Here is a 57,671-nt window from a genome sequence, read left to right as displayed (position 1 = left end):
ACAGTATCGAATGGAATGTCTCTACCGGCTTGGCGCAAGTCTATGCCCTTCGCTTCAAATACATGAATACGAGCGGAAAGCCAATTCCTGTGTTAATGAAGTTCATTGATGAGAAAGGAGTAGTATTGAAAGAAGATACTCTGACCTTCCCGGAAACACCGGACAAGTGGAAAATGATGAGTACCACTACCGGGACATTTATCAATGCCGGACATTATAAGGTGTTGCTTTCGGCAGAGAACATGGAAGGTTTGGCGTTTGACGCATTGGATATTCAATAGCTTTTCTAATGAGTTAATCTGTAAATATAAGTAATGATAGAAGCGGGATACAAGGAAGTTCGAACAACTTCCCGTATCCCGCCTTTTATTTTCAAATAGTTTTCTTATAATAGAATATAGATGTTATTTTTTAAGATTCGATGCTCATTCCGTAAGTTTTACTCCATTTATTTTCCAATCATTTTTGTCTGGTCCTTCTGTAAAACTGAACGATTTCATTTGGGGAGACAATGGTTCAAATGCCAGTGAAAATTCAGCTTCCCCACTTTCAGGTAGAAAGAAATGTTCACCGGGTGTAATGCCGTTGGCGCTCTTTAAAGTATATGTCGTTCCTTTCTCGTCAATTAACTTGGCATTAGGGCTCACTTGTATCCAGTATTTAGGAATATAGTAGGCATAGAAGTGGATGATTGTTGCCGTATCTGTCAGCTCCACCTGCTTTATCTCAAGAATATCTGTATTGGTCGATTCTATAATCGGATGGTTTACTAATTTCGTGTTGCCGTTTTGGATGATACTCATCTCATGTTTCGATGCATCCAAGTACCTGCGCATTTTTAGTTTCAGACTGCCTTTTCCATATCCCGACCACATCTTTATGATTTTACCTTCGGGAGAAATAAGAACATAATTGGGGATACCACGAACACCATACTTTGCATATAATCCTGCTGTTTGTTTCAGGTCACTTAAGTTCTGCCACGTCATCTCATGCTGTGCCGAAGCGGCTTTCCATCGGCTTTGGGTGTCTGAGCTAAGGCTAACGATAGTAAGACGCTCTTTATATTGTTCCTGAATCTCTTTCATCTCAGGCAAAGCCATAACACAAGGTCCGCAACCGCTACTCCAAAAATCGAGTAGGATATATTTCCCTTTGAAATCAGCCAAATGATGAATATTCCCGTCCAGGTCGAAAAGGTCGGCATCTGCCAAATCGTCTCCTTCTTTCACAATTGTAGGCGGAAAGAGGTTGACTGTAATTTCTTGTCCTAGATTAGATGCTTTTTGTTCTTCGTTCAATCTGTTATACAAAGCTAGTGTTTCCTCTTTATATGAGAACTTCGGATTATATTTTGCAGAAAGACTTAGTCTGTGTAATTTTTCCATCCAAACAGAAGAGATGGGAAGTTCCTGCATTAGTTTCAATTCACGGCTGCTGATTATAACAGATATACTGTCTTCCTTTGCCTGTATTGCCTTTCGGTCGGCTTCCGGTGCAGAACGTATTTTTCTTGCTTCAATGGATAGGCGTTGATACTCATCCCACAAATCACGTGATGCATTTACGAATTTGTTATATTCCTGTTGTTCCTTTACAGGACTGTCTACTTTCCAAGTGTAGATTAACGTGTTTGTACCGGTTACTTTAATCTTGGCATTGGGAGTTGCATAGATTTTCAGTGACATAGGGGGGAAATCTGCGTCACGGGTACACATAAGAGATAATTGGTCTAAACCATTTTCTCCGGCATTACGCTTAAAGAAGAAGTTTCCATTGCGTATGCTATCTGTGGCAACAGTACTTCCCACATTGCCGTCAAGTAGAAACAGAGAGACAAGAGTCCCGTCTTTTACTCCTTCTACATGTCCTTCAATCGTATATTCGTGTTGTGCTTGCGATGTGAGACAACTTAGTAAAAAGAAGCTGATAAATAGTAGTTTTCTCATAATAAAATTATTTAAGATAATAATAGTGCACAAGGTAGGGCTTTTCTTTGTAGAATGTTTTTCTTTTATTATTCTTTAATATTTCCGTGAGGGAAGGGGGTACAAAACAGCGTTTCATCCGTCTACTTGATATGAAGAAAAAAGAACGAATGAAAATATATACTTTACTGCTTGGGGCATTGATAGCTTGTCCTATGCACGCACAAACGATACATGATTGGGAAAATCATCATGTACTTCAAATCAACCGGGAGCCGGCACGGGCTGCGTTTATTCCTTTCTCTACACAGAAAGGAGATTGTTCAATGTGTTTGGATGGGATGTGGAAATTCAGATGGACTCCTGTTCCTGACCAGCGAATCGTTGATTTTTATCAGACGAATTTTGATGATAAAGATTGGACTGACTTTCCGGTACCTGCAAACTGGGAAATAAACGGATATGGTACCCCCATCTATGTATCGGCAGGTTATCCGTTCAAGATAGACCCGCCACGGGTAATGGGAGAGCCGAAAGCGGATTATACGACCTATAAAGAAAGAAATCCGGTAGGGCAGTATCGGCGCACCTTTGTTCTGCCTGCTGACTGGACAGCGAAAGGACAGACATTCCTTCGATTTGAAGGTGTAATGAGTGCTTTCTATGTTTGGATAAATGGCGAACGGGTAGGGTATAGTCAGGGAAGTATGGAACCGAGTGAGTTCAATATCACAAAGTATCTGCACTCCGGGGAAAATCAAATAGCACTGGAAGTTTATCGGTATAGCGACGGCTCTTATCTGGAAGACCAGGATTTTTGGCGTTTCGGTGGTATTCATCGGAGTATCCATCTGGTACATACACCGGATATTCGTATTCGTGATTATGCAGTGCGCACTCTTCCTGCATCTGCCGGTAATTATGAGGATTTTATTTTGCAGATTGACCCGCAGTTCAGCGTATATAGAGGTATGACCGGAAAAGGATATACTGTGCAAAGCGTGTTGAGAGACGCAACCGGGAAAGAAGTTGTTACATTAAAAGGAGAAGTTGAGGATATACTCGATTTGGAACATAAGGCAAGCCGGATGAATGAGTGGTATCCGCAACGTGGTCCTCGCAAGATGGGACGATTATACACCGTCATTAAATCACCGGAAAGGTGGACTGCGGAAACGCCTTATCTCTATAAATTGCTCATTACTTTACAGGATGCGGAAGGAAAAGTAGTGGAACAAGTAGAGCAGCCGGTAGGTTTCCGTTCGGTGGAGATTAAGGAAGGACAGTTATTGGTTAATGGCAATCCGATTCGTTTCCGTGGGGTAAACCGCCATGAACATGACCCTCGGACGGCACGGGTAATGAGTGAAAAACGAATGATTCAGGATATTCTCTTAATGAAACAAGCCAATATCAATGCTGTGCGCACCAGTCATTATCCCAATGTGAGCCGTTGGTACGAGCTTTGTGACAGTATCGGGCTTTATGTAATGGACGAAGCGGATATTGAAGAACACGGATTGCGGGGAACTTTAGCCAGTACCCCCGATTGGCATGCCGCATTTATGGACCGTGCAGTCCGTATGGCGGAACGTGATAAAAATTATCCGAGTATCGTAATGTGGAGCATGGGAAATGAAAGTGGTTATGGTCCTAACTTTGCGGCTATCTCGGCATGGCTGCATGATTTTGACCCCACGCGCCCTGTTCATTACGAAGGAGCACAGGGGGTAGACGGTACTCCTGACCCAAAAACTGTAGATGTAATCAGCCGTTTTTATACACGGGTGAAACAGGAATATTTGAATCCGGGTATTGCGGAAGGGGAAGACAAGGAACGGGCAGAAAATGCACGTTGGGAACGGCTGTTGGAGATTGCGGAACGTACCAACGATAACCGTCCGGTAATGACAAGTGAATATGCCCATTCTATGGGAAATGCATTAGGCAATTTCAAGGAATATTGGGACGAAATATACAGTAATCCCCGTATGTTGGGCGGATTTATTTGGGATTGGGTAGACCAGGGTATTTATAAAACATTGCCCGACGGGCGTACTATGGTGGCTTATGGTGGAGACTTCGGTGATAAGCCTAATTTAAAAGCCTTTTGCTTTAACGGATTGTTGATGAGTGACCGTGAAACGACTCCCAAATATTGGGAAGTGAAGAAGGTATATGCTCCGGTACAATTAGGTATTGAGAACGGAGAATTAAAAGTGACTAACCGGAATCATCATATTGATTTATCATCTTATCGTTGTCTATGGACATTATCAGTAGATGGTAAGGAAAAAGAACGGGGAGAAATTGTACTACCCGAAGTTGCTCCGGGAAAAACAGGAACAATCACTTTGCCTGATTTTCGTTCATTATCAGATAAAAGCTCTTTCAATAGAAAAAATACAGGAAAAGATGCTTCAAAACTTGCTGCCGATTGCCAGCTTAAAGTGAGCATTGTCCTGAAATCAAATGCTCTTTGGGCAAAAGCCGGACATGAAGTTACTTGGGAACAATTTTGTTTGCGGAAAGGTGATTTGTTATCTGCCGATTTAGTCAATAAAGGACAATTACATATAAAAGAGGATGATAAAACTCTGCAAGTCAGCGGACGAGGCTTTTCCGTCCAATGGGAAAAAACAGTGAACGGAAGCATGACTTCCCTTATTTATAATGGCAAAGAGATGTTGGCACACTCCGAAGATTTTCCGGTTCAACCTGTAACGCAAGTTTTTCGTGCTCCGACTGATAATGATAAGAGTTTCGGAAACTGGTTGGCGAAGGACTGGAAACTGCATAGTATGGATACCCCGCAGATTAGCTTGGAATCTTTCGACCATCAGTTACGCGCAGATGGAGCTGTGATTGTTCAAGTCCGGACTAATAATGTATATAAGGAAGGCAAGGTAAAAACGACATCAGTCTACACTGTCTTTTCTGATGGAACGATAGACTTGAAAACAACTTTCCTGCCTCAAGGAGTACTCCCGGAATTACCCCGATTAGGAATTGCTTTCTGTCTTTCCCCGTCTTACAGCACATTTACATGGTATGGCAGAGGGCCGCAGGATAACTATCCTGACCGTAAAACTTCTGCTGCAACAGGACTTTGGAAAGGTACAGTGGATGAACAATATGTGCATTATCCTCGTCCGCAGGATAGTGGAAATAAAGAAGATGTACACTATCTGACACTGACGGACAAACAGGATAAGGGTATCCGCGTAGACGCGGTGGAAGACGTATTCTCTGCATCCGCCTTGCACTACACTGCACAAGACTTGTACAAAGAAACACATGATTGTAATTTAAAACCTCGTTCCGAAGTCATTCTTAGTTTGGATGCTGCCGTGCTCGGATTAGGGAATAGCAGTTGCGGGCCGGGTGTATTAAAGAAGTATGCCATAGAGAAAAAAGAACATACCTTACATATACGTATAACTAAAAAATGAAACATTAAATAACTAACACAATAATAAAAGTAACAATGAAAAAAGTAACCACTTTATTATCAACCTTAGCGTTGGCAACTACCCTGGCTGCCCAGAATCTTCCGCAGACGGAACGGCAATACCTTTCCGGTCATGGATGTGACGACATGGTAGAATGGGACTTCTTCTGTACTGACGGGCGCAACTCCGGCAAGTGGACGAAGATTGGCGTTCCGTCCTGTTGGGAATTGCAAGGCTTTGGTACTTATCAGTACGGAATATCCTTTTACGGTAAGGCATTTCCCGAAGGAGTCGCCGACGAAAAAGGTATGTATAAGTATGAATTTGAGGTTTCCGAAAAGTTTCGCGGACAACAGGTGAATCTTGTCTTCGAAGCCTCCATGACAGATACGGAAGTGAAAGTAAACGGACGCAAAGTCGGCTCAAAACACCAGGGGGCTTTCTATCGCTTTTCATACAATGTTACGGATTTCCTTAAATACGGAAAGAAGAACTTGTTGGAGGTGACAGTAGCTAAAGAGAGTGAGAATGCAAGTGTAAACCTTGCTGAACGTCGTGCCGATTATTGGAACTTTGGCGGTATCTTCCGTCCCGTATTCCTGGAAGTGAAACCCGCCGTCAACTTGCGTCATATTGCCATTGATGCACAAATGGACGGTTCTTTCCGAGCGAATTGTTATACAAACATTTCTAATGACGGAATGAGTATCCGTGCGCAAATCAAAGATAATAAAGGTAAGAAACTTACCGAAGCAACTGTACCGGTAAAAGCTGGCGGGGACTGGACTTCTATCCAACTGAATGTCTCTAATCCTGCCCTATGGACAGCAGAAACACCGAATCTTTATAAGGCACAGTTCTCTTTACTAGACAAGAACGGCAAAGTATTGCACAACGAAACCGAAACATTCGGTTTCCGTACCATCGAAGTACGTGAAAGTGACGGGCTTTATGTAAATGGGGTACGTATCAATGTGCGTGGTGTCAACCGCCATAGCTTCCGTCCGGAAAGTGGACGTACATTGAGTAAAGCGAAGAATATCGAAGATGTTCTTTTGATAAAGAGTATGAATATGAATTCCGTCCGTTTAAGCCATTATCCGGCTGACCCGGAATTCTTGGAAGCGTGTGATTCTCTCGGATTGTATGTGATGGATGAACTGGGTGGCTGGCACGGCAAGTATGATACCCCGACCGGAGTGCGTCTGATTGAAGGTATGATAGAACGTGATGTGAATCATCCTTCTATTATCTGGTGGAGTAATGGTAATGAAAAAGGCTGGAACACGGAACTGGATGGAGAATTTCATAAATATGACCCGCAGAAACGGCCGGTTATCCATCCGCAAGGTAATTTCTCAGGTTTTGAAACCATGCATTACCGCTCGTATGGAGAAAGTCAAAACTATATGCGCCTGCCGGAAATCTTTATGCCGACAGAATTCCTTCATGGTTTGTATGATGGCGGTCACGGTGCCGGATTGTATGATTATTGGGAAATGATGCGTAAGCATCCCCGTTGTATCGGCGGTTTCCTTTGGGTATTGGCAGACGAAGGAGTGAAGCGTGTGGATATGGACGGCTTCATTGATAATCAAGGTAATTTTGGTGCTGATGGTATTGTAGGGCCACATCATGAAAAGGAAGGCAGTTATTACGCTATCAAGCAGTTATGGAGTCCGGTACAAATTATGGATACTTCCATTGACAGACAGTTCAATGGTAAACTCTCTGTGGAAAACCGTTATGATTATCTAAACTTGAACACCTGCCGTTTCCTTTGGAAGCAAGTAAAATTCCCTTCGGCAACAGACGCTTCCAATGCCGGCACTCAAGTTCTAAAACAAGGTGAAGTACAAGGCAATAATATCTCTGCTCATTCGGCAGGCATCCTGGATATTAAAACAACTATTCTTCCCGATGCGGACGCTCTCTTTGTGACAGCTATCGACAAGCAGGGACATGAACTTTGGCGTTGGACATTCCCGGTAGACAAATTGAACCAGTCAAAAGAAGAACTTTCTCCGTTATCCAGCAAAGCAACTTACACTGAAACTGATAATGACCTTACAGTAAAAGCAAACAATCGTACTTTTGTCTTTTCAAAGAAAGACGGTCAACTGAAAGGTGTATCCGTAAACAACCGCAAGATTAGTTTTGCTAATGGTCCCCGCTTCATTGGTGCCCGTCGTGCAGATCGTTCATTAGACCAGTTCTATAACCACGATGATGAGAAAGCCAAAGAAAAAGACCGTACATACAGCGAATTCCCCGATGCGGCAGTATTTACGAAACTGGATGTAAAAGAAGACGGCGGTAATCTGATTGTTACCGCAAACTACAAATTAGGTAATTTGGATAAGGCACAATGGACAATCAACCCGAGCGGAGTAATGACACTTGATTATACCTACAATTTCTCCGGTGTTGTCGATTTAATGGGAATCTGTTTTGATTATCCCGAAGAACAGGTTATCAGCAAACGCTGGCTGGGAGCAGGCCCGTACCGTGTATGGCAGAACCGTATTCATGGTACACAATACGATATTTGGGAGAATGATTACAATGACCCTATCCCGGGTGAAACCTTTACTTATCCTGAGTTCAAAGGCTACTTCGGCAATGTTTCCTGGATGAATATTCGCACGAAAGAAGGTGCTATCAGCCTGACAAACGAAACGCCCGATACTTACATCGGAGTATATCAACCGCGTGACGGTCGCGACCGCTTGCTTTATACGCTTCCCGAAAGTGGAATCTCTGTCTTGAATGTGATACCACCGGTACGTAACAAAGTAAACTCAACAGACCTGTGTGGTCCTTCTTCACAAGCCAAGTGGGTGAATGGTTCGCAAACAGGACGAATCGTTTTCCGGTTTATGGAATAAATAAAATAGCAGAAAGATAAATTCTGCCGATATTTACAAAAAGAGCTTTCTCACTGAATGAGAAAGCTCTTTTTGTATTATCTGCTGTGTCTACGGAAAATGAAATTATTTCTGAAGTTCAAGAATAGCACTTAATGTTTGTGCTACTTTATCTTTAGGAACAAAATATGCTCATGATATTAGAAGGGAAGTTTAAAAAGGAAACAGGCAATGAGTACAAAACAACCGGATTTTCGTCTTTACTTTAGTAAAAATAGATATTGGAATGAAAAACCGACTGAAACAACGAATAATTGCAATTTCCCTATTGGTATGGACTGCGATATGTCCTTCCGGTGCTCAGCATACACATTCGCTTCGCGAACAATTCCTGAATCCGTCAGATGAAGCGAAACCTTGGACATTTTGGTATTGGATGTACGGTGCCGTATCCAAAGAAGGAATCACAGCCGATTTGGAAGCGATGAAACACGCCGGACTGGGTGGTACTTATCTGATGCCTATCAGAGGTGTCAAAGAAGGAGGACAATATAATGGAAAAGCGCAACAACTGACACCGGAATGGTGGGAAATGGTGCGTTTCAGCATGGAGGAAGCAGATCGTTTAGGGCTAAAATTAGGAATGCATATCTGTGATGGATTTGCTTTGGCGGGCGGTCCTTGGATTAGTCCGAAAGAATCAATGCAGAAAGTGGTCTGGAGTGATACAATCGTTGACGGGGGTAAGCTCAAGGCACTACGCTTGCCGCAGCCGGAAGCTTATGACAATTATTATGAAGATATAGCATTGTTTGCTCTTCCCGTAGATGGAGCGATGGATGAAATGCCGGCAAAGATTACCTGTGCCAATACAGCCACTGGAAATCATATTGATTCACAAAAGACAGTGAATATGGATGCTTCGGGAGTGATTCGTTCCTCATATCCTTGCTATATTCAGTATGAATATGAGATTCCTTTCACATGTCGTAATATCGAAATTATTTTGAGTGGCAATAATTATCAAGCACACCGGCTGAAAGTGATGGCGAGCGACGATGGTATAAATTATCGTTTTGTGAAGCAATTAATTCCTGCCCGCCAAGGGTGGCAGAATACGGATGAAAATTCCACTCATACTATTCCTGTAACAACAGCCCGTTATTTCCGTTTTTACTGGACACCGGAAGGAAGTGAACCCGGAAGTGAAGATATGGATGCTGCCAAATGGAAACCGAATCTGAAAATAAAGCAATTGCGCTTGCATCGTGAAGCCCGCCTGAATCAGTGGGAAGGAAAAGCCGGACTCGTATGGCGTGTATCTTCCGCTACCAAAGAGACAGAAGTAGGGAAAAAGGACTGCTACGCCCTTTCACAAGTTATCAACCTGAGCAATCAATTCAACAATAATTCAACAGGCGACTTTAAAGAGAAAACATTAACCGCTGTCCTGCCCAAAGGCAAATGGAAACTATTGCGCATGGGGCACACCGCTACCGGACATACCAATGCGACAGCCGGAGGCGGAAAGGGACTGGAATGTGACAAGTTTAATCCGGTTACTGTCCGCAAGCAATTCGACAATTGGTTTGCACAGGCATTTGTGAAAACAAAACCGGAAGTTGCACGTCGCGTACTGAAATATATGCATGTCGATAGTTGGGAATGTGGCAGCCAGAACTGGAGTGCAAATTTTGCTATTGAATTCAAGAAACGTCACGGATACGACCTGATGCCTTATTTACCACTACTAGCAGGTATCCCGATGGAAAGTGCGGAACGTAGCGAAAAGATTCTGCGTGATGTACGTACGACTATATCCGAATTGGTTGTCGATGTTTTCTACAAAGTATTGGCAGATTGTGCCAAAGAATATGACTGCCAATTCTCTGCGGAATGTGTAGCGCCTACTATGGTCAGTGACGGACTACTACATTATCAAAAAGTAGACCTTCCGATGGGAGAGTTTTGGTTGAACAGCCCGACGCATGATAAACCCAATGACATGCTCGACGCTATCAGCGGGGCACATATATATGGAAAGAATATTATCCAGGCTGAAGGATTCACAGAAGTGCGCGGCACGTGGGACGAGCATCCCGGAATGTTGAAAACATTGCTCGACCGTAATTATGCCTTGGGTATCAATCGTCTTTTCTACCACGTATATGTACACAACCCGTGGCTGAACCGCAAACCCGGAATGACTTTGGAAGGCATCGGACTTTTCTTCCAACGCGACCAGACTTGGTGGGACAAAGGCGCAAAAGCCTTTTCCGATTATGCTACCCGTTGCCAAACATTGTTGCAATACGGGCATCCGGTGACGGATATCGCTGTGTTTACAGGAGAAGAAATCCCCCGGCGTTCTATATTACCGGAACGGTTGGTTCCCTCTTTGCCGGGTATATTTGGAGCAGAACGGGTAGAAAGTGAACGCATCCGGTTGGCAAATGAAGGACAGCCGTTACGTGTGCGTCCTGTTGGCGTAACACATTCTGCTAATATGGCCGACCCTGAAAAGTGGGTGAATCCGCTTCGGGGATATGCTTATGATAGTTTTAATAAAGATGCCCTATTACGATTGGCAAAAGCGGAAAATGGCAGAATGATATTGCCGGGTGGAGCCAGTTATAAAGTTCTGGTACTTCCGCTCGCCCGTCCGATGAATCCCGACCCGGTGGAGTTTTCGCCTGAAGTAAAGCAGAAGATAGATGAGTTGAAAGAAGCAGGCGTATTAGTTCCTGTCATACCTTATGAAGAAGATGATTTTTCAGCGTATGGACCGGAACGTGATTTGATTGTGCCGGAAGACATTGCCTGGACACATCGTCGTGGTGACTTGGGAGATATTTATTTTATAGCCAATCAGAAAGAAGAAACTCGCACGTTCACTGCAAGTATGCGTGTCAACGGAAGAAAACCGGAATGTTGGAATCCCGTGACAGGAGAAATTGATACCAATCCTCTTTATGAGTTAAAAGATAACCGCACGGAAATGATTCTGACATTAGCTCCCAATGAGTCCGTATTTGTTGTTTTTTCTACGGAAGGAATTAACAAAAACGGTGGGGAAAGTTCACAAAAAGAACAGTTATGGAAAGAGAAAAAGAATCTTGTTAAAGAAGTCCGGGAAGTTCCTTTGGATATGGAAGAGTACCGAATAAACTTCCTTAATACCGGAAAAGAGGTAATCCGGAAAACACTGTTCGACTGGAGTAAAGAAGAGGATGAACAGATTCGTTATTATTCGGGAACTGCCATTTATAAAACGACATTCCGCTGGAAAAACAAACAAAAGAAAGACGAACGAATTTATCTGAATTTTGGAAAGATATGTAATATAGCAACGGTTCGTTTGAATGGCGTAGAGTGTGGTACAATTTGGACGGCTCCTTATCGGGCTGATATAACGGCAGCTTTGAAAAAAGGAATAAACGAGCTTGAAATAGAAGTGACGAATACGTGGGCAAATGCACTGAAAGGAGCCGATGAAGGCAAAGCGCCATTTGATGGAATTTGGACGAACGCGAAATATCGCAGAGCGGAGAAGACTTTGATTCCGGCAGGATTACTGGGGCCTTTGAGCATTTCTGCCACAGAATAAAATAGATTTTTAAGGTACGGATTACACAGATTACGCTGTTGCTTTATGTAACATGATTCTTATAAACCGTGTAATCCGTGTAATCCGTGCCTAATTTATCATAGTACAGTACTTAAATATACTATAATGAAAAATTTAATGATTAAAACAGGTACAATATTAGCAAGTTTTCTGCTTGCTGCCTGCCTGTCGACACATGCGGAAGTAAAACTGCCTGCAATCTTTTCCGATGGAATGGTGATGCAGCAACAGACAAATGCCAATCTTTGGGGTACGGCAACTCCGAATAAGAAAGTTATTGTCACTACTGGTTGGAATGACAAACAATATGTGGTGACATCGGATAAGAACGGTGCATGGAAACTTACTGTCTCCACTCCGGAAGCAGGCGGTCCCTATGCGTTGACATTTGATGATGGAAGTAAGAAAACATTGAATAATATTCTGATAGGCGAACTTTGGCTCTGTTCCGGACAGAGTAATATGGAAATGCCGATGAAAGGATTCAAGAATCAGCCCGTAGAGAATGCCAATATGGATATTCTTCACAGTAAGAATCCAAGAATCCGTCTGTTTACAGTGAAACGTACTTCTACGTTCACTCCACAGAATGACGTCATCGGTTCGTGGAAAGAAGCGACCCCGGTCAGCGTCCGCGATTTCAGCGCAACAGCTTACTATTTCGGCAGACTGCTCAATGAGATAATGGACGTTCCGGTAGGATTGGTAGTAGCGGCATGGGGCGGTTCGGCATGCGAAGCATGGATGACAGCGGACTGGCTGAAAGCCTTTCCGGACGCTAAGATTCCTCAATCGGAAGCGGATATTAAATCAAAGAACCGTACTCCGACTGTGCTTTACAATGGTATGTTGCATCCCCTTATCGGCATGACGATGAAAGGAGTAATATGGTATCAGGGTGAAGACAACTGGAATCGCGCCCATACATACGCAGATATGTTTGCTACGTTGATTAACGGTTGGCGTGCCGAATGGAAACAAGGGGATTTTCCTTTTTACTATTGTCAGATAGCACCCTATGATTACGGAATCATTACGGAGAAAGGTAAAGAAGTCATAAATTCCGCCTATCTTAGGGAAGCGCAGTCGAAAGTTGAACACCGCGTAGCAAACAGCGGTATGGCTGTATTGCTGGATGTGGGAATGGAGAAGGGGATTCATCCGTCAAAAAAACGGGTTGCCGGAGAACGTCTGGCACTTCTTGCTCTGACCAGGACTTACGGAGTAGAAGGAGTAAATGGCGAAAGTCCTTATTATAAAAGCATTGAAATAAAGAATGACACGGTGGTCGTAAGCTTTGAACGTGCCGGAATGTGGATTAGCGGTAAGAACTGCTTCGAGTCGAAAAACTTTGAAGTGGCAGGCGAAGATAAAATATTCTATCCCGCAAAAGCCTGGATTGAACGTAGCAAGATGCTTGTGAAAAGTGATAAGGTTCCGCATCCGATAGCTGTCCGCTATGGATTTAAAAACTATGTGGAAGGAGACGTATATTGTGACGGATTGCCTTTAGGTTCTTTCCGTTCAGATAACTGGTGATTGAAATATGAAAAGATTTTATCTGATTATAACGATATTATTTATTGGCGTGTCGGCTCTTTGGAGTCAACATGCCAATGTCGTTTGGAATACTCCTAGCCGTAATTCTTCCGAATCCATGCCTTGCGGTGGTGGGGATATCGGTATGAATATATGGGTGGAAGATGGCGACATCCTGTTTTATGTAAGCCGCAGTGGTACATTCGACGAAAATAACTGCCAACTGAAACAAGGTCGTTTCCGCCTTCGCCTGTCACCCAATCCTTTTAAAGATGCTACCGATTTCCGTCAGGAGCTAAAGTTGAAAGACGGGTATGTAGAAATCGAAGCTGGTGGTACGCAGATACAATTTTGGGCAGATGTTTTTCATCCGGTCATTCATGTTGAGATAGTGAATGCACAGCCTTTGCAAACAGAAGTTTCTTATGAAAACTGGCGTTATCAGGAACGTCTTATCCGAAAAGGAGAGGGGCAACAGTGTTCTTACAAATGGGCTCCCCCGAAAGGAACAATTACAAGTGCAGACTTCGTTTCTCCGAAAGAGAATGTGTCCAGCAGGAAGAACCGACTTTTATTTTACCATCGCAACCCAGAACAAACCGTTTTTGATGTTGTCGTAGCACAACAAGGAATGGACGGAGTGAAGTCTCAAATGATGAATCCTCTGAAAAACCTGACTTTCGGCGGAACTCTTTTCGGAGAGAATTTAGAGTTTACAGGCATTACGGACGGTATATATGCCGGAACGGACTATCGTGCCTGGAATTTTCGCTCATCCAAGGCTGCTCGCAAGGAACAGTTCTGTATCGTACTGCATACAGACCAGACAGAAACCGTAGCGCAATGGGAACAAGGTATGCAAGCCGCTTTACAGAGAATTGCCCCGAAAGGAAGAAACTCCGTAAAGACCATCGCGCAGGATAAGAAACAAACCCGTTCATGGTGGAATACCTTTTGGCAACGTAGTTTTATCGTAGCAGAAGGGGAGGCACAGAAAATCACCCGAAACTATACACTCTTCCGTTACATGCTGGGATGCAATGCCTATGGCGATGTTCCGACGAAATTTAACGGCGGATTATTTACCTTCGATCCTTGTCATGTAGATGAGAAACAATCGTTTACTCCCGACTACCGGAAATGGGGGGGCGGGACAATGACCGCACAAAACCAACGGCTGGTATATTGGCCGATGCTGAAAAGCGGTGATTACGACATGATGCATGCCCAATTTGATTTCTATAACCGGATGCTGAAAAATGCAGAACTGCGCAGCCGTGTTTATTGGCAACATAATGGGGCCTGCTTCAGTGAACAGATAGAGAATTTCGGTTTGCCTAATCCTGCGGAATATGGCTTCAAGCGTCCGGAGTGGTTCGACAAGGGATTGGAATATAATGCCTGGCTGGAATACGAATGGGATACGGTTCTCGAGTTCTGCCAAATGATACTGGAAACAAAGAACTATGCAGATGCCGATATCACCCCTTATCTTCCTTTGATTGAAAGCTCGCTTACATTTTTCGACGAGCACTATCGTATGCTTGCTTCCCGTCGCGGCAGGAAAGTACTGGATGCTGACGGACATCTGATTCTTTTTCCGGGTTCCGCCTGTGAAACTTATAAGATGACCAACAATGCCAGCAGTACCATAGCGGCCCTACGGACAGTGCTCGAAACTTATGGACAGAAAGAGGAAATGCTGAGAACAATTCCCTCGATTCCATTGCGGTACATAGAAGTAAAAGATTCTCTGAATCCTGCATCTGCTCCAGAATTGAAGCAAACGATTTCTCCTGCTGTAAGTTGGGAGCGCATCAATAATATAGAAACTCCGCAACTTTATCCTGTATTTCCGTGGCGCATCTACGGGATAGGCAGGGAAAATTTAGAATTGGCCCGTAATACATATTTCTATGATCCGGACGCAATCAAATTCCGCTCGCATACCGGATGGAAACAAGATAATATCTGGGCTGCCTGTTTGGGACTAACTGAAGAAGCTAAGAGACTATCTCTTGCCAAACTTTCCGACGGACCGCATCGTTTTCCTGCTTTCTGGGGACCGGGCTATGACTGGACTCCCGATCATAACTGGGGTGGTAGTGGCATGATAGGGCTTCAGGAGATGCTCTTGCAGACCAATGGCAAGCAAATACTTCTTTTCCCGGCATGGCCGAAGGAATGGGATGTACATTTTAAACTGCATGCTCCGGACAAGACAACGGTGGAAGTTACGTTGAAAGGCGGAGAAGTGAAGGATTTGAAAGTTCTGCCGGAAAATAGAAAGAAAGACATTATTATAATGATAGAAGAGTAAAATAATTCGTGCCTAAAAAGAAGCCGCAAAAATAAAAAAGTTATGAATAAAAGACCGTTTTTAATCTTATCAGCTTTTCTGTTATTGTTCTCATTGACAGGAAAAGGACAAGTAGCAGATACTTACCGTCCCGAGACATCGGTTGCCGGATTTATCCAGCTTCCCGGTAGCGGGCGGCAAGTGTATAATTTCAATCCGGGATGGCGATTCTTCAAAGGAGATATCCGTGGCGCGGAAGCCGTGAATTTTGACGACCGCTCTTGGGAAATAGTCTCCACCCCTCATACAGTGGAACTGATGCCTGCTGAAGCCAGCGGATGCCGTAATTATCAAGGCCCGGCCTGGTATCGCAAGCATTTCGTGGTTCCTGCCGAAACTAAAGGCCAACGGGTGTCAATTTACTTTGAAGCAGCCATGGGCAAGCAGGTTATCTACCTGAACGGGAAACGTATCCAAGAGCATATTGGCGGCTATCTGCCATTTACGTTAGACTTAACAGCCAATGGCGTACAAGCAGGAGACTCTTGCCTGCTTGCTGTCTTTACGGACAATAGTGATGATAAATCTTATCCCCCCGGCAAACGCCAATATACTCTGGATTTCGCTTATCACGGCGGTATCTACCGCGATGTATGGATGATTGCAAAGTCTCCGATAGCTATTACGGATGCCCTTGATTCGCAGACTATCGCCGGTGGTGGAGTATTCGTTCATTTTGATAAAATCAGTGAGAAGAGTGCACAAGTTTATGTAAAGACAGAGTTACAGAATGATTCACAACGTCAGGAATCTGTTACCGTAGAAACAACACTGACCGATACAGACGGAAAAGTCATCAAGCGTACTTCCGGCAGGCTTTCTCTGAAACCCGGAGAAAAGAAATCCGTCCAACAACAAATGGAAGTGAAGAATCCGAGACTATGGTCACCGGATACACCTTATTTATATAGAGTACATTCACGGATAAAGAAAGGTAGTCAATCTATTGACGGTGGAATCACCCGTGTAGGTATCCGGCTTGCCGAATTCCGTGGGAAAGACGGCTTCTGGCTGAATGGAAAACCTTTTGGACAATTGGTCGGTGCCAACCGCCATCAAGATTTTGCCTATGTAGGCAACGCATTGTCCAACTCTCAGCAATGGCGTGACGCGAAGCGTCTGCGTGATGCAGGATGCACTATTATTCGTGTAGCTCACTATCCGCAAGACCCGTCCTTTATGGATGCCTGCGACGAACTGGGAATGTTTGTCATTGTAGCCACTCCGGGATGGCAATATTGGAATAAAGACCCTGAATTTGGAGAACTGGTTCATCAGAATACCCGTGAGATGATTCGTCGTGACCGCAATCATCCGTCCGTCCTGATGTGGGAGCCGATTTTGAATGAAACCCGCTATCCGCTTGACTTTGCCCTGAAAGCATTAGAGATAACTAAAGAAGAATATCCTTATCCGGGACGTCCCGTAGCTGCTGCCGATGTACATTCGGCAGGTGTGAAAGAGCATTATGACGTAGTCTATGGCTGGCCGGGAGATGATGAAAAAGCAGACAGGCCGGAGCAATGTATCTTCACTCGTGAATTCGGAGAAAATGTGGACGATTGGTATGCTCACAATAACAACAACCGTGCAAGCCGCAGTTGGGGAGAACGCCCGTTACTTGTACAGGCACTATCTTTGACAAAAAGCTATGATGAAATGTATCGCACTACGGGACTATTTATCGGTGGTGCGCAATGGCATCCGTTCGATCATCAGCGCGGTTACCATCCCGACCCTTACTGGGGTGGTATCTATGATGCTTTCCGTCAGAAGAAATACGCTTATGAAATGTTCCGCAGCCAGTCATCTGCCAGTCTCGAACATCCTTTGGCGGAATGCGGCCCGATGGTATTCATAGCTCATGAGATGTCACAATTCTCTGATAAGGACGTAGTAGTATTCAGTAATTGCGACTCAGTCCGTCTTTCTATCTACGACGGAATAAAGACATGGACGAAACCTGTGATTCACGCAAAGGGGCATATGCCTAATGCACCTGTCATCTTTGATGATGTATGGGATTTTTGGGAAGCACGCGGATACAGTTATACCCAGAAGAACTGGCAGAAAGTCAATATGGTTGCCGAAGGTATTATCAACGGGAAAGTGGTATGCGCACAAAAGAAAATGCCTTCCCGCCGTTCTACCAAGCTGCGTATGTATGTAGACACTCAGAAAGTAAATCTGGTAGCAAACGGTTCCGATTTTATTGTAGTAGTTGCTGAAGTGACCGATGATAGTGGAAACGTGCGCCGTCTGGCAAAGGAGAATATCGTATTCACGGTAGAGGGCGAGGGAGAGATTATCGGAGATGCCACAATCAATGCCAATCCCCGTACTGTTGAATTCGGTTCGGCTCCTGTATTGATTCGTTCAACACGAAAAGCCGGAAAGATAAGAGTGAAAGCTCATGTCCAGTTTGAAGGGACACAGGCTCCGACAGCTACCGAACTGGAATTTGAAAGTATCCCGGCGGAATTTCCTTTCTGTTATGAAGAACAGACGATGGCTTCATCGACAATGAAAACAGGGTTGCCGAAAAGTAAATCCGAAGGAAAAATAAAGTTGACAGAAGAAGAACGTCAACGGGTGTTGGACGAAGTGGAACGCCAGCAAACGGAATTTGGAACTGAAAAATAGAAGAAGAAAATAGAAGAAGATAGTGATTTTGATCACTATCTTCAAAAAAAAGATTATCTTTGACTGCATTTAATTCCAATTATTACCATAAATGAGAAAACGGAGTATTCTAATACTATTACTATCGATGATAGGCGTCTGTGCTTTTGCCTATCCGAATATGATTGTAGAACACTACACAGCAGAACGCGGTTTGCCTAATAATATTGTCAATTGTACTTTAAAAGGAAAAGATGGATTTGTCTGGTTTGGTACATGGTATGGACTATGCAGTTTTGACGGAACCAAATTCCGTTCGTATGATAACCGCGACGGATTCTATTCCGCTGATATTCCCCCTCGTAAAATACAACGTATTGTAGAAGATAAAAACGGTTTTTTGTGGATTAAGACCATCGACCGTAAACTTTACTTGTTCGACAAGCGGCATGAAAGTTTCCATGCTGTCTATGATGACGTGAAGGAATATTCTGAAAACATTCAGATAATCAAAATTCAGACGACGGAAGACGGAGATGTCCTGTTGCTGACCAAAGACAAGAGTCTTCTGCGTGCCTACACCAATAAAGAAGGCAAGATTACGATGAAGCAGTTGCACGACTCACGCCCCAATGTGAACGTTTATGATATGCGGCTGAAACACAATGTCTTCTGCGAAACAGATGAATTCATCAACTGGATAGGCATGGATTATCAGATTCTGTCTCTCAGAAAGGGAGAAGCCTTGAAAGATAAACCGGGCGACTTCATACAGAAAAAGGTTTCTGCCGATTCCGAACAGTTTACTTGTGCTTCCTACAATTCTAAATTCCTGTGGCTGGGAGATAAAAACGGCCACATTTACAGCATTGACCCACAAAACGGAGTCGTGAACCGTTATGAGATACCGGAAATCAGCCAGGCTATCTCTAATATACTGGTTACTGAATCCGGCTTGATGTATATCACCACCAATGAAGGTACTTATGAATACAATATCGGTTACAAACAATTGACCAAACTCCCATTCATCATCTCCGGAAAAGATGGCGGTATTATATTCTATGATAAATATGACAAGATATGGTTTCAGGAAGGCAATCATGCTTTGACGTATTATGATCCATTGAACAGAAGTTATCATCGTTATGCATTTCCTGATCATAATACTATCGGAAACTTCGAAATGCAGGATGCAGGCGAACAAGGTATGTTTTTCCTGACTCCGGGAGGTGAAATTCTTTTGTTTGACCGCGACAAACTGGAGATGACCCGCATCAATCAGATGAAACCTTTCTCCGATGACTTCCCCAATCAACTGTTCTTCCATCTTCTTTTGGATACAGACGGAATTCTCTGGTTAGCATCTACGGGTAGCGGAGTTTATAGAGTAAACTTTCCTAAAAAACAATTCCATTTGCTGGCCGAAGTATCTCCCGTCCCTGCCACCACCGAGAAACTTACCTCTTGGAATCAGGGAATACGTGCCCTCTATCAGGCACAGAATGGAGATATTTGGGTAGGAACCCGCTGGCAGACTTTGTATCGCCTGGATCGTAACGGACAGGTGAAACAGATTTTCTCTGACAAGAACTATCTTCTCGGTGCCGTCTATCACATCATGGAAGACAAGGACGGGAATATGTGGTTCTCTACCAAAGGTAACGGACTTGTCAAAGCCGAACCGGACATGAATTCTCCTCATGGCCTGCACTTTACCCGTTATAAGAATGACCCTAAAAATCCGAACTCTATCAGTAATAATGATGTGTACTTCACTTATCAGGACAGCCGGGGACGCATCTGGGTAGGGTTGTTGGGCGGCGGCTTGAACCTGATTTCCGAAGAAAACGGCGAGATTGTCTTCAAGCATAAATACAACGGACTAAAGCAATATCCTCCTTATGGCCTCTATATGGAAGTGCGTACAATGACGGAAGATGAAGACGGGCGCATTTGGGTAGGGACAATGGATGGGCTGATGTCTTTTGACGGACACTTTACCGCACCCGAACAAATTCAGTTTGAAACTTATCGCCAGGTAAGCGAACATTCCAATGTAGCAGATAATGATATTTATGTGTTATATAAGGATACAGACTCGCAAATTTGGGTAAGTGTATTTGGCGGAGGACTGAACAGACTTGTTCGATACGACAAGAAAAAACGTGAGCCGATCTTCAAATCATACGGCATACGTGAGGGGATGAACAATGATGTAGTCAAATCAATAGTAGAAGATAAAAACGGTAATCTGTGGTTTACAACCGAAATAGGCTTGTCCTGTTTCAATAAAGCGACCGAACAGTTCCGTAACTACGATAAATATGACGGTTTTTTAAACGTGGAGATGGAAGAGGGCAGTGCACTCCGTACATTGAACGGTGACTTGTGGATTGGCACCCGGCAAGGAATCCTGGCATTCTCGCCGGATAAATTGGAAACACAGCATACGAACTATGACACGCGTATTGTTGATTTTAAAGTTTCCAACCGGGATTTGCGCAGTTTCGTCGATTGCCCGATTTTGAAAGAAGCCATCACATACACTGACGCAATCCGGTTGAACTACAATCAATCTATGTTCACGATAGAATTTGCCGCCTTGAATTTCTACAATCAGAACCGGGTGTCTTATCGCTATATACTCGAAGGATATGAGAAAGAATGGCACTATAATGGTAAGAACCGTATTGCTTCATATACCAACGTTCCTCCGGGCAAATATAAATTTCGGGTAGAAACAATGGACGAAGCTAACCCGGAGCTTGTTTCCAACTGCACTTTAGTTGTCACCATTCTTCCACCTTGGTGGTTAAGCTGGTGGGCTACGCTTATTTATGTAATTCTTGGGTTAGCGGCTCTTTATTTCGGTCTGCGCCTGGCTTTCTTCATGCTTAAAATGAAGAATGACATCTATATCGAGCAAAAGGTTTCGGAGATGAAAATCAAGTTCTTCACTAATATTTCCCATGAGCTTCGTACACCCTTGACATTGATTAAAGGCCCGATACAGGAATTGAAAGAACATGAGAAATTATCTTCGAAAGGATTGCAATATGTGGAATTAATGGAGAAGAATACTAATCAGATGTTGCAATTGGTAAATCAGATTCTCGATTTCAGGAAGATTCAGAATGGTAAGATGCGTCTGCATGTTTCTTTGATCAACTTTAATGAAATGATTGCCTCTTTCCAGAAAGAGTTCCGGGTACTTTCGGAAGAAAATGAAATCAGTTTTACTTTCCATTTGCCGGACGAATCGATTATGGTATGGGCGGACAAAGAGAAATTGAGTATTGTAGTACGGAATATCATATCGAATGCATTTAAGTTTACGCATTCCGGCGGAAGTATCTATGTCACAACCGGATTGACGGATGACGGAAAGCGCTGTTATGTGCGGGTAGAGGATAATGGCGAAGGTATTCCGCAAAACAAGCTGACCGAAATATTCGAACGCTTTGCGCAAGGGGAGAATACTAAGAATCCATATTATCAAGGTACGGGCATCGGTCTGGCACTTTCCAAAGAAATAGTCAACCTGCATCACGGATTGATTCATGCCGAAAGCCCTGAAGGACAGGGGGCTGTATTTACGGTGGAACTCCTAATGGACAAGGAACATTACCGCCCGTCGGAAGTAGATTTCTATGTCAGCGATACGGAGACAGTTCCGGTAGTTGCCGGAGAAGAGTCAACCGGGAATATTCCTTCTTCGGAAGGAGTGGAAGAAGAGCCGGAAATTGATGCTTCATTACCTACCCTTCTACTGGTAGAAGATAATAAAGACCTTTGTCAATTGATAAAACTTCAATTAGAAGATAAATTTAACATTCATATTGCTAATAATGGAGTGGAAGGCTTGAAGAAAGTACATCTGTATCATCCTGATATTGTGGTGACCGACCAAATGATGCCTGAAATGGACGGTTTGGAAATGTTGCAGGCTATCCGGAAAGACTTCCAGATCAGCCACATCCCAGTGATTATCCTGACTGCAAAGAACGATGAAGGTGCCAAGACGAAAGCGATTACGCTGGGAGCAAATGCCTACATTACGAAACCGTTCAGCAAAGAATATTTGCTGGCACGTATTGAGCAGTTACTTGCCGAACGAAAAATATTCCGTGAGCGTATCCGTCTGCAAATGGAAAATCAGACAACGACGGAAGAGGACAGCTACGAACAATATTTGGTAAAGAAAGACGTACAATTCCTTGAAAAGATTCATCAGGTGATTGAGGAGAATATGGATGATAGTGATTTCAATATAGATACGATAGCTTCCGGCATCGGCTTGAGTCGTTCGGCATTCTTCAAGAAGTTGAAGAGTCTTACCGGACTGGCTCCCGTAGATCTGGTAAAAGAGATTCGCTTGAATAAATCCATAGAATTGATTAAAAATACGGATCTGAGTGTTTCTGAGGTTGCTTTTGCCGTCGGATTCAAAGATTCAGGCTATTACAGCAAGTGTTTCCGAAAGAAATATAACCAGACTCCCCGTGAATATATGAATGAATGGCGGAAAGGAGAGAGATAACCGATTACAAAATGCTTTCTTAATCGTCTTTTTAGAAAACCTATTAAGATTCGAAAGAATGAATAACATCAAGAAAGTATTATCAGCATGGATGTTGGTCGCCTGTGTACTACCTGCGGCAGCACAATATCCTGTGATTCCGGACTCGGTAAAGGCACGAGGAGCAAAACAGGAAGCAGAGTTCGAACGGAAATCAGATGCGGCATGGGAAAAAGCCTTGCCGACAGTTTTGCAAGAAGCACAAAATGGACGTCCCTACAAACCGTGGGCTTCCAAACCGGAAGATTTGATAAAGAGTAATATTCCCGCTTTTCCCGGTGCAGAAGGTGGAGGTATGTACACTCCCGGTGGCCGTGGAGGAAAGGTTATTGTAGTTACTTCCCTCGAAGATTCAGGTCCCGGAACACTTCGGGAAGCCTGCGAAACCGGTGGCGCGCGTATCATTGTTTTCAATGTGTCGGGGGTGATTCGCTTGAAAAGCCCGATTAGCGTGCGTGCTCCTTATGTGACAATTGCCGGTCAGACAGCACCCGGAGACGGTATATGTGTGACAGGTCAGTCTTTTCTGATTGATACGCATGATGTTGTCATCCGCCATATGCGTTTCCGTCGTGGTGCGCAAGATGTTGCTTTTCGTGATGATGCGTTAGGAGGAAATGCAGTAGGGAACATTATGATTGACCACTGTTCTGCAAGCTGGGGACTGGATGAGAACATGTCTATCTACCGTCATGTATATAATAGAGGAGCAGATGGATACGGATTGAAACTTCCGACGGTAAATATTACCATCCAGAATTCGGTGTTCTCTGAAGCATTGGATGCTTATAATCATGCGTTCGGTGCTACCATTGGCGGACATAATAGTATGTTCTGTCGCAATCTCTTTGCTTCCAATATCAGCCGTAACAGTTCGGTAGGTATGGATGGCGACTTTAACTTCGTCAACAATGTTGTTTTCAACTGGTGGAATCGTTCCGTAGACGGAGGAGATAACAAGAGTTTCTACAATATGATTAATAACTACTTCAAACCGGGGCCTATCACTCCGTTGGATAAACCGATTTCGTACCGTATTCTCAAACCAGAGGCCGGACGTGACAAAAGTAAGCCTTTGTCTTTCGGAAAAGCGTATGTAAACGGTAATATCGTTCATGGCAATGCTAAAGTTACGAAGAACAACTGGGACGGTGGCGTGCAACTGGCCAGTGAAGTAGATGCCGATAAATTCCTGCCACAAATAAAAGTGGATGAACCGTTCAAAATGTCTCCGGTCACTGTTATGGATACCAAAAAAGCTTTTAATTTTGTGATGGAGAATGTAGGAGCCAATTTCCCGAAACGTGATGCGGTAGACGCCCGTGTCATCAAGACTGTACAGACAGGAAAAGCCATTTATGTAAAAGATGCCCCTGAATTTGTCTCTCCTTATGTGAAGAGACGTTTACCCGCTGACTCTTATAAGCAGGGAATCATTACAGATATTCGTCAGGTAGGCGGACTTCCCGAATATAAAGGGGAACCGGTGACAGACTCTGATGGAGACGGTATGCCGGATGTATGGGAAATCGCTAACGGATTGAACCCGAACGACCCGACTGATGCTGTGAAAGATTGTAATGGTGACGGCTATACCAACATCGAAAAATATATCAATGGTATAGATACAAAGAAGAAAGTGGATTGGACGGATTTGAAGAATAATCACGATACACTGTCTAAGCGGAAAAGTTTATTTTAGCCAAATGAATAGATAATAAAGTTTTTTGTAATGAATATACAAATAAGAACTATCCTTTTGGGATTATTGAGCATCGGGTTTGCGCAGGGGCATGCGCAAACCTTTGCTTTGCAAGTAAAAGATGATCAAATCACTTATCTGACTGATGAGCGGGGCAACCGGATTCTTGATTTCTCGGTTTGCGGTTATCAGGCATCCGAACAGGATATCCCTTCTGTCCGGAATATGGTATTTGTACCTTGGATGGCAGGAGACAACACAGCACGGATTCAACGTGCCATCAACTACGTAGCTTCACTGACTCCCGATGCTTCCGGCTTTCGTGGAGCCGTATTATTAGACAAAGGAGAATTTTCTTTGTCCGGCAGCATCCGTATCACTGCATCCGGAATCGTATTGCGTGGAATGGATAAAGAGAAAACGGTATTGTTGAAACAAGGAGTAGACCGAGGTTCACTTATCTATGTGGAAGGAACGAACGACTTGAATATGCAAGATACATTGCAAGTGCTTTCTAAGTATGTTCCGGTAAATACAAGAACATTGGAAGTTGCTTTGGGAACTTCTCTGAAGAAAGGTGACCGGATAATGGTAACCCGTCCTTCCGGGAAAGAGTGGATTGCTTCTTTAGGTTGTGACATCTTTGGTGGTGGAATCAGTGCTTTGGGGTGGAAAGAGGGTGATATGGATTTGACTTGGGACAGGACTGTTACTGAAGTGAATGGTAATCAAATCACATTGGATGCTCCGTTAACCGTGGCCTTGGACACCCAAAACGGTGCTTCTATGATTATGACTTACCAATGGGACGGACGTATCAATCATTGTGGAGTAGAGAATATGACATTGGTTTCCGACTATGATAGACGTTATCCAAAAGACGAAGACCATTGCTGGACAGGCATCTCCATCGAAAATGCGGAAAACTGCTGGGTAAGACAGGTCAACTTCAAGCATTTTGCAGGAAGCGCCGTTATTGTTCAGCGTACAGGTTCCAGGATTACTGTCGAGGACTGTATTTCGAGAGAGCCCGTTTCTGAAATTGGCGGAATGCGTCGTTGCACTTTCCATACGTTGGGACAGCAGACCTTATTTCAACGTTGTTATTCGGAACAAGGCATTCATGATTTTGCTGCCGGATACTGTGCAGCCGGTCCCAATGCTTTCGTACAATGTGACTCATATGAATCTTTAGGCTTCAGTGGTTCCATTGATGCCTGGGCATGCGGATTACTGTTTGATGTAGTCAATATTGACGGACATAATCTTACTTTTAAGAATTTGGGACAAGACAAGAACGGAGCCGGATGGAATACGGCAAACAGCTTGTTCTGGCAGTGTACCGCCGCAGAAATCGAATGTTATGCTCCGGCAAAAGATGCAAAGAACCGCGCATACGGTTGCTGGGCACAATTCTCCGGTGACGGTGAATGGGCACAGTCCAATAATCATGTACAACCACGCAGTATCTTTTATGCCCAATTAGCAGACCGGCTGCAAAAAGAATGTACCGAACGTGCCCGCATTCTGCCAAGAAATACGAGCGCAACCAGTAGCCCGACCGTAGAAATGGCTATGAAACTGGCAAAAGAAGCATATATCCCCCGTCTGACATTGGAACACTGGATTGAAGAAAATAAGTTTATTCCTTCAGTGGCATCAACCGGAGTGAAATCAATAGATGATATCAAAGAGAAAAAGACCTTTTCCAGCAACTTACCGGCACAACCGGAAGTAACTATTGCCAACGGACGTATCCAAATGGACGGTGCTTTGTTAGTCGGTGGCAGCCATACTACTCCTTGGTGGAATGGAAGACTCAAAACTAGTTTCTTGAAAAAGGCGAGCCCCGCCATTACCCGTTTTGTTCCGGGATGTGAAGGATTGGGATTGACAGATCGTATCGACTCTGTCGTCAACTTTATGAAACAGAAGAACATTCTTGTTTTTGACCAAAACTACGGACTATGGTACGACCGTCGCCGGGACGACCATGAACGTGTTCGTCGCCGGGATGGAGATGTATGGGGACCTTTTTACGAACAACCTTTCGGACGTAGCGGTCAAGGGACAGCTTGGGAAGGGCTAAGTAAATATGACTTGAACCGCCCTAACGCATGGTATTGGGCACGATTGAAAGAATTTGCAGAAAAAGGAAGCGAAAACGGACTGCTTTTATTTCACGAAAACTACTTCCAGCATAATATCATAGAAGCTGGGGCACATTGGGTGGATAGTCCGTGGAGAAGCAGCAACAATATCAATCAGACCGGATTCCCGGAACCTGTTCCGTTTGCCGGTGACAAGCGAATCTTCGTAGCAGATATGTTTTATGATATAACTCATCCGGTACGTCGTGAGTTGCACAGACAATACATCCGTCAATGTCTGAATAACTTTGCCGATAATTCGAATGTCATTCAACTGACAAGTGCGGAATTTACAGGTCCGTTGCACTTTGTACAATTTTGGTTGGATGTCATCGCCGAATGGGAAGCGGAAACCAGTAAAAAAGCCAAAGTAGCACTGAGTACAACCAAAGATGTGCAGGATGCTATTCTTGCGGATTCGAAACGGGCTGCGGTGGTAGACATTATTGATATCCGTTACTGGCATTATAAGACGGACGGTATCTTTGCACCGGAAGGTGGAAAGAATATGGCTCCCCGCCAGCATATGCGCAAGATGAAAGTAGGAAAGGTCACTTTCAATGAAGCATATAAAGCAGTAAATGAGTATCGTCAGAGATTTCCTCAGAAAGCAGTGACATTCTATGCACAGAATTATCCGGCTATGGGGTGGGCTGTATTCATGGCAGGCGGTTCATGTCCTGTAATTCCGTGCACAGATAAAGCATTCCTAAAGGATGCTGCGACTATGGTAGTGGAAGAAACAAATACTGATGAGTATAAGAAATTGGTAAAATCTGATATTGGAAGTATCATTTATTCCAAGTCCGGAACAGAAATTCCTATTCAATTATCGTCCGGGAAATATGTATTAAAGTACATCCATCCTGGTTCCGGAGAAATGGAAATAATAAATAAATCGTTGAAAATAAAAGGATTATACAATCTAAAAGTGCCCAGCAAGAAAGAAGGTATTTATTGGTTCCACAAACTGTAAAACAGTAAATCCCATTGAAGGCAAATCAGTGGGATTTACTGTTTCATCAGTAATTTCTAATAAAAGAGTGTTATAAAACATGATACTTGTTTTTTCAATCCACAAACCAGATTTTACCTAAGGGTGCGGTCGATACTGCTTAGTTTTGCAACATCAAATTCAATCGAAATAATGCTATGATGGAACAGACTAATAATTCAACCGAAAATTTATTCGCTTCTTTTCAAGCGGGAAATATGGCAGCTTTTTCTCAATTATATGATTTGCACATCAACGTCCTTTTTAATTATGGGTTAAAGCTGACTATTGATAAAGAGTTACTTCAGGATTGCGTTCATGATGTATTCGTAAAACTCTATACTAAAAGAGATGAATTAGGCACCATTGACAATGTAAAGTCATATTTGTTCATCTCATTAAAGAATAAGCTTTGCGACGAACTTCGCAGACGTATGTATATGTCCGACACATCCATCGAAGAGGTGAATCTGCCGACTCCCACAGATGTAGAAGACGATTATATGGAAAAAGAGCAACGCAAGAACGAGTTTTCATTGGTAAAGCGTTTACTGGACCAATTATCACCCCGTCAGCGTGAAGCGCTCACATTATACTATATAGAAGAAAAGAAATATGAGGATATTTGTGAGATTATGAATATGAATTATCAGTCTGTACGCAATTTGATGCATCGCGGATTATCCAAGTTGCGTACATTGGCAAGTTAATATTAGTAAAAAGGTTATTTTATTGAGTACATATACAGGATAACGTCGTCCTATTTATGTAAAACGCTTAAAAAAGGATGCGATATGTGCTCTAAGGTAAAAGATTTTTTGACGGATGATGATTTCATCAACTATGTACTGGGTATAACTCCGCAATCAGCCTCCCAATGGGAGACTTATTTCAGAGAGCACCCAGAAGAAATGGCAGATGCAGAAGAAGCTAAAGCTATATTATTGGCTCCGGCGGACGTTGCTTGCGATTTCTCAATAGATGAAAATAAGATATTAAAAGATAGGATTGTTAGTAGTATAAAAGATTTTTCGGGTATTTTGTAGTTAGGTTAGATAAAGTTAGGTTAGTTAAGGCATTAAAGATTGACGCAGTCTTTCATAGTAACTCATTTTTTGAGGAACACTATGAAAGATTGTGTTTTTTGTTTTCGGATATTTAGTGAGAAAATATTCAGGAATAAGGCTTGCTCCTAGAACTCTTTTTTGTACTTTTGCGCCCGATTAAAAAATATCACATTCATGAAGACAAGCGAATCTTTATTATCCGTAGGTAAGTTTATTGCAGAATATTCAGCCCATTTAATGGGGGCCGGAGTACATACTTCACGAGTAGTGCGTAACTCCAAACGTATCGGAGAAGCTTTTGGTTTAGATGTAAAATTAGGTGTATTTCATAAAAATATCATTCTTACAATTATAGATAAGGAAACGAATGAGGCCTGTAATGAGGTAATAGATATCCCTGCACATCCTATCAGTTTTGAACATAACTCAGAGTTAAGTGCATTAAGTTGGGAAGCGTTAGATAACCATTTGTCGTTGGAAGAACTGACTGCGAAATACAAGAAGATTGTTTCCGCTCCGATGATACATCCTCTTTTCGTTTTACTATTAGTGGGATTTGCCAATGCATCATTCTGTAAATTGTTTGGCGGGGATTTAATCTCTATGGGAATTGTTTTCTCGGCCACTATTACGGGACTCTACCTGAAACAGCAGATGCAGAGAAAGAAAATGAATCATTATATTGTATTCATAGTCTCGGCATTCGTCGCTTCTCTTTGTGCTTCTACAGCTCTGATTTTCGACACGACATCCGAAATAGCAATGGCGACCAGTGTACTTTATCTTGTTCCCGGCGTCCCTTTGATTAATGGCGTGATTGATGTAGTCGAAGGATATGTTCTGACAGGGTTTGCCCGCCTGACGGAAGCTTCTTTACTGATTGTCAGCATTGCCATCGGACTTTCCTTCACATTATTAATGGTAAAAAACAGTTTAATTTAATATGATAGCACTTGACATTCTTACTGATGGATTTTTTGCAGCAGTAGCAGGTATAGGATTTGGGGCGATTTCCGATCCGCCCTTGCGTGCATTCAAAATGATTGCCATATTGGCGGCATTGGGACACGCCTGCCGTTTTTGTTTGATGACTTATTTAGGTGTGGATATTGCTACGGCTTCTTTATTTGCCGGATTGGTAATCGGTTTCGGTAGCTTGTGGTTAGGAAAAAAGGTATATTGCCCAATGACGGTACTTTACATTCCGGCATTGCTTCCCATGATTCCCGGTAAGTTCGCATACAACATGGTATTTTCACTCATCATGTGCTTACAAAATGTGAATGACCCGGAAAATCTGGATAAATTCATGTCAATATTCTTCTCTAACACAATGGTGGCAAGTACAGTTATTTTCATGTTGGCAGTAGGAGCCACATTCCCGATGTTCCTGTTCCCACATAGAGCTTTTTCATTAACAAGACATTAAAACAACTTTTATGGAGATTTTTTGGAGAACAATTGCATATTATAATTCAGCTACCTGGATTTTACAGATATTGATCATTTTGATTGGTATCGCATTGACCAGCTTGCTTATCAGCAAGCCACGTCCATGGGTAAAGATGGCAATGAAGTTCTATATGATAGGGCTTTATGCATGGATTTCTATCGTTTACTATTATGTTTATTGCGAAGAACGCAGTTATAATGGAGTGATGGCAATGTTTTGGGGAGTCATGGCTATTATTTGGATATGGGATGCGATTACAGGATATACGACTTTTGAACGTACTCATAAATATGATATATTATCCTATATCCTGTTGGCGATGCCTTTCATATATCCTTTGGTATCATTGGCGCGCGGACTTTCTTTTCCGGAAATGACTTCTCCGGTCATGCCTTGCTCTGTGGTTGTATTTACTATCGGATTATTGTTGCTGTTTGCTCACAAGGTAAATATGTTTTTGGTACTTTTCCTTTGCCATTGGTCATTGATAGGATTATCAAAAACCTATTTCTTTCAAATTCCTGAGGATTTTCTGTTGGCCAGTGCAACGATTCCGGGGCTATACCTTTTCTTCAGAGAATATTTCCTGAATAATCTGCATGTCGATACGAAGCCGAAAGCAAAATATATTAATTGGCTGTTGATTACAGTCTGTGTCGGACTGGCTATATTATTGACTACAACGATGTTCTTGGAACTAGTTCCGAAGAACTAGTCAGGACAGAAAAAAGCTAAGGCACGGATTACGCGGATTTCACGCTTTTTGTTAATCAACAAATGATTAGCTATCGTGAAATCCGCGTAATTTGTACCTAATTAATAGCGTAAAAAATCCGAAGGGCATAGTGTATTACCGTATCGGGCAACCATCTTTTACTTTTTGCGAACAGGACTTGTACTAACGGCCCTACTTTGGTTCGGAAAGGCGGATTCTTGCGAGCCACTATTCTACAGATTGCAGCTGCTAACTTTCGTGGATGGCATCCATTACGTTCTTCCTTTTCTATAATGCCTAGCGATTTCAAGAAACTTTCTTTGTAATCAGCATCCGATCTTGTCAGTTCGGAAATATTCCGGTTATCCGTAAATCCGGTATTAAAATCTCCCGGCTCTACCAAACATACCTTAATATTAAACGGGTGCACTTCCAAGGCTAAAGCTTCACTATAACCTTCCACAGCAAACTTCGAAGCCGAATAAAAACCCTGATAGGGGATACCCATCACACCACCGATAGAACTTATATTGATAATTTTACCTTTCCGTGCTTTGCGCATGACAGGCAATACTTCCCTGCACATATTCACCACACCGAAGAAATTGGTATTCATCTGTTTGCTCACCTCATCTTCCGTAGCAAGTTCCAGTGCACCACTAATACCTATGCCAGCATTATTAATCAGTACATCTATCTGTCCTTGCTCCGATATAATCTGCTTTACTGCCTGACGAATAGAAAGAGGACTGGTGACATCAACGACAAGCATTTTTACATTGTTCATATTTTCGGAAGGTTTCCGGCTTGTTCCGTAAACGATGTGTCCTTGTTCCGATAACATTTGAGCAGTGAACTTTCCGAATCCGGAAGATGCTCCCGTGATAAGTATGACTTGTGATTGCATATTCTCCTATTTGCGAATGTGATATGAACGGCAATAATTACCTATTTAATATGGTTGTCAGTTCTTCCCGCCAGTCTGTCCCATTTTCCGGTTGGAAGGTCTCGAATCCCAATTCTTTCCCCATGTGGATATTTGAGGCTCCATCATCTATAAATAAAGTTTCGGAAGGTATAATATTACAGTCGTTTATCATAAAATCGAAAATCTCCGGTGCAGGCTTTGTATGACCTATCTGATAAGACAAATACAACTTATCGCAATAATCGTTTAATGGGCGCTTTCTTGAAGAAAAATCCGGGCTACATGCCCATGACATGACAAAAGGATTGGTATTACTAAGAATATATATATGATAGGACTTCCGTAATTCCAAAATATAATCAAGCTTGCACAAATCCACTTCGTTGAAGAAGCCCAGCCATGCTTGCTTCGTTTCTTCCATAGTAAGTTCACGTCCACATAAATCTCCCAATTGCTTTCTGAATTCATCTGCACTAAGTTTTCCTTCTTCCAATTCCTGAAAGATTCCGGTTTGGTGATATTTATCCAAACGGGTATCCGCATCCTCCAATCCCAGTTTGATAAATGCTTGAACCGCTTTATCACGGCTAATGTCTACAATAACTCCACCAAAATCGAATACAATGTTCTTAATCATGATATATAAATTATTTCTTGTTTGCCACAAAGATACGGCTTATCTTCCTAATTAACTGCTTGCTGTTCCTTGATATTTATCAAAAAAGTATAGAAAGTAAACTGGTATATTACACAAGCTTATTTCTCCATATGCAATTATTTTCATACCATATCAGGATTAGAGTTTGCTAAAAGAAGGAAGAAATATTCGCTACTCTAACAATAATCTTATAAATTTGTCGCATATTTGTATGTAGAGATTTAAAATTGAGACTATGAGTAATCTTCGAATTTTATTGTATGTTTTTGTCCTTTCTCTAGCTGCCTGTCATCCTGAGGGGACTAATGTGAAACAAGGATTAGACAAAGCTGCTCAATTAATAGAGCAAGACCCGGACACTGCATCCATTATCCTTGAGACTATTCAAATGAAGCAAATGAATGAAGCGCAGTTTGCAGAGTATAATCTGCTATGCACTCAATTGAACGAAGACAAAAATATTCCTCACTCATCTGATAGCCAAATCCGCCAAGCCGTATCATATTACGAACAATATGGAGATGAATATCAGAAATTGAGGGCTTATTATTATCTGGCATGTGTAGAAAGTGATTTGAATCAGGAAAAAGACGCTGAAATTCATTTCAAAGAAGCAATAAAACTTGCTGCACAAACAGAAGAATATGAACAGATGAGTAAAATCTGCAAAAGATGTAGCCTTTACTATCAGAAATATGGAAACTTTGACGAAGCGCTGGAAATGGAAAGAAAAGCGTACGCCAGCCAATTGATGTTGATTGATAGTAAAGACCGTTCTACCGTGGTTCTATCTTCCGCTTTAGGATTGTTCGGAGTCATGTCCCTCTTGCTTGGATTACTTTGGAGAAAACATCTGTCTGTACATTCGCAACTGGACACCATTAAAGAGGAAATGCAGAAGAAAGATGCCGAATCGGATAAACTGGCATTGCAATGTAACTATCTCGAAGAAAAATACCAATCTCTTCAACAGCATATCTATGAAGATTCTCCGGTTGTTTCAAAAGTCCGTCAGTTGAAGGCACGAACAGCCTTATCATCCAAAATACCTTCCTTTTCCGAGAAAGACTGGACAGAATTGTTACGACTTCAAGAAAGTGTTTACGGGCTTGTATCTAAATTGAAAGAGTTAAGTCCTAAACTTACGGAAGAAGATTTAAGAGTATGTGCCTTTTTAAGAGAAGGAGTTCAGCCTGCCTGCTTTGCCGATTTAATGAAACTGACTGTTGAAACTCTGACCCGAAGAATTTCCAGAATAAAAACAGAGAAACTAATGTTGGTAAACTCCAAAGAATCACTGGAAGATATTGTAAAATCATTATAGTCTGTACTTGTCTGTAAATATCGCTGATGTGTGATTGAATATCAGCGAATTATGGATTTTCTCCGTCCGTATCCGTCCGGTAAAAAATGCCTTTTTTACATCTCTGTCCTATAACTTTGCAAACAAAAAAGTTATAGAACAATGAGCAACTTATTATTTAAGAAATGGAACGATTTTGGTGGGTGGATGGTCTTTCTGATAGCAGTTTTTGTATATGGAATGACGATTGAGCCTACTGCCAGTTTTTGGGATTGTCCCGAGTTTATTTCGTGTGTAGAGAAGTTACAGGTAGGGCATCCTCCGGGTGCACCTTTTTATATGCTTATCGGAAATCTGTTCACTCAATTTGCTTCTGATGCTTCGCAGGTATCTTGGTTGGTCAATTTCCTGAACGCATTATTAAGTGCAGGTTGTATTTTATTTCTTTTTTGGAGTATCACCCGTTTAGTAAAGTCTTTGATAATAAATGATAAGCAGGACTTATCGACAACGGACGTTATCATCATTTTGGGTTCGGGGGCTGTCGGAGCTTTGGCATATACATTCAGTGACACATTCTGGTTCAGTGCGGTAGAAGGAGAGGTCTATGCTTTCTCTTCTTTTCTTACGGCACTCGTGTTTTGGATGATTCTTCGCTGGCAGGATGAATCGGATTCGGTGTATGGTGACCGGTGGCTTATCCTGATAGCTTATGTCATCGGACTTTCTATCGGAGTGCATTTGCTTAATCTGCTCTGCATTCCGGCTATTGTTCTGGTTTTCTATTATCAGAAGTATCGGGTAATATCACTTCAAGGAGTAATTGCCTCAATTGTCATATCAGGACTTCTTATCGTATTCATCCTTTTTGTTTATATCCCGGGCATGGCTGATATAGGAGGTTGGTTCGAACTGCTTTTTGTCAACGCGTTCGGATTTCCTTTCCACACAGGATTACTCATCTTTTTAGCTTTAACATTCTTCGTGCTGACAGGAGCCATTTACCGTTTTCGAAAGCGTGTAGTACATACTTCTTTATGGTGTTTGCTTATGCTTACCGTAGGTTATACCACTTATGCAGTGATACTGATTCGTGCCAATGCCAATACTCCGCTTAATGAAAATGCACCGGACAATATCTTTACACTCAAAAGTTATCTCAATCGTGAGCAATACGAAAGCGCTCCTCTGCTTTATGGTAAAACTTATGCTTCCGAACCGGAATATGTGCCCGAAGGTGACTATTACAGAGTAAAAACGACCAAGGGGAGTGCTGTATATCGCCCGGATAAAGAGGAAGGCAAATATAAAATAATCCGGTATAAAGAAGATGTATGTTATACTCAGAATATGTTGTTTCCCCGTATGTGGAATGAGCGGATGGCTTCTTCTTACAAAAATTGGACTGGAGGAAACGAAGCTGCTCCTACACAAAAAGAAAACCTGACTTATTTCATTACCTATCAGCTCAATTATATGTATTGGCGTTATTTCTTGTGGAATTTTGTAGGACGGCAAAATGATGTGCAGGGAAGTGGTGAACCGGAACATGGAAATTGGATAACGGGAATCTCCTGGCTGGATAATTTTAGATTAGGCGACCAAAGCTTGTTACCGGAGTCCCTGCGTCAGAATAAGGGACACAATGTATTCTACGGAATCCCCTTATTACTGGGATTGTTCGGAATCTATTGGCAATGGAACTGCAGCAAGAAAGGCAAACAGCAGTTTAGTGTACTATTCTTCCTTTTCTTTATGACAGGGCTGGCTATTGTGCTTTACTTGAACCAAACTCCCGGTCAGCCACGCGAACGGGACTATGCATACGCCGGTTCATTCTATGCTTTTGCTATTTGGATAGGGATAGGCGCGGCAGGATTATGTAATGCACTTCGCCGAAAAACAACTTCGACAGTGCAAGTTGGCGTATCAATGACGATTTGTTTATTGGTTCCGGTGCAGATGGCAAGCCAGACGTGGGACGACCATGACCGGAGTGCCCGTTTTACCTGCCGCGACTTTGGGGCTAACTATCTGATGACTCTTCCCGATAAAGGAAATCCGATTATCTTTTGTAACGGGGATAATGATACTTTTCCACTATGGTATAATCAGGACACAGAAGAGGTGCGCAGGGATGCCCGTGTCTGCAACCTGAGTTACGCGCAGACCGACTGGTATATTTATCAGCAGCAATGTCCGTTATATGATGCTCCCGGACTGCCTATAAGTTGGAATAAAAAACAGTATCAGGAAGGCCAAAACGAATATGTAGCCGTACGCCCGAAGTTGAAAAGACAGATAGAGGAACTGTACCGGAAGCATCCGGAAGAAGCCCGTAGCAGTTTCGGAGAAGACCCGTTTGAAGTGAAAAACATCTTGAAATATTGGGTATTCTCAGAAAAAGAGGAATTTCATGTAATCCCTACGGATACGATAAATATCCGTGTAGACAAAGAGGCGGTACTCCGTTCGGGAATCATGCTTCCCAAAGCAATCCGTCATTTGAAAGATGAAGAACTAAGAGCGGCGATACCGGATAAACTTTGTATCCCTTTAAAAGATGTGCGTATGCTGACTAAAGTCGATTTACTTATGTTGGAAATGCTTGCCAACTGTAATTGGGAACGTCCGCTTTACCTTGCAATCTCCGTAGGGAGTATCAGTAAACTGAAGTTTGACAATTACTTCGTACAGGAAGGATTAGCGTTCCGCTTTACTCCTTTTGATTATAAGAAGTGGGGAGATGCCGATGAGAACAGGCCATATGCAGTAGATGTGGAGAAGCTTTATGACAATGTAATGAACAGATATAAATATGGTGGGCTGGATACTCCCAGACTTTATCTGGATGAAACAACTTTGCGTACATGCTGGTATCATCGCAGACTTTTCGCGCAACTCGCCAAAGAACTGATAATACAAGGAGACAAAGTGCGTGCAAAGAAAGTACTCGCCTATGCGGAACAGACTATTCCGGCATATAGTGTTCCCGAGACACATGAAAGCGGGTCATATGACATAGCATCAGCCTATGCCGCATTAGGTGAAAAAATAAAAGCGATAACCCTGGCAGAACATCTGATAGCCGAAGCGGAAGATTATATTAACTGGGCTTTCTCATTAAGAGGAAGCCGTATGGAAATGGTTCGCAATGATTGCCTCTATAAATTCTGGCAATGGAATCAATATAATGAACTCCTGAAAAAGATAGACGAAGAGAAATACAAAGGAAGTAGCCAACGGCTTGAAGATAAATACGCACTATTTACTCCTATTACAAATTAATTACAAAAACTAAAACGAAAGAAAAATATGAAATCAAAAATAATGAAACAAAAAGAGACAGAAACAGTATTCAGCAGAAGAAATTACATGATTCAGCTAATCGGTTCGGTGGTGATTATTGTAGGATATCTGCTCATGAGCGGCGAGGGGAGTACCCCTGCCGCCTACAACCCTGATATATTCAGCGGATTGCGTATAAAGGCAGCTCCCGTAGTATGTCTGGCAGGATATCTGATGAATATATTCGGTATCCTGTACCGACCCAACCGGAGTTGATTATTTCAATGTTTTCCATGCGTACATCATCACCACAATGAATGAAAGTAGCGGAACAATGAATGAAAAAGACATTGAACTTTGATCGGCTACATATCCCATTAGCAAGGGGCCGACAGCCCCGCCAATGGGAGACATCATTAAATAGGAAGATGCACGCTTGGTATGATTACCTAGTCCCCGCAATGAAAGTGCAAAAATAGTAGGGAACATGATTGCCTCGAAAGCGTAACCCAAGAAAAGAGCTATCAGGGATATAATCCCCAGATTCAGTACTATCAAGGAACTTGTTACGACCGTGCCGACAGCACAAAAGAACAACACTTTCTCCGCCCGTATCTTCCGCATCACCCAGCTACCGGCAAATCGTCCGCACATAAATAATCCCAGACCACCAAATGAAAGGACTACGGAAGCGTCACGGGCATTCATCCAGCCGTCATCTACTACGTAATTAATAAAGAAACTATTGATAGAGATTTCCGCAATTTCATAACAGAATAAAGCCACGATACCGAAAATGAAAAACTTATGCGACCATAACCCACGCGCTTGTCCTTGATTATCTGTATCTTCTTCATGGACAATCTCCGGCAGACGGACTTTAGAAAAGACTAAAGCGACTGTCAGGACAAGAATTCCCATTAATGTATATGGTAATGAGATATTCGAATTCCCTTCTTCCGAGAACAATAATAAACCGCCTACAAGCGGCCCGCAGATACAGCCTAATCCGTTAAATGATTGTGCAAGGTTTAATCGGCTGGCGGCAGTTTCCCGTTCACCCAATTCCGTCATATAAGGATTGGCGGCTGTCTCCAAAAATACCAGACCGCAGGCAATGACAAACAGGGAGAAAAGAAAGAACTGAAACGACATCCAATATTCGCCGGGAATAAAAAGCAGCGAACCGGCACCATAGAGCAACAAACCGAATACTACTCCTTTACGATAGCCATATTTATTGATAAACAGCCCGGCAGGAATAGCCATGACGAAATATCCCAAATAAAACATAACTTGCACCCATGCCGAATGAGTACGGCTTATATTCATCACATCTTGGAAATGCTTGTTCAACACATCTAAAATAGCATGTGCAAATCCCCATAGAAAGAAAAGGGAAGTGACCAGAATAAAAGGAATCTGATATTCCTTCTTAACTAATTTCTGCATAGTGAGTTTATTAAAAAAAGAGCGTTCTTTGCTTCCGGGGCACAAAGATAGGCAAAATGATGATAAGATGTTCCTATCAGGATATTGCTTTTACAAAAAAAGAAGGAACAGGTCTGATTCCCAACATCAGCTACAAGATTTATTTCTAAACAACTATTCTTTGTACAAATAGGCTGGCACTAACATTCAACGCGTTTCAGTAATTATGGTATAATAATCTGTAATATATATACTACCCACTTTTCTAAATTCCTGTATATTTGCTGCGTGGAATAATTTAGCTACTTAATTATATGCGTATTATATTCAAGAAATTCAGAGCACGTATGATCTAGGATGTATATTAGTTATAATAGCGTTGTTGGCTATGTCAGTCTTTATTTTTATCAACCAGCCCAACTTTGGTCGGACGCCCCGTAGCGAACGGCTGGAAAGAGTACTAAAATCTCCCAATTACAGGAACGGAACATTTCAGAATCAGCATGAGACGAAATTAATGACTTCGGACAGAGGACGTTTCGAAGGTATTTGGGAATTTTTTTCAGAAAGATAGACGGGCTGCGCCCCGACCAGCCTGTCAAGGTAATAAAGACTGACTTACGGAAGATAGACCGTGATAAGAAAGTATTAGTTTGGTTCGGGCATTCTTCTTATCTCATTCAGACGAGCGGAAAGCGGGTATTGGTCGATCCCGTATTTTGCATGGCTTCTCCTGTTTCTTTCGTCAATAAGCCATTCAAAGGAACAGATGTTTACCAGCCGGAAGATATGCCGGATATTGATTATCTGATAATCAGCCACGACCATTGGGAACATTTGAATGACAACACAGTCAAGAAGTTAAAAGACCGGATTGGAATAGTGATTTGCCCGTTAGGTGTCGGCGAGCATTTCGAGTACTGGGAATTCGATAAAGAGGGTATCAGTATATGGCACAGGCTGCAAGGGATTTGAAGGCTAAAAGAGTTTTAACCGTACATCATTCTAAATATGCGTTGGCAAAACATCGTTGGGATGAGCCGTTGAAGAATGAGGAGGATATGAGAATCAAGGATTCCTTGGATGTGCTGACACCGGAGATTGGTGAAGTAGTAACTTTGCAATGAAAGAAAGTTAAATCTGACTTCATTACATATTATTTACACAGTAAATCGTTTATTTTCAGGGGAAAAGGATAAATTTGCGAAGGAATATTTTTCAATACAAATTCACTAAAACTTTTGATTATGAAACAATTTTATTCATTATTAGTTGTGTTGATAGCTTTGTGCCTACAAAGTTGCCAAAACAATCTGAACCTTCCATCACCAGCTAGCCGGAATTATCAGCAAGATGTTGCAGTCTTGAATGATTTTGTGGATATTAACAAGACTACTCACGAGTATTATGTCAATCCAAACAAGAAAAGTTCTGCACTTTCTTACTTGACTAATACGGATGCAGAAGAACTTAATGCTATAAATCCTGTAAATCTGAATAGTTTCAAACAGAATATCAATCAAATAAACAGTATGTCCGGACAATTGATATCTTCTCATGGCGTAGATTACATTGTTATGATTACTGAAAGTGATATTTTTATCAGCCAGATAAAAGTAAACTCACCTATCCAACTAAAGAGAAAATTATCTGATAATCGTATGAATCGTTCTATAATAGCAACATGTAACATAACGAACTATAAAGAACAGTTTTATGTCAATTCGAGTGATTGTATAGAGACAGCAATTGAATTATATCCCCAATCTTATAAAAATGCTGCGTGGGCATTTCTTGTCACTTGTAAGGTTGGATATAATGGCAATAAGGAATTGGCTAACGTATTGTTTTGTGGTGTAGGTTTTCACATTAGTCCAAGTTTTGAGTGGTCCGCAAATCAAGGAAACAATGTAGACTGGCATTTTGAGGTGACAAACATAAATGGAGATACTCATATCGCAAACCTTAATTATCTACACTAATGAAAAAAAATATTTTTATAGTTTTGGTAACTCTGATTCTTGCATCCGGTTGCGTTGAGAAAACAGGATATTATTCTGATGGAGAAGAAGACACTATATCCTTGATATGCGATAATACATGGGCGAGTGAGAAAACTGTTGATGATGAAGGAATCACCCATCATGGCATATATAACTTTAAGAAAGACGGTACGTACTCTAGAAAGTTAATAGCAACTGATAAAGACGGGCAGGAGAAAGAAAACAGTATCACTGACCGATGGACTTTTTATGACCCGAGTTCCAAAACAATATACTTTGGTGATGACCATTATTGGGATATAGAAAAACTTACTCCCCAAAAGTTTGCAGTTTATGACCGATGGGGAGAATATGGCCAATTACATATGTCAAGGGAATATATGGAACTTACACCTTTAAAGTAGTCCTACAACAAGATAATTATTATAAAGCTGCCTGTCAACATCAACTAGTTGTATTGACAGGCAGCTTTATGTTAAAAAAATAGAATCTGTAATTTTGGTATAACATTCGGTAATATGTATACTTGATAACCAAATCAATCTACCTAAATTTGCATCGGTAAAAAAGTATAAAATTCAATTCTGATGGAGTATCGTATATTAGGACGGACAGGACTTTCGGTTAGTGTCATTGCACTGGGTTGCGAAGGGTTCATGAATAAAAGTGAGAAGCAAGTATGCAAAGAAATAGCATTTGCTATCAGCAAAGGAATCAACTTTATAGATATTTACTCTTCCAATCCGGATTTGCGCAGCAATATCGGAACAGCTTTAATAGGGCACCGCGAGCAGTTTATTATTCAGGGACATTTATGTTCTACGTGGGAGGACGGGCAGTATCTGCGTACTCGGGACGTAGACAAGACAATCGCTGCCTTTGATGACCAGCTTCTCCGGTTGAAAACGGATTATCTGGATATCGGTATGATTCATTATGTAGATAGTGAAAGTGATTTTAATGAAGTGTTCAACGGTCCGATTTTACAACTGGCTCTTCGCTGGAAAGAAGAGGGAAAGATACGCCATATCGGGTTAAGCAGCCATAATCCTACCGTTGCCAGACTTGCTGCGGAAAGCGGAAAGATTGACGTATTGATGTTTTCCATCAATCCTTGTTATGATTTGCAGCCTGCAAGTGAAAATGTGGACGATCTATGGGCGGATGAAAACTATGCGCACTCCTTGCACAACATAGACCCGGAAAGGGAAAGGCTTTATGAACTTTGCGAACAGAACGGAATAGGAATCGATGTAATGAAAGTATATGGCGGCGGTGACTTGTTGAGCGAAGCCAATTCTCCTTTTGAAAAAGCGTTCACACCCATACAATGTATAGAATATGCACTGACACGTCCCGGAGTAGCGGCTGTCATGATAGGTTGCAAAACTTGTGAAGAAATGCAGGCTGCCTTGGATTGGTGTGACGCAACAAAAGAAGAAAAAGATTATACCTGTGTGATGACAGGTATGGAGAAGTTTACGTGGGAAGGCCACTGTATGTATTGCGGACACTGTGCCCCCTGTTCGGTAGGCATAGATATAGCCAGCGTCAATAAATACTATAATCTGACCGTCGCACAACAAGGCTTTGTGCCGGAAACTGTCCGCGAACATTATAAAGTTCTTACTCATCATGCTTCGGAATGCATTCGTTGTGGAAAATGTGAGAAAAACTGCCCATTCGGCGTAGACATCATAGGGCATATGCAAAAGGCTTCGGAAAGATTCGGATATTGAAATATAACTACTATAATTTGAAAATTAATAAGTTTATGTTGCGTACTATCAGACTTATAACCGCCATTGTGTGTTTTACGCTTATTACCCTGTTGTTTCTTGACTTTACGGGGATATTGCACACATGGTTCGGATGGCTGGCGAAAATTCAATTTCTGCCGGCCCTATTAGCCTTGAACATAGGTGTTGTCTTATTTTTAGTTGTGCTTACATTTCTTTTGGGACGTGTATATTGCTCTGTTATTTGTCCGTTGGGAGTATTTCAGGATATTATTTCCTGGGTGGCGGGCAAGCAAAAGAAGAATCGGTTCCTCTATTCGCCGGCAAAGAAATGGTTGCGATATAGTGTTTTAGGAATATTCATCATTATGATGGTTGCAGGGCTGAATTCTTTGGCTATTCTGATAGCCCCTTATAGCGCATATGGGCGGATAGCTTCCAATCTCTTTGCACCGATTTGGCAATGGGGGAACAATTTGTTGGCATATTTTGCCGAGCGAATGGACAGTTATGCCCTTTATGAGGTAGATGTCTGGATAAAAAGTCTTTCTACGCTGATTATCGCTGTGGTCACTTTTATAGCCCTTGGTATTTTAGCATGGCGTAACGGACGTACATATTGCAATACTATTTGCCCCGTGGGGACTGTGTTGGGATTCATTTCTAAATATGCGATATTCAAGCCCGTGATTGATACCTCCAAATGCAATAGTTGTGGTTTATGTGCCCGCAATTGCAAAGCATCATGTATTAATTCAAAAGAACATGAGATTGATTACAGTAGGTGTGTAGCTTGCATGGATTGCCTGGATAAATGTAAGCATGGAGCTATCAAGTACACAAGAAGGACTTCGCTGAAGAATGTATCTGCAACAGAAGCAGTAAAAACACAGACCGTTACTGCCGAACAGGTAGACAATACCCGCCGTAATTTTCTTTCAGCATCGGCAATCTTTGCAACGGCTTCCGTCCTGAAAGCTCAAGAGAAGAAAGTGGACGGAGGATTGGCTGCCATTGAGGATAAGAAAATTCCCAATCGCGAAAATCCTGTTTATCCTCCAGGGGCACTGAGTGCCCGTAATTTCACCCAACATTGCACCGCTTGCCAGTTGTGTGTTTCCGTATGCCCTAATCAAGTGCTACGTCCTTCGGATAATCTGATGACTTTGATGCAACCAGAAATGTCTTATGAACGCGGATATTGCCGTCCCGAATGTACCAAATGCTCGGAAGTTTGTCCGGCCGGTGCCATTCACCCAATTACTACAGCCGACAAATCGGCGACTCAGATCGGCCATGCCATTTGGATAAAAGAAAACTGCGTACCATTGACAGATGGTGTGGAGTGTGGTAACTGTGCCCGTCATTGCCCGACAGGAGCCATTCAAATGGTGTCCTCCGAATCTGAAGAACTGGACTCACCAAAGATTCCGGTAGTAAACATTGAAAAATGTATCGGTTGTGGAGCTTGTGAGAATCTTTGTCCGTCCCGTCCGTTCAGTGCCATTTACGTGACCGGACATCAAATGCACCGAGTTATTTGATTTAATAAATCAGTATAAGATTATGGAAGAAAAGAATAAGAAAGACATAAACAGAAGAGATTTTATTAAAATCGTAGGTATCAGCGCAGCTACATCAACCGGCTTACTGTACGGATGTTCTTCAAAAAGCAACTCAGCTTCAAGCAGTGCCACGGGAGAAAGAGAGATACCTACAGATAAAATGACTTACCGGACATCTCCGACTACCGGTGACCGCGTTTCACTTTTAGGATACGGCTGTATGCGTTGGCCGCTCAAACCGGCCCCGGACGGCAATGGTGAAGTGATTGACCAGGATGCTGTAAATGGATTGGTCGATTATGCTATTGCTCACGGAGTGAACTATTTCGATACATCTCCCGCTTATGTACAAGGCTTTTCCGAGAGAGCAACGGGCATTGCATTGAGCCGCCATCCCCGCGATAAATACTTCATCGCTACCAAACTGTCTAATTTTGCCCCGGATACATGGTCGCGCGAAACATCACTCCGAATGTATCATAAGTCATTCGCCGACCTTCAGGTCGACTACATCGACTATATGCTGCTTCATGGTATTGGTATGGGTGGAATGGACGCTCTTAAAGGACGGTATTTGGATAACGGCATGCTTGACTTCCTGATAAAAGAACGTGAAGCAGGACGTATCCGTAATCTCGGATTTTCTTATCACGGCGATATAGAAGTATATGATTATCTGCTCTCACGACATGATGAAATCAAATGGGACTTTGTGCAGATACAGCTCAACTATGTAGACTGGAAACATGCGAAAGAAACGAATGCACGAAATACGGATGCTGAATATCTATATGGTGAGCTGAACAAGAGAGGGATTCCCGCTATCATCATGGAACCACTTTTAGGCGGACGTTTATCCAAACTGAACGACAACCTGGTGGCACGGCTCAAACAACGTCGCCCCGAAAACAGCGTTGCTTCCTGGGCTTTCCGTTTTGCCGGCTCATTCCCGGATATACTGACAGTATTGAGCGGCATGACTTATATGGAGCATCTGCAAGATAATCTCCGTACCTATTCTCCATTGGAACCACTGACCGATGAAGAAATGGATTTCCTCGAAGAAACAGCACAGTTGATGCTAAAATATCCGACCATTCCTTGTAATGACTGCAAGTATTGCATGCCTTGCCCGTATGGACTGGATATTCCGGCAGTTCTCCTGCACTATAACCGTTGCGTCAACGAAGGTAATGTGCCCAGTAACGGGCAAGATGAAAATTATGCGAAAGCCCGCCGCGCATTTCTCGTTGGTTACGACCGCAGCGTGCCGAAACTTCGCCAGGCAAGCCATTGTATCGGATGCAACCAGTGTGTGTCGCATTGTCCGCAAAACATTGATATACCGAAAGAACTGCATAGAATTGACCAATTTGTCGAACAACTGAAACAAGGAACCTTATAATGGAAGAATTAATAGACTTATTGCATAGCGGCGGATATTCTTGCGTGATTGCCAACAAGGGAAAGATACGCACTTTCACCCAACGCGGAGTAGCTGACTTATACGATTTGCTGACTCAGGAGCCGGAATTTCTTAAAGGAGCCCTGATTGCTGATAAAGTGGTTGGGAAAGGAGCTGCTGCACTCATGATTTCAGGCGGTATAAAAGAGCTATATACAGATGTTGTCAGTTCAAACGCAATGAATCTGTTTCAGACATCAGACGTAAAGGTCAGCTTTGCACAGGAAGTACCCTTCATATGGAATCGCGACCATACAGGCTGGTGTCCCGTGGAAACCATGTGCAGTGAAGAGAAATCGGTTGAAGCTATTTTACCGCTGATTCGTGATTTTCTTGAAAGAATCAGAGGTAAGAAGCAAAAAAGAATGGATTAGAAACACGAAATAATGAGAAAGAATGTAACTTGTTTGTTTATGTTGACTAGCCTGCTCTCTGTCTCAGGGATGGCGCAGGACAAAAAAGACAGTGCGCAAGTCCGGAGAGATTATGTTATTGACGAAGTTGTAGTCACAGGAACACGCAATGAGACAGATATACGCCATCTTCCGATGACCATTTCTGTTGTAGGAAGACAACAGATTGAGAAAAGGTATGAGCCTTCTCTATTGCCGTTGTTGACGGAACAAGTTCCGGGATTGTTCACTACCAGCCGTGGCATTATGGGATATGGCGTATCAACCGGAGCAGCGGGCGGTATGAGTCTGCGTGGAATTGGTGGCAGCCCCACGGCAGGATTATTGGTTCTAATTGACGGGCATCCTCAATATATGGGATTAATGGGGCATCCGATAGCTGACGCATATCAATCCATGATGGCGGAAAAGGTAGAAGTTTTGCGCGGACCGGCATCTGTCCTTTATGGTTCGAATGCTATGGGAGGAGTTATCAATATCGTCACCCGCAAGCAACAGGAAGAAGGCGTCAAGACCAATATGCAAGTCGGATACGGCTCATACAACACATTGCAGACTGAATTTTCCAATCGTGTAAAGAAAGGGCGATTCAGTAGTATTATAACCGGCTCTTACAACCGGACGGACGGGCACCGACCCGATATGGAATTTGAACAATACGGTGGATATGCAAAGCTGGGATATGACGTAAGCTCTTTCTGGAAACTATGGGGAGATGTCAATGTCACTCATTTCAATGCTTCTAACCCGGGAACGATTCAAGTTCCGCTTATTGACAATGATTCACGTATTACCCGCGGAATGACTTCGTTTGCACTGGAAAATCATTATAGTAATACTTCAGGAGCATTGAGCTTTTTCTATAATTGGGGACGACATAAGATAAATGACGGTCATCAGGCAGGAAGAGAACCGCAGGCAGCACATTTTAATTCCAAAGACAAGATGCTGGGGGTATCGTGGTATCAGAGTGCGACTTTCTTTGCCGGCAATCGTATTACGGCCGGATTTGATTATCAGCATTTCGGCGGTGAATCGTGGAATAAGGTTCTGGCTACGGGCGAACGTAGACCGGGAGTTGATAAGCAATTAGATGAATTTGCCGGATATATTGATTTCCGACAAGATATAAATAACTGGTTCTCATTGGATGCAGGTATTCGGGTAGACCATCATTCCCACGTGGGCACCGAATGGATACCACAAGGTGGATTAGCCTTTCATCTGCCGAAAAGTGCGGAACTCAAAGCAATGGTCAGCAAAGGATATCGTAATCCTACCATTCGTGAGATGTATATGTTTACTCCTGCCAATCCTGAGTTGGAACCTGAGAAACTGGTTAGTTATGAACTCTCATACTCCCAACACCTGCTAGAGGGAGCATTGTCCTATGGAGTAAACCTTTATTATATCAGTGGTAATAATGTTATTATGAGCAATGGATTGATACCGCCTTTAAATATCAATTCAGGAAAAATAAAAAACTGGGGTATTGAAAGTAACATCAGCTATCATATTAATTCTCATTGGAACATCAATGCTAATTATAGTTGGTTACATATGGAAAATCCGGTTTTGACCGCTCCCGAACATAAACTATATACAGGTGCGGACTATAAATCCGGTCGTTGGAGCATTTCAACAGGATTACAATATGTGAAAGGACTTTATTCTTCTGTTATTAAGGGACGTGAGAAACAAGAAAGTTTTGTCCTATGGAATCTCCGGGGCAATTATCGCGTGTGCCGTTTCGCTGACATCTTTATCAAAGGGGAGAACCTGCTGGCACAACGTTATGAAATAAATATAGGCTACCCTATGCCGAAAGCTACATTTATGGGTGGCATTAACGTGAATTTTTAAAACAATAAAAATATGGAAACAACAACAGTAAAACTCTATTCGCTGGGTTACAGCAATACGAAAACCTATTTGGCAGCCTCGTTATTCGTTATTGGCAACATCCTTTTTCCCCAACTCTTTCATCTCATCCCACAAGGAGGGATAACCTGGCTGCCAATCTACTTCTTTACTTTGGTCGGAGCTTATAAATATGGCTGGAAAGTCGGTCTGCTGACTGCAATCCTTTCGCCTGTTATAAACTCTTTGCTTTTCGGAATGCCAATGCCGGTTGCATTGCCCGCCATCTTATTGAAATCCGTGTTGCTAGCTATTGCTGCCGGATGGGCTGCACAACGTTCGGGACATATTTCCATCCCTCTTTTGGCAGGCGTAGTATTTACATACCAAGCCATAGGAACATTAGGAGAATGGGCATATATTGGCAGCTTCTATAAGGCTGTTCAAGATTTCCGTATCGGTATTCCCGGAATGTGCCTGCAAGTATTCGGTGGTTACTTGTTTATTAAATATCTGATTCGTAAATAACTAACCAACCGCCTCTTCGTCCTCAGATTCATCCTCTCCTATAATAGGAGAGGTGCTTCCCCCTTCTTTAGCATACTTGGTCGGACTCATTTTATAGTATTTCTTGAATACTTCCCGAAAATATTTGCTATCGGAGAAACCGGTCATATCAGATATTTCGCTGACATTATGTTTACCTTCCTTTAAAAGTTCCGCAGCACGTTTCAAACGAATGTTCCGAATAAAAGCCGTAGGATATAGCCCTGTCAATGCTTTCAGTTTACCATAGAAACTCGTCCGGCTCATATTATGCAATTCACAAAGCACATCGACAGTCAGACCTGAATTATCGAGATTATTCTCTATGCTTTTTCTTACATCCGATATAAATTTCCAGTCTAGACTATTAGTACCTTTAGCTGATGGTACCATTGTATCTACTTCCAGATTGGCATATCTGCTACGCAGCAATGCCCGGTTATTCAATAAATTCTTGATGCTTTCTCTCAATATTGTCACATTGAAAGGTTTAATAATATATTCGTCCGCACCAATTGCCAACCCTTCAAGGATATTCTTCTCTTCTCCTAATGCCGTAAGCAGTAATATTGGGATATGTGAAGTCTCAATATCGTTCTTAATAGCGATGCATAGCTCATCGCCCCGCATTTCGGGCATCATGACATCAGAAAGAATAAGTTCCGGCCAGAATTCCTTCACGATAATCAGTGCTTCCTTACCATTGCCGCAGGCTTGCACATTATACGATGGAGAAAGCAGGCTGATCAAGTAAGAACGTAACTCATCATTATCCTCTACGATGAGGATACGCTGTAAGTCCGCGTTATTAGCCGCATTCACAACATACTTAAATGTTCCCGGAGCAGTCAGTTCCGGTGTTTCTATTTTTGATTCAGAAGACGGTTTCAGTCCTGAACTCTGAAGATTCTTATTGTTTATAGGGAAAACGATTTTCACAGTTGTACCTTGATGCTCAACACTCTCCACATTAATTTTGCCACCATGAAGACTAACTAACTTGCCTACTAGCATCAATCCTATGCCACTACCTGTAACCTTTGAGTTAATGGCGTTGCTGGCACGGAAATGGAGTTTGAACAACTTTCCTTGTTCAGTGGAAGGAATACCGATACCCGTATCGTTTATCACCACTTTCCAGGAATCATTCGTATTAGAGACAGAAATGCTGACCTTCCCGTTTTCCGGAGTATATTTTAAAGAGTTCGATATTATATTTTTCAAGATAGAGTCCATTTTATCTTTATCGAACCATACATTCAAAAAATTGAAAGTGCTTTCGTATGTAAAATCTATATGTTTAATGCTGGCATAATTCATAAATGCATCACGCACTTCTTTCATATATGTATTCAACTCATATTCCGAGACACACAACTTGGAAGAATATACATCGGCACGTTGGAAATTGATAAGATTGGACGATAATCGCAAAAGAGAATCGACATTTCTTAACGCGGTCTGTGTACGGATAATGCCAATTTCAGAGAGAGTCTCTTCTTCCATCAGTTCTTCTAAAGGCGCCTTTATCAAAGTAAGCGGAGTACGTATATCATGGGCCGTATTGATAAAAAACTGTGTTTTTTCATCCGATATTTTCTTTTGCTTTCTCAGGTTTATTACACGTATGATAAAAGAAAATCCCCATATTACCAATAAAACATAAAATAGAATAGCCCACCAACTAGACCAAAAGGGCTGTGTGATAATGATTTTCATTGTACGTTCCTCGAAGACGACATCGTGTTCTTCTTTGGATAAGGCACGTATATGAAGCGTATATTTTCCCGGAGGCAAATTGGTGAAACGTATCAGATTATTTACTCCTGGTTGAGTCCATTTTTCATAGAATCCGGCCAGTTTCCAGGAGTAAAGCGTATTCTCGGGAGAATCATAATTAATAGTGGAAACATTGAAAGAGAAAGTATTCTGGTTATGTTTTAGTTTCAATACCTCTGTTCTGTCTATACAATCCTGCAAAGGAGAATCTTTTCCATCCGGAAAAACAGGCTGATAAGATATATGAAAATCACTGAATATCATTCTTGAGAATTTATAATCAGGAAACCTCACGTTCTTCGGAATTTCAATAGCTCCGTCCGTACTGCCAAATACAAAGCTTTTATCTTTGCGCAATGTACCCGAAGCGGCATTAAAATAAGCAGGTAACAATCCTTCTCCTCTAGTCCAGTTATGAAACACTTTTTCTTTTGTAAAAAAGCAAGTGACTCCATTTTCCGTACTCATCATGATGCGTCCGTCCACTTCCGGCAATATCGTAAATATCCTGTTTGAGACCAGTGCGGAATTATCCGTGTAATAATGCTCTAAAGTTTGATTCTTTATATTATAAACAAGTACTCCTGTGCCATTCGTACCAACATAGAGCGATCCGTTTTTTGCTTGATAAAGCGAATTGACATATACTGTTCCTATCCCTGTCTCAATATATTGATATTTACCGGAATTTATATCTAGCAAATACAATCCGGCAGCAGTTCCAATCCACATATGGTCTTTATCGTGTTCCATAATTGAAGTAATAGAAGACACGCCAGGATATAAACGGACATTATTGGTTTCCAAGTCAAAACATTTCAGATTATAGTATCCACCCGACCATATATTTCCCTTTGAATCTTTAATCATATCACGGATATATTTATCCGGACGCATATTAACAGAGGTAATCAGATAAGGGGAGAAGTATTCAACCGACAGGGTATGTTTGTTTATCTTATAAATTCCGGAAGTGTACCCACCTGCCCAGATTACACCGGGAGATACCTCACACAAGGTAATAAATATATGATTTTTATCTTTCAACTGTTTATCAAAGGAACTCAGAAATGAATGCCACTGACCTGTTCGGGAATTAAGAAGACTAATGCCATTACTGGTTCCAAACCATAGGTCGCCATCACTGTCCTCAATTATAGCTTGTACCTGATCATTGATTAATGACTGTTTGTTGCCCATTGAATGTTTTATCCAATGATAGTTCTCATAACGATAATCTATCACTGTGATGCCGGTAGGATAGTTGGCCAGCCATATTCGCTTTTCCTCATCAACAAAAACATAATTGATATTATTGCCATTCATTTCATTATGGCTGTTATAGTTAGCTACAATATAATATTCTATCTTACAGGTGTTTATATCTATTTTACATACTCCCATTCCTTCTGTCGACACTAATAGCTGCGACTCGTCCAACGGGGTGATACAGGTTATATTCACATCACTCAAATCTGCTTCGGGTTTTATTATTTCCTGGGTATTCATGTCATATACAAATATACCTCTCTCGAATGAACCTATATACAGTCTCTTTAATGCCTGATGATAATATAACTCACTGACTTGCACATGAAAATAATCAAGCGTTTCAATAGGAATGATTTCCAGAACACCGTTTTCCAGTTTGGTGTATCGGACACCTGTTTCCGTTGCTATAAAGAAATGATGCTCATCCACTTGTTCTATTGATGTGATATTGCTATGCAACGCATTGGAAAATTGGTGAATCTGGGCATCCTTGATGTTATAAAGCAATATAGAATGTTTGCGGCACAACCAGACGTTATCGTTACGATCCATATAACCATAACTAATAGTCTCCAGGCTATTCGGCATCTTATATACCATTTTGAAATCATCATATTTTGTTTCATACTGGAAGATACGACCTTGTTTGCCTATGACCCACGTTCCTATCTGAGATCCTGTATATACCCATCCCAAGTTAATGGGGGAATCAAACGTATTGTCATCCTTATTTAATTTGTAATGCTTTATATCTTTACCGTTATAACGATCCATCCCTTCATTGGTAAGAAACCACATATATCCCTGAGCATCCTTCTGAATACTGAATATCCTGCGATTACTCAAACCGTTTTCAGTCCCTATATATTTGTATGTTTGTGCAGTAACCCAAATAGGAAAAAAGAAGAGAATATAGATAATGTATTTCATATCAACATTTGTTTTAACTACCTCTAACGATAATCGGGAATAATAGTCAACGAAAATATACAAAATCAATGAAAAGAGCAAAGAAATAGAAGATATTTTCTCTGAAAACTTCCATTTAGAAAGCCTTTTGTACCCAAAGTTGACTATTTATCTAAGGAAGTTGTTTTATCTGAGAAATATTTTTCCATCGTATGCTGAACTACCTTTTTTATTTGTTTGGTTAACTTAATCAGGTTTTGCGCCTAACTTCTTTTTATATACCCATATGCTTAGTATAAAATAAATAGCTGCCTGAATCCATAGAGTAATATATTCCGGTTTTATATCTGCCATACTGGCTCCCATTGAATTCAATTTTACAAAGGCAAGCGTACCAGGAGCAGCCGGCAAAATGTAATGTGCAATTTTCCAATACCAGGGCATTAACTCCATCGGATAAGAAACCCCGGAAAGGAAAATCAAACCGACTGAGAAAAAGGCAATCATAAGTAACGGTGCTTCCGAGTCTGTAAAATACCGGGAAGCTGCCAGTCCTAGAAAGGAAGTAGCTATCAGATAAGGAATCAACAATAATACAATGTACAATCCATTTCCTATATTAGGGATACTGAAGAAGTAGGGGAGTAGCCCCAGCAGAAAGAAAGAAAAAACGGCATAAAGGGCACAATATACGAACGTTTTTCCTGCTACAATACGAACTGCGATTCCCCACCCCAGCCCAAAAGGAGTGTAAGCGCGAATCCCCCTATCGGAATATTCATCTCCGGTCAACATGCCGATGACCATCAGTAAAGTCTGGAAAATGATAATCATCATAACTGCCGGAATCAGATAAGAGCCGTATCCTTCCGTATAATTATAAAGTGCAGTCCCTGCTACATTCACGGGTTTTGCCATAGCCACGGCCAATAATCCCTGAGGCGGAAGAAACACGGCGCCGTCCGGCCGGTATTTATCATTGATAGCCAGCATGACACGTGAGGAAGCCTCTTGCAGAGCTTCAAAATACAGAAAAGCATCGGTCGTTGCATAAAGAGAGAATACAGCTTCATCTCCTCGAAATACCCGTTCTTCAAAATCGTGCGGCAGATAGAGTATTCCTTGTACTTTGTTTTCTTTCATCCATTCTTTTGCTTCGTGATAGTCTATTGCCTGGTTGTAAATTTCCGCCTGAGGTGTAGCATCCAGCCAACGAATAAAATTACGGCTCAATTCACTGTGCGAGTTATCTACTACGGCAACCGGAACATCCGTTACAATATTGGGGGCATACATATAATTATAAAGTAATCCGTACATGAAAATTCCGCCCATCAATACTAACAGAACAGCATAACTGGTACTGATGGCGAGAAATTCACGCCGGATAATGAACGATAGCTGTTGGAATTTATTTAATGTTCTCATATTTATGACTTTCTATTGCTCGTTTTAAATGGGGAAGCAGCGACAAAGCCAGTAGCGGGAAAATACAAAGTACCACCGCTGACGGCCAAAGATGGGTGAATCCGCCACCTTCATAGAGCATTGTTTGTATGATTTCCGTAAAGTGACGTACTGGAAAAAGATAAGAAGCATCTCTTACCAGCGGATACATATTGGTTATCGGAAAAGTAACTCCTGACAAGGTCGCTCCTAAAGAACCGACCATGGAGACGACACTTATAACCAATGATACTGCCGGAAACAATGAGAATATGAACAATCCCAAAGCCTGCGTCGCGATAATAAAGAGAGCAGTCATCATATTCATAAACAGCCAGCTCCCTTGAAAGGGAATATGCAGGATACCGAACATGACATAATTACCCAGCCATCCTATCAGAATATATATAATGGTATAAGGAAGCAGTTTACCTAAAATGGCAGTTACCATATTACCTTTAGCAGTAGCCACCCAATTTGTCGCTGTACGAAACTTGATTTCAATGCCGACTGTATACACGGTAGTCAGCAGAATCAACACCTGAAACAAGACAAAGAAAAAGGGGTGGCTCAGATAAACTGAATAATCCAGGCTTGGATTGTATATCGGATGATTACTGGCCTGTATTGGCAGCAGGAATGTGGTAATCTGTTGCTGTTCTACCCCCAAAGATACAGCTTCCATCACAATAGGCGAAAGAGACACGGGAGCCAATGACGTTTCGAACGCTGCCATCAGTTCACCACCTACCGATAGCAAAGCATAATGATAATAATAGGAGAGGGTAGCGTTCTTTCCGGTGATGGCATCCTGTTCAAATTTCGGGGGGATGGAAAGATAGCCATATATTTCTTTCTTTTGTACGGCTTCACGGGCAGCCGCCTCATTCACATAATGTTTCGTTACTTTAAAAGTCGGTACAGCAGAGATATTCCGGATAATAGTCCGGGAAGTAGCAGTATTATCCAGATCGACAATACCGATAGGGATATTCTCCATCTGTCCGTTACCAAAGATTGTAGCCATAAAGAAGAGAGTAAACAAAGGCAAAATGATACAGACGCCAAAGTAAAGTCGCCGTGAAGTCATTCGCCGCCACTCCCTGAGCAGTACGGAACGAAAAGGTGAATATGTTTGTGATGAATCCATTCTATGATTAATTTTGAAACATCAATTAATTGAGTGTCAATAATACAGACATGCCGGGACGCAAATCGTCTACCTTTTGAGTAGGACGTGCATGAATTTCAAAGGTACGCAAGTCATAACTTCCGGTCTGTTTGGTTGATTTCCAAGTGGCAAAGCTACCTAATGGACTGATATAGTAGATTTTAAATTCAACATTCTTTTTGCCGATGGCAGGTACATCCGCAACAAATGTTTCTCCCATCTTAAATTGCGGCATCAAGTCCTCGCGCACATTGAGGACGACATGTACATCATCCATCACTACCAGGCTCATAATAGGAGTTCCCGGTGCAACCAATTCTCCACGTTTAGGGAAGACAGTTGCGATTTGTCCGTCTTCGGGAGCTGTCAGCCGGGCATCGACCAGTAAAGCGGAGATTTCATCCACCGTACTTCGGGCAGCATCCACCATACTGGCGGCCGATGCTTTATCTTCCTGTTGCGCACCATCCACAGCCATCTGATATTGTTCATAAGCAGCACGTTCGGCTGCGACAGCCGCTTTGTACATCGCCTCCACTTCGTCTTTTCTCTGAGAAGTGATCACGCTATCCTCATATAAAGTAAGGATACGGTTATAGGTTGTTTTTGCAAGACCGAGGTCACTTTTTGTTTTATTCCATAGCTGCAATGCGGTAGCTACAATCTGACGACGTGTTCCTGCATCTATTTTCTTGTTTTGTTGCACGGCTACTTGCTCCAAGGCATTTACTTGTTGATACTTGGCATGTACTTCAGGGCTGTTGATTACGACAAGCGTATCTCCTTGATGTACCCAGTCGCCTTCCTGAACGAAGAATGTATCTATACGTCCGGGAAGTTTTCCGCTAATACGGATTTCTGTTGCTTCCGCTTGCCCTTGGAGGACCATCGGTTGTTTATGCATCAATATGATTCCAAGAGCTGTGAAGATAGCTACAGCTAACATAATAATCACAAAAGCCCATGAAAGGGTTCTACTGGCTAGTTTCATTGTTTGTTACGGTTTAGGTTGATAGTTTACAAATTGTTCCGGTGTGCCACAAAGTGAAAGCAGATTCATTAGTGCCACATCATATTCGTAGTATGCTGCCAGACGGGCCACTTTTACATTGGCAAGCATCGTTTCAGCATCAATAACTTCGGTAGAGGTTGCCATTCCTTCCGCGAAAGATTTCTTTCGGATACGTACAAGTTCTTCACTTAAAGCAATCGTGGCGTTCAGGGCTTTTACATTGTCCTGTGCTTTTTGCAGTTGCGTATAGAGTTTGTCCACCCCTACAGCAAGGTCATCACGGGCTTTCATCTGTCCCAAAGCCAATGTCTGTTGGGTTAACTTCGACTGCCGTATCCTCTTCTCACGGTCTAACCCATCGAAAAGATTCCATGTAAAACCGATGCCTATCATGGTACGTGGCAATAGATTGCTCTGAATACCATGCGAATATAGGGTTTGTTTTCCAAAAAGGGCTATATTCGGCAGATAACCGCTTTGAGCGATCCGCACTTCTTGTTTGGCAATATGCTCTTGCAGTTGCAACTGGTTAAGCGTATAGTTTCCACTACTAACGGATAGGTCGAAAAGCATTTTCGGCGGTAAGGAATCATTCATGAACAGGGGAGAGGTAGGGACGATATTTTCATCCGTATCCTTTTTGTTCAATAATACTTTTAATGCGGCTTGTACCACAGTTTCATCTTTCCGTGCTGCTTCCAGCATCCGTTTGGCTTCGTCCATATTTACTTGGGCAAAAAGTCGTCCCGCTTTGTCTATCATTCCGACAGCTTCCAGCTTCAGAGCGTTCTCATAATGCTTTTGCAGTCCTTTATAAGTTTCCTCTCGAACCGCTACGATTTGCTGTGCCAGACGTAAACCATAATAACTTTCCGCCAATAGGTTTTGTTGAGTTGCGGCAGTCTGCGCACGGCTTTCACGAGCTAGGTCTACCATTGTTCTTCCTATATGAGTTGCACGAAACCGCTTTCCACCGGAAAAGAGTACCCATTCTGCAGATAAATCGACAGTGGTCAGATTGCGTGGAGTGAGAGGAAAAACCAAAGTATTTGCCCCTATCTGGTCCAGAATTGACGAAATAACCTGATCGTCCGGAATAATAGAATGTACAAAATCCTTTGCCGGGTCTGTAAATTGCGATAATGGCTGTTTCACCTCAATTTTCTCTGACATATGTACAAATGCGCCCGAAGATTGAAGACTGGGATACCAAAATGCATTTAATTTGTCACGCTCCGCCTTTGCTATTTCTATTCCTTTATCGGCTATTTTCAGGCTCTGATTCTCTCGTTGGAGCAGGCTCAGTGATTCCTCAAAACTCAATGGAGTTTGCGCATTTATCCCAATAATGGGAAAACACAACGCTAATAATATAAAAAGCGATTTATTTTTTTTCATGCCGGTTAGGTTAAATCTAAAATTGAGACTTTCTAACAGATGAAAGAACAGATTTGTTCATTTCTACAGATAATAATGAAGCGCAAGAATCATTTAAATGTCTACTTCCTCCATTAAAAAAAACAGGAATTTTATTTGAGATATAAAAATTATATTTACCTTTGCAATGCAATTTAAAGGAAGTTCTTTTGAACTGGTAAAAATGCGGTAGTAGCTCAGTTGGTAGAGCATTAGCTTCCCAAGCTAAGGGTCACGAGTTCGAGTCTCGCTTACCGCTCCCTCGAAAATCAGGTAGTTATCTTAAAATGACTACCTGATTTTTGTTTGTAGAATAGGGCCGTTAAACGGTGGTTGAACGGCTCAGTCTGAAAACTTGGGGGATTGCGTTAAAATTCTTATTTTTGCATCATGAAAACATCCTCTTCCC

35 protein-coding genes, 1 tRNA gene and 1 pseudogene (1 of these 37 running past the window's edge) are annotated in these 57,671 nt (G+C 42.2%); 28 read left to right on the top strand and 9 right to left on the bottom strand.

The window, feature by feature from the left end; genetic code table 11:
• On the top strand, positions 1–281 hold the end of the coding sequence (locus tag RDN93_RS00185; protein ID WP_308743768.1) for a malectin domain-containing carbohydrate-binding protein. Its footprint begins 3,919 nt before the window's first position; the window shows 281 of its 4,200 coding nt (coding positions 3,920–4,200); its start codon lies beyond the left edge, outside the window; its stop codon occupies positions 279–281.
• Positions 282–425: 144 nt separating this feature from the next.
• Here the strand turns inward: RDN93_RS00185 and RDN93_RS00180 are convergent, their stop codons facing one another.
• Positions 426–1,949: a TlpA disulfide reductase family protein gene (locus RDN93_RS00180; protein ID WP_308743767.1), complete on the bottom strand. Its 1,524-nt coding sequence runs from the start codon at positions 1,947–1,949 to the stop codon at positions 426–428.
• A 149-nt stretch (positions 1,950–2,098) separates the two neighbouring features.
• On the opposite strand from RDN93_RS00180, the gene RDN93_RS00175 reads away from it, so the two are divergent.
• The 14 genes from RDN93_RS00175 (at position 2,099) to RDN93_RS00110 (ending at position 31,058) form a co-directional block, all read left to right on the top strand.
• On the top strand, positions 2,099–5,380 hold the full coding sequence (locus RDN93_RS00175) for a glycoside hydrolase family 2 TIM barrel-domain containing protein (RefSeq protein WP_374047345.1): 3,282 nt from the start codon (positions 2,099–2,101) through the stop codon (positions 5,378–5,380).
• 35 nt (positions 5,381–5,415) lie between these two features.
• On the top strand, positions 5,416–8,268 hold the full coding sequence (locus tag RDN93_RS00170; RefSeq protein WP_308743765.1) for a glycoside hydrolase family 2 TIM barrel-domain containing protein: 2,853 nt from the start codon (positions 5,416–5,418) through the stop codon (positions 8,266–8,268).
• Positions 8,269–8,566: 298 nt separating this feature from the next.
• Positions 8,567–11,854 (top strand): glycosyl hydrolase, encoded by a 3,288-nt coding sequence (locus RDN93_RS00165; protein WP_374047349.1) that lies wholly within the window; start codon positions 8,567–8,569, stop codon positions 11,852–11,854.
• A 126-nt stretch (positions 11,855–11,980) separates the two neighbouring features.
• Positions 11,981–13,414: a sialate O-acetylesterase gene (locus RDN93_RS00160; protein ID WP_308743763.1), complete on the top strand. Its 1,434-nt coding sequence runs from the start codon at positions 11,981–11,983 to the stop codon at positions 13,412–13,414.
• 7 nt (positions 13,415–13,421) lie between these two features.
• The gene (locus RDN93_RS00155) at positions 13,422–15,734 is read left to right on the top strand and encodes a DUF5703 domain-containing protein (RefSeq protein ID WP_308743762.1); all 2,313 of its coding nucleotides are present in this window, start codon (positions 13,422–13,424) and stop codon (positions 15,732–15,734) included.
• A 42-nt stretch (positions 15,735–15,776) separates the two neighbouring features.
• On the top strand, positions 15,777–18,416 hold the full coding sequence (locus tag RDN93_RS00150) for a glycoside hydrolase family 2 TIM barrel-domain containing protein (protein WP_308743761.1): 2,640 nt from the start codon (positions 15,777–15,779) through the stop codon (positions 18,414–18,416).
• 91 nt (positions 18,417–18,507) lie between these two features.
• Positions 18,508–22,938 carry a two-component regulator propeller domain-containing protein gene (locus tag RDN93_RS00145; protein ID WP_374047344.1) on the top strand — a complete coding sequence of 1,477 codons (4,431 nt, stop codon included), beginning with the start codon at positions 18,508–18,510 and terminating at the stop codon, positions 22,936–22,938.
• 58 nt (positions 22,939–22,996) lie between these two features.
• Positions 22,997–24,679 (top strand): polysaccharide lyase, encoded by a 1,683-nt coding sequence (locus tag RDN93_RS00140; protein ID WP_308743759.1) that lies wholly within the window; start codon positions 22,997–22,999, stop codon positions 24,677–24,679.
• Positions 24,680–24,709: 30 nt separating this feature from the next.
• Complete coding sequence (locus RDN93_RS00135) at positions 24,710–27,805, top strand: DUF6298 domain-containing protein (protein ID WP_308743758.1); 3,096 nt, start codon at positions 24,710–24,712, stop codon at positions 27,803–27,805.
• 176 nt (positions 27,806–27,981) lie between these two features.
• Complete coding sequence (locus RDN93_RS00130) at positions 27,982–28,533, top strand: sigma-70 family RNA polymerase sigma factor (RefSeq protein WP_308743757.1); 552 nt, start codon at positions 27,982–27,984, stop codon at positions 28,531–28,533.
• A gap of 84 nt (positions 28,534–28,617) precedes the next feature.
• A complete protein-coding gene (locus RDN93_RS00125) occupies positions 28,618–28,869 on the top strand; it encodes a hypothetical protein (protein ID WP_308743756.1) in 252 nt (83 codons plus the stop codon).
• 195 nt (positions 28,870–29,064) lie between these two features.
• A complete protein-coding gene (locus RDN93_RS00120) occupies positions 29,065–29,832 on the top strand; it encodes a threonine/serine exporter family protein (RefSeq protein ID WP_308743755.1) in 768 nt (255 codons plus the stop codon).
• A 1-nt stretch (position 29,833) separates the two neighbouring features.
• Complete coding sequence (locus RDN93_RS00115; protein ID WP_308743754.1) at positions 29,834–30,319, top strand: threonine/serine exporter family protein; 486 nt, start codon at positions 29,834–29,836, stop codon at positions 30,317–30,319.
• Between the two features lie 10 nt (positions 30,320–30,329).
• Positions 30,330–31,058, top strand: coding sequence for a DUF6064 family protein (locus RDN93_RS00110; protein ID WP_308743753.1), 729 nt, complete (start codon positions 30,330–30,332; stop codon positions 31,056–31,058).
• Between the two features lie 97 nt (positions 31,059–31,155).
• On the opposite strand, the gene RDN93_RS00105 is transcribed toward RDN93_RS00110, so the two are convergent.
• Together RDN93_RS00105 and RDN93_RS00100 are read right to left on the bottom strand one after the other, a co-directional pair.
• The gene (locus tag RDN93_RS00105) at positions 31,156–31,965 is read right to left on the bottom strand and encodes an SDR family oxidoreductase (protein WP_308743752.1); all 810 of its coding nucleotides are present in this window, start codon (positions 31,963–31,965) and stop codon (positions 31,156–31,158) included.
• A gap of 37 nt (positions 31,966–32,002) precedes the next feature.
• A complete protein-coding gene (locus tag RDN93_RS00100) occupies positions 32,003–32,623 on the bottom strand; it encodes an HAD family phosphatase (protein ID WP_308743751.1) in 621 nt (206 codons plus the stop codon).
• 256 nt (positions 32,624–32,879) lie between these two features.
• Between RDN93_RS00100 and RDN93_RS00095 the strand changes: the two genes are divergently transcribed.
• From RDN93_RS00095 to RDN93_RS00085, 3 genes are all read left to right on the top strand, one after another.
• A complete protein-coding gene (locus RDN93_RS00095; protein WP_308743750.1) occupies positions 32,880–33,968 on the top strand; it encodes a tetratricopeptide repeat protein in 1,089 nt (362 codons plus the stop codon).
• A 141-nt stretch (positions 33,969–34,109) separates the two neighbouring features.
• On the top strand, positions 34,110–37,235 hold the full coding sequence (locus RDN93_RS00090) for a DUF2723 domain-containing protein (protein ID WP_308743749.1): 3,126 nt from the start codon (positions 34,110–34,112) through the stop codon (positions 37,233–37,235).
• A gap of 27 nt (positions 37,236–37,262) precedes the next feature.
• Positions 37,263–37,511, top strand: a complete 249-nt coding sequence (locus RDN93_RS00085) for a DUF3098 domain-containing protein (protein WP_308743748.1) — start codon at positions 37,263–37,265, stop codon at positions 37,509–37,511.
• Here the strand turns inward: RDN93_RS00085 and RDN93_RS00080 are convergent, their stop codons facing one another.
• Positions 37,512–38,687 carry a sugar MFS transporter gene (locus tag RDN93_RS00080; RefSeq protein ID WP_308743747.1) on the bottom strand — a complete coding sequence of 392 codons (1,176 nt, stop codon included), beginning with the start codon at positions 38,685–38,687 and terminating at the stop codon, positions 37,512–37,514.
• Positions 38,688–38,980: 293 nt separating this feature from the next.
• On the opposite strand from RDN93_RS00080, the pseudogene RDN93_RS00075 reads away from it, so the two are divergent.
• The 9 genes and pseudogenes from RDN93_RS00075 to RDN93_RS00035 all read left to right on the top strand — a co-directional run bounded on the left by RDN93_RS00075 (position 38,981) and on the right by RDN93_RS00035 (position 48,239).
• Positions 38,981–39,793: pseudogene (locus RDN93_RS00075) on the top strand (MBL fold metallo-hydrolase).
• Positions 39,794–39,913: 120 nt separating this feature from the next.
• Positions 39,914–40,648, top strand: coding sequence for a hypothetical protein (locus RDN93_RS00070; protein WP_308743746.1), 735 nt, complete (start codon positions 39,914–39,916; stop codon positions 40,646–40,648).
• Positions 40,648–41,073, top strand: coding sequence for a hypothetical protein (locus tag RDN93_RS00065; protein ID WP_308743745.1), 426 nt, complete (start codon positions 40,648–40,650; stop codon positions 41,071–41,073). Before RDN93_RS00070 ends, RDN93_RS00065 begins: the two co-directional genes overlap by 1 nt.
• A 183-nt stretch (positions 41,074–41,256) precedes the next feature.
• Positions 41,257–42,408, top strand: coding sequence for an aldo/keto reductase (locus RDN93_RS00060; protein WP_308743744.1), 1,152 nt, complete (start codon positions 41,257–41,259; stop codon positions 42,406–42,408).
• Between the two features lie 35 nt (positions 42,409–42,443).
• Entirely contained in the window at positions 42,444–43,952 is a 1,509-nt protein-coding gene (locus RDN93_RS00055; protein ID WP_308743743.1) for a 4Fe-4S dicluster domain-containing protein, read from the top strand.
• 22 nt (positions 43,953–43,974) lie between these two features.
• Entirely contained in the window at positions 43,975–45,378 is a 1,404-nt protein-coding gene (locus RDN93_RS00050; RefSeq protein ID WP_308743742.1) for an aldo/keto reductase, read from the top strand.
• Complete coding sequence (locus RDN93_RS00045) at positions 45,378–45,812, top strand: DUF1893 domain-containing protein (RefSeq protein WP_308743741.1); 435 nt, start codon at positions 45,378–45,380, stop codon at positions 45,810–45,812. Before RDN93_RS00050 ends, RDN93_RS00045 begins: the two co-directional genes overlap by 1 nt.
• Positions 45,813–45,824: 12 nt before the next feature.
• Positions 45,825–47,714, top strand: a complete 1,890-nt coding sequence (locus tag RDN93_RS00040) for a TonB-dependent receptor (protein ID WP_308743740.1) — start codon at positions 45,825–45,827, stop codon at positions 47,712–47,714.
• 12 nt (positions 47,715–47,726) lie between these two features.
• A complete protein-coding gene (locus RDN93_RS00035; RefSeq protein WP_308743739.1) occupies positions 47,727–48,239 on the top strand; it encodes an ECF transporter S component in 513 nt (170 codons plus the stop codon).
• Here the strand turns inward: RDN93_RS00035 and RDN93_RS00030 are convergent, their stop codons facing one another.
• The 5 genes from RDN93_RS00030 to RDN93_RS00010 form a co-directional block, all read right to left on the bottom strand.
• A complete protein-coding gene (locus tag RDN93_RS00030) occupies positions 48,240–52,238 on the bottom strand; it encodes a two-component regulator propeller domain-containing protein (RefSeq protein ID WP_308743738.1) in 3,999 nt (1,332 codons plus the stop codon).
• Between the two features lie 225 nt (positions 52,239–52,463).
• On the bottom strand, positions 52,464–53,645 hold the full coding sequence (locus tag RDN93_RS00025; RefSeq protein WP_308743737.1) for an ABC transporter permease: 1,182 nt from the start codon (positions 53,643–53,645) through the stop codon (positions 52,464–52,466).
• A complete protein-coding gene (locus RDN93_RS00020) occupies positions 53,629–54,813 on the bottom strand; it encodes an ABC transporter permease (RefSeq protein WP_308743735.1) in 1,185 nt (394 codons plus the stop codon). The genes RDN93_RS00025 and RDN93_RS00020 overlap by 17 nt, the downstream gene beginning before the upstream one ends.
• Positions 54,814–54,838: 25 nt before the next feature.
• Positions 54,839–55,825: an efflux RND transporter periplasmic adaptor subunit gene (locus tag RDN93_RS00015; RefSeq protein WP_308743734.1), complete on the bottom strand. Its 987-nt coding sequence runs from the start codon at positions 55,823–55,825 to the stop codon at positions 54,839–54,841.
• Between the two features lie 6 nt (positions 55,826–55,831).
• Entirely contained in the window at positions 55,832–57,244 is a 1,413-nt protein-coding gene (locus RDN93_RS00010; protein ID WP_308743733.1) for a TolC family protein, read from the bottom strand.
• A gap of 204 nt (positions 57,245–57,448) precedes the next feature.
• Here RDN93_RS00010 and RDN93_RS00005 point away from each other — a divergent pair.
• Positions 57,449–57,521: transfer RNA gene (locus RDN93_RS00005), tRNA-Gly, on the top strand.
• Positions 57,522–57,671 lie beyond the last annotated feature (150 nt).

Source organism: uncultured Bacteroides sp., assembly GCF_902491285.1.
In the GTDB taxonomy this organism is placed as follows: Bacteria; Bacteroidota; Bacteroidia; order Bacteroidales; family Bacteroidaceae; genus Bacteroides.
The sequence above is the reverse complement of the archived record's forward strand: the minus strand, read 5'-3'. Positions and strand labels throughout refer to the sequence as shown.

Bases quoted from the DNA above. Each gene is read 5' to 3' on its own strand.
- RDN93_RS00055 (WP_308743743.1), top strand. From the start codon at position 42,444: ATGTTGCGTACTATCAGACTTATAACCGCCATTGTGTGTTTTACGCTT.
- RDN93_RS00085 (WP_308743748.1), top strand. From the start codon at position 37,263: ATGAAATCAAAAATAATGAAACAAAAAGAGACAGAAACAGTATTCAGC.
- RDN93_RS00010 (WP_308743733.1), bottom strand. From the start codon at position 57,244: ATGAAAAAAAATAAATCGCTTTTTATATTATTAGCGTTGTGTTTTCCC.
- RDN93_RS00050 (WP_308743742.1), top strand. From the start codon at position 43,975: ATGGAAGAAAAGAATAAGAAAGACATAAACAGAAGAGATTTTATTAAA.
- RDN93_RS00030 (WP_308743738.1), bottom strand. From the start codon at position 52,238: ATGAAATACATTATCTATATTCTCTTCTTTTTTCCTATTTGGGTTACT.
- RDN93_RS00045 (WP_308743741.1), top strand. From the start codon at position 45,378: ATGGAAGAATTAATAGACTTATTGCATAGCGGCGGATATTCTTGCGTG.
- RDN93_RS00060 (WP_308743744.1), top strand. From the start codon at position 41,257: ATGGAGTATCGTATATTAGGACGGACAGGACTTTCGGTTAGTGTCATT.
- RDN93_RS00065 (WP_308743745.1), top strand. From the start codon at position 40,648: ATGAAAAAAAATATTTTTATAGTTTTGGTAACTCTGATTCTTGCATCC.
- RDN93_RS00175 (WP_374047345.1), top strand. From the start codon at position 2,099: ATGAAAATATATACTTTACTGCTTGGGGCATTGATAGCTTGTCCTATG.
- RDN93_RS00105 (WP_308743752.1), bottom strand. From the start codon at position 31,965: ATGCAATCACAAGTCATACTTATCACGGGAGCATCTTCCGGATTCGGA.
- RDN93_RS00150 (WP_308743761.1), top strand. From the start codon at position 15,777: ATGAATAAAAGACCGTTTTTAATCTTATCAGCTTTTCTGTTATTGTTC.
- RDN93_RS00135 (WP_308743758.1), top strand. From the start codon at position 24,710: ATGAATATACAAATAAGAACTATCCTTTTGGGATTATTGAGCATCGGG.
- RDN93_RS00025 (WP_308743737.1), bottom strand. From the start codon at position 53,645: ATGAGAACATTAAATAAATTCCAACAGCTATCGTTCATTATCCGGCGT.
- RDN93_RS00070 (WP_308743746.1), top strand. From the start codon at position 39,914: ATGAAACAATTTTATTCATTATTAGTTGTGTTGATAGCTTTGTGCCTA.
- RDN93_RS00100 (WP_308743751.1), bottom strand. From the start codon at position 32,623: ATGATTAAGAACATTGTATTCGATTTTGGTGGAGTTATTGTAGACATT.
- RDN93_RS00095 (WP_308743750.1), top strand. From the start codon at position 32,880: ATGAGTAATCTTCGAATTTTATTGTATGTTTTTGTCCTTTCTCTAGCT.
- RDN93_RS00130 (WP_308743757.1), top strand. From the start codon at position 27,982: ATGATGGAACAGACTAATAATTCAACCGAAAATTTATTCGCTTCTTTT.
- RDN93_RS00040 (WP_308743740.1), top strand. From the start codon at position 45,825: ATGAGAAAGAATGTAACTTGTTTGTTTATGTTGACTAGCCTGCTCTCT.
- RDN93_RS00090 (WP_308743749.1), top strand. From the start codon at position 34,110: ATGAGCAACTTATTATTTAAGAAATGGAACGATTTTGGTGGGTGGATG.
- RDN93_RS00110 (WP_308743753.1), top strand. From the start codon at position 30,330: ATGGAGATTTTTTGGAGAACAATTGCATATTATAATTCAGCTACCTGG.
- RDN93_RS00080 (WP_308743747.1), bottom strand. From the start codon at position 38,687: ATGCAGAAATTAGTTAAGAAGGAATATCAGATTCCTTTTATTCTGGTC.
- RDN93_RS00140 (WP_308743759.1), top strand. From the start codon at position 22,997: ATGAATAACATCAAGAAAGTATTATCAGCATGGATGTTGGTCGCCTGT.
- RDN93_RS00160 (WP_308743763.1), top strand. From the start codon at position 11,981: ATGAAAAATTTAATGATTAAAACAGGTACAATATTAGCAAGTTTTCTG.
- RDN93_RS00125 (WP_308743756.1), top strand. From the start codon at position 28,618: ATGTGCTCTAAGGTAAAAGATTTTTTGACGGATGATGATTTCATCAAC.
- RDN93_RS00145 (WP_374047344.1), top strand. From the start codon at position 18,508: ATGAGAAAACGGAGTATTCTAATACTATTACTATCGATGATAGGCGTC.
- RDN93_RS00020 (WP_308743735.1), bottom strand. From the start codon at position 54,813: ATGGATTCATCACAAACATATTCACCTTTTCGTTCCGTACTGCTCAGG.
- RDN93_RS00035 (WP_308743739.1), top strand. From the start codon at position 47,727: ATGGAAACAACAACAGTAAAACTCTATTCGCTGGGTTACAGCAATACG.
- RDN93_RS00180 (WP_308743767.1), bottom strand. From the start codon at position 1,949: ATGAGAAAACTACTATTTATCAGCTTCTTTTTACTAAGTTGTCTCACA.
- RDN93_RS00170 (WP_308743765.1), top strand. From the start codon at position 5,416: ATGAAAAAAGTAACCACTTTATTATCAACCTTAGCGTTGGCAACTACC.
- RDN93_RS00155 (WP_308743762.1), top strand. From the start codon at position 13,422: ATGAAAAGATTTTATCTGATTATAACGATATTATTTATTGGCGTGTCG.
- RDN93_RS00120 (WP_308743755.1), top strand. From the start codon at position 29,065: ATGAAGACAAGCGAATCTTTATTATCCGTAGGTAAGTTTATTGCAGAA.
- RDN93_RS00015 (WP_308743734.1), bottom strand. From the start codon at position 55,825: ATGAAACTAGCCAGTAGAACCCTTTCATGGGCTTTTGTGATTATTATG.
- RDN93_RS00115 (WP_308743754.1), top strand. From the start codon at position 29,834: ATGATAGCACTTGACATTCTTACTGATGGATTTTTTGCAGCAGTAGCA.